The following is a 57,671-nucleotide window of genomic DNA, read 5'->3' as shown; positions in this document are numbered from 1 at the left end:
TGGCACGAGCGAACTGGAGGCCACGATCTGATGCCCCTTGGAGGCGAAGAAGTCGAGGAACTGCTGGCGGATTTCGGCGCTTTTCATAAGCTGTCGGCCCTAAATGGCATTGAATTCGAAACCGTCGATTTTAAAAGAAAAACCCGCCGGGGGGCGGGTTCTTCGTGCATGCCTGCGGCAAATCAGCGGGAACGATACGGCCGGTCCTTGCGCCCATCATGGTTATAGTCATGCTGCCGGTCGTGCTTCTCGGCGGCAATGTGACGATTCTGCACATTCTGGGTATGCTCAAGATGCCGACGCTCCTGACGCGTCACGACACCATCCGACTTGGCGCGAGCCTCCATGTTTTCGACCCGTTGCTGACCACGCTCAAGACGAGCCGTCTCGCGGGGCGTCAGGCTGCCGGAAGCGGCACCTTGTTGAATACGAGCTTCCTGACGAGCCTCGCGCTGGTCGACGCGAGGCGTAGCGGTTTGTGCCCAGGCGGCGATAGGCAGCAAGGCGCAGAGAACAGCAATACTTTTGAAATTTTTCATGACTGGCTCCTCCAGAAGATCGGGCGTTTTCCCTGAGTTGCATTAGAAAACAAACGCCGGAGAAAATCAGCCGTCTGATTGCAAGCTTTTGTAAGCAGTTGTTTCGGGCGAAAACAAATCAAGCCGATCAGTAAACAAGGCGCTGACGCCTCGCCGGAAAAGCATTTCCGCCATTTCCGGCACGTTGACCGTGTAACACAGCACTGGGACACCCTGCTGTCGACAATCGGCCAGGGTTGCATCGGTCAATTGCACCGCATCGCAGTGCAGCGAGAATGCCTGCAAATACCGGATATCTTCAAGCCACCCGGCGGGCACGGATTCGTAGAGCACACCGCGCCTGATCTGCGGCGCGACGTCACGAGCCACGGCCAGCGCGTCCAGCGAAAAGGAAGAAAGCAAAGGCGGAACATCGGCCCCATGCCAGTACTCCGCCGTCAGTGAAGCAACGATCTCCGCCGTCCGGATTTCATGGCCGGATGCCGGCTTGATTTCAACGTTGGCCAGCAAACCGTATTGTCGGCACAGGGCGGCGGCCTCCGAAAACCGGGGGATGCGCTCCCCGTGGCCGGCATTCAGTGAAAAAAGCTGCGCGTCAGTGCTTTCACACACCTGCCCGACACCGTTGGTCGTCCGTTCAAGGGTTTCATCGTGAATCAGGATGGGCGTGCCATCCCGACTCAACATGACATCAAACTCCACGGCCCGAAACCCCAGGCTGGCCGCAAGATGAATCCCGGCCAGCGTATTTTCCGGAGCCAGCGAGCCGCCACCGCGATGGGCAAACCAGCGCGGCAGCGAATCATGCATCAGAAGGGCTGGGCCTTCTTCAGGCCCGGCTTGGCGCCGAGCACTGCATTACCACGGCTCACGGCGGTATCGAGTGCCGCCTTGGCCGGCTTCTTGTCAGACCAGACTGCTTCCAACTCTTCGTTGGTGATAATACGGACCGGATCGATATTGGCCACACGAACACTCGGCTGGGCGCCCTTGCCATTCAGGGAACCATACGCCACCTGCAGCGACTGGTCGTCATCCTTGAGCAGCTTGCTGCGAGCGGCAGCCCGAGAAGCAGCCGTCAGCGGCAGTTGACCGTAGGAACGGACCAGCTCGACCTGCATTTCAGGCGAGAGCAGATAGGCGACGAACTTGGCTGCCTGCTTGTACTGCACCGGCGTATAACCGGCCCCGGCCCAGAGCGACGCACCGTCTGCCAGCGTGTGCTGGCGGCCGCCGTACACATCATCGTGGAAAGGCATCGGGGCGACCCCCAGCTCGACGCCCTTGGCATCGCGGAAATCGGTCACTTCGCGGGAGTCGGTGGTGATCATCGCGCACTCGCCATCCTGGAACTTGGCGCTGGCTTCATCACGCCGGCCGAAAGTCCGGAAATAACCGGCCTTGGCCCAGGTTGCCATCATGGCAACGTGCTTGACCTGAGGCAGGCCATTGAAAGTGAGCAGGCCCTTTTCGTTCATCGCCGGTACACCGGAAACCGAACTGACATTATCGATATGCACCCAGACCGGCCATGAGGTCGTGTAAGGACAGGCGTAACCGGCATCCTGCAGCTTGTCGAGCATGCCCTGCATTTCAAACCAGGTTTTCGGCGGCTGCTCGGGGTCGAGCTTGGCCTTGCGCAAGGCATTCTTGTTGAAGAACAGGACCGGCGTCGAATAGGCCAGCGGCAAGGCCACCAGACGCCCCTTGGCATCGACCACCCCAGCCTTCAGATCACTGGAGAGCTCCCCGACATTCAGCGGCTGCCCGGCTTTCGCCATCATGTCGTAGAGCGGCACGAAATTCTTGGGATAGGCCAGCACCTCAGCCAGATCGTAGCGACGAATGAGATTCAGGCTGGCCGGCTTTTGCCCATGCTCATGACGAATCAACTTCAGTGCAGACCCTGTCTCCTTGTTGAAACGATCGACCACGACCTGCAAGCGCTCTTCACCCGCCGGACCAAGGTTGTGGGCCAGCGCCAGTTCGGAAGGCGCAGCGGGTGTAGCGGCGGCAGGCTTGGCTGCCTGCTTTGCCTGTTTTGCCGGCTTGGCCGCCTGGGCCGAAAATGCCATTGCGACGCAGGCTGCGGCGACCAGGGGACGAAGAGGACGCGACATGAGAACTCCAGTAAGCATAAAGGGATAATTATAACGTCGGCACCACGGTCGGCGGTTGGCCAAATCCGCTGACAATGTGCGAGAATCCTCCCATGATCAAGCGCATTTTTCTCGCCACCACGCTACTTCTGGCTCTTGCCGGCTGCGATCAGGTCAATCAGAAACTGGGATTGGAAGATCCGGCTAAAAAAGAGGCCGAAGGCAAGGCCGTAGGCAGTGCCTGCCGCCATTCCGGCCGGGCCATCGAGGATTGCTACGCCATTTACAGCTGGCTACCCAAAGCCAGTGTGTACGGCGGCTGGCGCGAGATGGACGAATACATGCGCGAGAACAAGATAGAAACCATCGCGCCGCAACTGCCGCCGGCAGATCCGCCCGGCGCAGCCAAAAAGAAGAAAAAAGCCCCGGCCAGCGAAGAGGCGGATTCGCCCGAGACGGCCAAGGAACCAGAAAAGAGCGCCGAGAAAGGCGCCAGCAAACACTAGGGCGCGGCAGCGTTGCGGTAGCCCGTGGAGGAGTGATTGTGAAGCTACCCGCCTTTTTGATTGGCATTCGCGGCAAACTGATCGCGATTTTCGTCCTGATCAAGGTTGTACCCCTGATTTTGCTTGCCTGGTTCGCCTGGCATGCTGCCCAACAGTTGGGTGCTGACGTCTCGATCAAGGCGGGCAGCATGGCCGATGCGATGCTGTCGAGCATCAAGGCGGTTGGCCAGACGGTCACCGACGACTCGATTCGCGCGCTGGACCTGCGTTCGCGCGAGGCAATCGAAGCCCTGACGACGGACGCAGCCAAGGAAATTGCCGATTTCCTCTACGACCGTGACCGCGATATCCAGGTTGCCGCCGGCATGGAGCCGTCTGAAGGAGCATTCCGCCGCTTCCTGGCCGATCGCAACCGCCCCCTCTTCCAGCACGCCAAATGGATATTGGCCAAAGATGAAAAATCATGGGTACCGGAAAAACCGGTCGTCCGCGAAGCCAAGGTGACGCGGCCCATCCTGCCGGACAATGCCAAAGATTTTCACACCCGCGCGCCGGAATATTTTGGCGAGCAGGAAAACCGGCCAATTTTTGTCGAAATGACCTTCGTTGATCTCAACGGCCAGGAAAAAATCAAGGTAACGCGCGGCAACCTGACTGAAAAACAGCTGAAAAACGTTGTCGACCGCAAGAACACCTTCGTCAAGGCGGAAAATTACTTTGCCGAACTGAAAAAGCTCAAGCCGGGTGAAATCTACGTCTCGGACGTCATCGGCGCCTACGTCCCGACTCAGGCCATCGGCCCTTACCTGCCCGCCGCACTGGAAAAAGCCGGCAAGCCGTTCAAGCCGGAGGAATCCGCCTACGCCGGCACTGAAAACCCGGTTGGCAAGCGTTTCCGGGGCATTGTCCGCTGGGCCATGCCGGTCGTCAGAAACGGGCTGATCAGCGGCTACGTCACATTGGCTCTCGACCACGACCACATTCGCCAGTTCTCAGACCGATTGATGCCCACCGAAGAGCGCTACACGCCGATCGCCGATGCCATCAAGGGCAATTACGCCTTCATCTGGGATTACAAGAGTCGCTCGATTTCGCATCCGCGGGATTACATGATTGTCGGCTACGACGCCGAGACCGGTCGTCCGGCAACACCCTGGATGGATCAGCAACTCTACGAAGAATGGCAAGCCAGCGGAAAACCCTCCGATGAGTTTCTGGCCGATGTGCCGCCTTTCCGTGACCAGAACCTGAAACGCAAACCGGCCAAGGAACTGGTCAAAGCGGGAACCGTCGGGCTGGATTGTCGCTACCTCAACTTCTCGCCGCAATGCGACGGCTGGAATGCCGTCACGGAACACGGCGGTTCGGGCTCTTTCGTCATTTTCTTCTCGGGCCTGTGGAAACTGACCACAGCCGCTGCGATTCCCTACTACACCGGCCAGTATGGCAAGACACCGCAAGGTTTCGGCTTTGTCACGATTGGCGCGAATGTCGACGACTTCCACAAGGCGGCGACCGAAACAGCCGGCAAGATCAATGCCCTGGTCGCCGAAAAGGATGCCAGCTTCAAAAGCCAGCAAGGCGAGATGCTCGACGGCATCAAGAACAGCCTGACCTCGACCGCGATCGGCCTGTGGGGTTCGACCCTGCTGATGACCATCCTCGTCATTGCCATTGCCATCTGGATGGCTAACCTGTTGACGCGGCGCATCACCGGCATGATTACCGGCATCCACGCCTTCCAGAGCGGCGATCTCAAGCATCGTCTGGAGGCACGCTCTGCCGATGAAATGGGCGAACTGGCTCGTTCGTTCAACAACATGGCGGACTCGGTCGAAGAATCCTTCCTGCGTCTTGAAGAAGCCAAGGAAAAAGCCGAAGAGGCCAGCCGCCTCAAATCCGCCTTCCTGGCCACGGTATCGCACGAACTGCGCACCCCGCTCAATGGCATCCTGGGTTTTGCCGAACTGCTCAAATCGGAACTCAACGACCCTGACCAGCAGGAGTACGCCAACATCATTCACCAGAGCGGAGAACACCTCCTGACGCTGGTCGGCGACATCCTCGACCTGGCCAAGATCGAGTCCGGCGAAATGACCCTCAACTGGACCGATACCTCACTGGCAACCTTCGTCAGCGACTGCGTCGCAGTGCACCACACCCCGGCTGCCGCCAAGGGCCTGAAACTCGGAATACAACTGGCCGACAACCTGCCGGAATCGCTGCGCACCGACCCAACCCGCCTGCGCCAGTTGCTCAACAACCTGTTGAACAACGCCATCAAATTTACCGAACATGGCAGCGTCACGCTTTCCGTCAACCGCGACGAGCAGGAAATCACCTTCGCCATCACCGACACCGGCCCCGGCATTCCGCCGGAAAGTCGCGAGGCCATTTTCGAAAAATTCAAGCAACTCGAAACCTTTTTGACCCGGGAACACGGCGGCACCGGATTGGGCCTGGCCATCGTCAAGCAACTCGTCGAGCACATGGGGGGACGGGTTACACTCGACTCAACCGTCGGCACCGGTTCAACCTTTACCCTGCACTTTCCCCTGGAGCCAATCCATGGCTGATCGCAACGCACTGGTCGTCGATGACCACCCGACCAACCGGCTGCTCGCCACCACCCTGCTCAAGAAACTGGGCTGGAGTCCGCTAGAGGCAGACAACGGCGAAACCGCACTGATCCTCGCCGGACAAAACAATTTCAGCCTGGTCCTGCTCGACATCAGCATGCCGGGCATTTCCGGCGAAGAAACCTGCACACGCCTGCGTGCCATGCAAGGTGACCGCCCGCTGCACATCATCGCCTACACGGCCCATGCCTTTCCGGAAGAACGGGAGCGTTTCCTGGCCTATGGCTTCGACAACATCCTGGTCAAGCCGATCAATCGACAACGACTGGAAGAACTGATCGCCGACCTGTGATCGTCAGCCCCCACCCACCGGAGTGTCGCGGTCAACGTTGCTCCCGGCACCAAAATGCTGGCAAGCAATCGCCTGAATAGCTGAATTGGCGGGCGATTGTGCAGCAACACCGACTGCGTTCGCCAGACAACCGGGGATGGCCAGAAACACTCACCGGACACATCCGGGTACTCGGCCCCGGCTAGGCGTATAATACGGCCCCATGTCTGAAATCAATACGTTAGCTGGCGACCTTGCCAGCACCCCGGCTGCCGAAGCCGCACCCGAAATCACCTTCGCCGATCTTGGCCTCGCGCCCGAACTGCTGCGCGCCGTACTCGACGAAGGCTACACCAAACCTACGCCGATCCAGGCCCAGGCCATTCCGCTGGTCATCCGCGGCCAGGACATCATGGGCGGCGCCCAGACCGGCACCGGCAAGACGGCCGCCTTCACGCTGCCGATCCTGCAGCGCATCCTGCCCTTCGCTTCAAGCAGCCCGTCACCGGCCAAGCACCCGGTACGCGCCCTGATCCTCGCGCCGACCCGCGAACTGGCGCTGCAAGTCTTCGAATCGGTCAAGGCCTACAGCAAGCACACCCACCTGCGCTCGATGTGCGCCTTCGGCGGCGTCGATATCAAGCCGCAAATCGCCGAACTGAAAAAAGGCGTCGAAATCCTGGTTGCCACCCCCGGTCGACTGCTCGACCACGTCGAAAACAAAAGCGTCAGCTTCAATTCGGTCCAGGCCCTGGTGCTCGACGAAGCCGACCGCATGCTCGACATGGGTTTTGTGCCCGATGTAACGCGCATTCTCAACCTGCTGCCGCAGCAGCGCCAGAGCCTGCTGTTTTCGGCCACCTTCTCGGAAGAAATCAAGAAGCTGGCCGACAGCATGCTGCGCTCGCCGGTACTGATTGAAGTGGCCCGCCGCAACCAGGTTTCCGATACCATCACGCACCGCGTGCACCCGGTTTCGGAATACGGCAAGCGCGGCCTGCTGACCAAGCTGCTGAAATCCGGTGAAATCCGCCAGTGCATCGTGTTCATGCGCACCAAACAGGGCTGCTCGCGCCTGACTCGCGAACTGCAGCGCGCCGGCATCCAGGCCGATGCGATTCACGGCGACAAGAGCCAGCTCGACCGGATCAAGGCGCTCGATGCCTTCAAGGCCGGCCAGACGCACGCCCTGATCGCCACCGACGTCGCAGCGCGCGGCCTTGATGTCGATGACCTGCCTTACGTGATCAACTACGAACTGCCGCACACGCCGGAAGACTACGTACACCGCATCGGCCGGACCGGCCGCGCCGGCAAGAGCGGCAATGCCATCTCGCTGGTCAGCGCCCACGAAGTCGGTTACCTGGTCGATATCGAGAAGTTGATCAAGCGCCCGATCGAACAGGTTGAAGTCGTTGGCTTCGAACCCGAAGCAGAGTACGAATACCCGCCGGGCAACAAGAAAAAGCGCCCGCCGGCCGCACCGAGCAAGGCGCCGCTGGCCCACAAGCCGGAGCGCAGCGAACGTTACGAGCGAGCCGAACGCAGCGAACGCCGCCCGGCCCGCCGCAATCCGATGATCGCTGCCGACGGTTTCGACTTCAGCAAGCCGTACGAGGAAACCACGCCCCGTGGCGAAGTGCCGGATTCGGCCCAGGCCCCGGCCAAACCGGACCCGCACAAGCCGCGTCGTGTCGTTGCCGCGCTACTCGGCGGCCTCGGACGTAAGTAAGGCGAAAAAAATGGCACCGCAAGGTGCCATTTTCACAAGTGTCGGCCGAAAATCATGTCCTGAACGACGAAGGCGATGGGCGAGGTACTGGGACGTCAACAATCTTGATCACCGCCAGCGAAACGTTATCACCTGCACCACGCGCCCGTCGCCGGGCTTCATCGATCATGATTTCACAAGCTTTGCGGGCAGAATTCCCGGCGACCAGCAGCCCCATCTCGACCTCGCCGAAATAAGCCCACAGGCCATCCGAACAAAGCACGAAAGAATCGCCGGCGACGATCTCGACGCTGTTGGCAAAATCAATGCGCGGCTCATCGACCCCGCCGAGCGAAGTCATCAAGACATTGCGATTGGGGTGGGTCAGCGCCTCTTCCGGTGAAATCCGGCCGATATTGACCAAATGTTCGACGTAGGAGTGGTCGACCGTGCGACTGACCAGATCCTTGCCATGGAAACGGTACAGGCGACTATCGCCACAATGCCCCCAGGTCAGCCGGCCCGGCTGGAGCAGCAGCATGACGGCCGTACTGTGCGGCTCTTTTTCATTGATGAAGCGTGATGCTCGAATCATCGTGTGCGCTTCGAGCATCGCCGCTTCAAGCATTTTTTCCGGCGCCTCTTCAGCCGGGGAAAAATGTTCGAGACTGCTTTTGGCAGTGTGCAGCACCTGCTCAGCCGCCAGCGAACCACCGGCATAACCACCCATGCCATCGGCCACGAGGGCGAGCACGACCCCTCGTTTGCGCGGGTGGGAAAGAATGGCGACGCGGTCCTGTTGTTCCTTGCGGTCGGCCTGATGCTGGGCAGCGCAGGCGTCAATGGCTATCGGCACATCATCTCCGGGGCGGTCGACACAATGCAGGGGTTACCAGGGCATGCCCTGCATCGGTCAATGTGCATCGCCATGAAACCGTTCGATGATGATATCGACAAATTCGAGCAGCGCATCGCTATCCAGCCCCAACTCGGCCATCACTTCATCCTTCACCTGCTCCCATTCGGGATGCGGCACGCGCTGGTCGCGATAGTAGATATCGATCGCCAGCTGAAGAATCGCCACCATGGTGCGCGAAGCATGCATGTCAAGTTCGTTGATCGCATGGTGGTAACGAATGGCATCGCAGATGAATTCCGGCAAATGCCAGTGGCGGGCGACGAGATAGCCGACAACGCAGTGATCGGCATTGAATTTGCGGTCTTCTTCGACCATGCAGGTCCAGCACCCCGGCTGATCGAGCTTCATCTCGGCACAATAGGTCGGGAAACGCTGCATCAACAGGAGCACGCCGCAATCATGAAAAATACCGGCCATGTAGGCCTGGTCCGGGAAAATGTTGCAGACGGCAATCCGTTCATCGGCGATCAGCATCGCCAGTTGGGCGACCACTTGCGAACGCGACCAGAACGCTTCGTAGGCCAAGCGGTTTTTCTTGATGTCGCCCATCCCGGTCAGCGCAATGGCCTGGACCAGGTTGAAGGTCTGGCGCACGCCGACGGCATGGAGAATGTCTTCAACCGACTCGAAGGGCTGATGCTGATGATACGCCGCGTTGCCAACCACCTTGAAAAGCATCGCCGTTACGCCGGGATCCTGGTTGATCACTCGGGCCAGCGCGCGGACATCGAACTCCTTGCGCGTCATGTATTTGCGCAACTCCTCGACAACCCGGGGCTGAGGTGGAATCTTGACGCCGCCTTCCAGTAAACGCTTGATTCGCGCACCATCGACCTCACCCAGCGATTGGGTCACTTCGAACAGCGAAGTCCGGCTCATTCCAAAACCTCATCAATCAATTCAATCCAGTGCCTGACAGCCAGCAAGCTTCCCGCCTGCAAATGACAGAGACAACCAATATTGGCGGTCGCAACCTGCCGAGGCGAACCGGCATTGAGCGCCACCAGCTTGTTGTTGCGCAGCTTTTGCGACAATTCAGGCTGCAGCAGGGAATACGTTCCGGCCGAACCGCAGCACAAATGCGCATCGGCCACCGGCGTCAACTCAAAACCTGCAACCGTCAGCAACTCCTCGATCACGCCTTTGATCTTCAAGCCGTGCTGCAGGGTGCAGGGTGAGTGGAATGCCAGTTTACCTTGCGGCACGGCCGACTGGCGTAAAAGATGAAACAAAGTGTCACGTTCGGCTGCGAGCACTTCCGATGGATCGCGCGACAAGCCGCTGACCCGCTCGGCCTTGGCCGCATAAACCGGATCGTCGGCCAGCAAATGGGCATAGTCGCGAACCTGTACGCCACACCCCGAGGCCGTGACGACAATCGCTTCGATCCCCGCCTCGACGTGCGGCCACCAGGCGTCGATATTGCGACGCATGTCGTCCAGCGCTGCCGCTTGATCGTTCAGGTGAAAACGCACCGCACCACAGCAGCCGGCCTTTTTTTCCTCGAACAGACTGATGCCGATCCGATCCAGCACGCGTGCCGTAGCGCTATTGATGTTCGGTGCCAGGGCGGGCTGAGCGCAACCGGCCAGCGCCAGCATGCGGCGAGGGTGAACAGTCTTGGCCGGCCATTCGCCCGCCTTGCCGGAAGGTTCAGGCGGCAGTTTGTCGGCCAGCGCACTAGGTAACAATGGACGCAAGGCACGCCCGACCCTGACCAATGCGCCAAACACGGCAGGACGCGGCAGGACTTCCCGCAACAGCTTGCGAGGCACAGCTTCCCGCAACGGCCGGGGCAAGCGCTGCTCGACGATCTGCCGCCCGATGTCGAGCAAACGGCTGTATTCGACGCCCGACGGACAGGTCGTTTCGCAGGAACGGCAGGTCAGGCAACGGTCGAGGTGCGTCCGCGTCTTTTCAGTAACCGCCTTGCCCTCCAGCAATTGCTTGATCAGATAGATGCGCCCCCGCGGCCCGTCCAGTTCGTCACCGAGCAATTGATAGGTCGGACAGGTCGCAGTGCAAAACCCGCAATGCACGCATTTGCGCAAAATCGCCTCGGCTTGCTGCCCGGCGCGGGTATCACGGATGAAATCGGCGAGCTGGGTATCCATCAGAACTCCGCGTAAAGGCGACCGGGATTGAGGATGCCTTTCGGGTCGAAAGACTTTTTCAGCCGCCGATGGAGCGCCAGCAAGGCCGGCGAAAGTGGCGCGAACGCCCCGTCGAGACAGCGTTTCGACTCAGCCGCACGGTACAGCACGGCATGGCCGCCGGATACTGCCGCTTCGCTGCGCAAACCATCCGGCGCGTCGGCATACCAGCGCAAGGCGCCGCCCCACTCGATTGCCTGCAAGCTGTCATCGGACGATAACGGTGCGGTACTCGGCAAGGCACAACGCCATAGCGTTGCTGCAGCAAACGCCGGATGCGTCTGTTCGCGCACCGAAATCCAGTGTTTTGCGGCGTCGACCGCAGCAATCGGCTTACCGCCGGCCTGGGCCAACGCGCGGATCGCCGCATCGACCGCTGCCTGCGCGCCGGAAAGACGCAGATACAGGCAGTTGGCAAACCAGAAGGAAGCCGAAATCGGCAGCGGACGACCACCCCATTCATTCAGCTTGGCAATGCTTTCGGCCGCATCGAAGTCAAAACACAGCGTCTGCTCGGCAACCGGCCGGGGCAGCACCTTGAGCGTCGCTTCGGCGATCAGGCCGAGCGTACCGAGACTGCCGGCCAGCAGCCGAGAAACATCGTAGCCGGCGACGTTTTTCATCACCTGACCACCGAAATCGAGCACCTGCCCGGTGCCGTCGATCAATTTTGCGCCAAGCACGAAATCACGCACGCCACCGGCCGCCATCCGGCGCGGCCCGGACAGGCCGGCGGCGATGCAGCCACCCAGCGTCGCCGCGCCGAAATGTGGCGGCTCGAAGGCCAGCATCTGGCCCTTGCCGGCCAGCTCGGCCTCGATCTCGGCGAGCCGCGTGCCGCAGCGCGCCGTGATGTATAGCTCGGTCGGCTCGTAAGCCAGAATACCGGCGTAGGGTGCGACATCGAAGACTTCACCGGCCAGCATGCCGCCGTAGAAATCCTTGCTGCCGGCACCGCGAATACGCAGCGGCACGTGGTCGTCATGCGCCGCCTTGATGCGCTCAAGCAGATCGTCAAGCTGCATCAGAAACGCTCCAGTTCGGGAAATTTGAGATCGCCGCGATGCACGTGCATGCACCCGTATTCGGCACAGCGATGCAGGCTGGGAATGGCCTTGCCGGGATTGAGCAGGCCCTTGTCGTCGAACGCTGCCTTGATCCGGCGGAAGGCGTCGAGCGCCGGTGCGCTGTATTGCACGCACATCTGGTTGATTTTCTCGATGCCGACGCCGTGTTCGCCGGTAATCGAGCCACCGAGCGCCACCGAGAGTTCCAGGATCTCGGCCCCGAAGGCTTCAGCCCGCGCCCATTCGCCGGGCTTTGCCGCGTCGTACATGATCAGCGGATGCAGATTGCCGTCGCCGGCATGAAAGACATTGGCGCAGCGCAACTGGTATTTACTTTCCATTGCCGCAATCGCCGCCAGCATCTCGGCCAGCCGTTTGCGCGGAATGGTGCCATCCATGCAGTAATAATCCGGCGTGATTCGCCCGACCGCCGGAAAGGCAGCCTTGCGCCCGGCCCAGAAACGCAGGCGCTCGGCCTCCGATTGCGACACGCGAATGTCGCGCGCCCCTGCCGCGGTCAACACGGCGGTAACACGCGAAATCTCCTCGGCAACTTCCTCCGGCGTACCGTCCGACTCGCACAACAGAATGGCCGCCGCATCAAGGTCGTAGCCGGCCTTGACGTAAGGCTCGACGGCCGCCGTCGCCGGCTTGTCCATCATTTCAAGGCCAGCTGGAATGATCCCGGCGGCGATGATCGCCGCAACGGCATCGCCGGCCCGCGCCACCTCGTCGAACGAGGCCATGACAACCTGCGCCAGCTCCGGTTTCGGCACCAGTTTGACGGTCACTTCGGTAACCACGCCGAGCATGCCCTCGGAGCCGATGATCAGCGCCAGCAGATCGTAGCCGGGCGCATCCGGCGCAGCCGAGCCAATCTCGAACACCTCGCCCTCGATGCTGACCACCCGGACGCGCAGGACGTTATGCACGGTCAGGCCGTATTTCAGACAATGCACGCCGCCGGAGTTTTCGGCCACGTTGCCACCCAGCGTGCAGGCGATCTGCGACGAGGGATCGGGCGCGTAATACAAGCCGAACGGTGCAGCCGCTTCCGACACGGCGAGGTTGCGCACGCCGGGTTGCACGACCGCCGTCCGGGCGCTGCGGTCGACCTGCAAAATCTTGTTGAATCGGGCCATCGACAAGACAACGCCCTGGGCATGCGGCATCGCCCCGCCGGACAAACCGGTACCGGCCCCGCGCGCGACCACCGGCACGCCCATCTGGTGGCAGGTACGCAGCACGTCGATCACCTGCACCTCGCTCTCCGGCAGGCAGACCGCCATCGGCAGTTCGCGGTAAGCGGTCAGGCCGTCACATTCGTAAGGCCGCAGGTCTTCATCTTCGGTCAGCAGGCAATGCGCCGGCAGGATCATTTTCAGGCGCGTTGCCAGCGCCGCGCGGTCGGTCGTGAAGACGGAATCGGAAAGCGTCATGGTGGGCCTTATTCTAATCCGACGAGGATGGCACGGAAGTCATTGACGTTGGTTCGCGTTGGCCCGGTGACCAGCAAATCGCCCAGCCCGGAAAAATAGCCCCAGGCGTCGTTGACCGCGAGATGCCGGCGGATATCGAGCCCCGCTTCACGCGCCCGATGCAGCGTCGATGGATCGACAAAAGCACCGGCATTGTCTTCGCTCCCGTCGATACCATCGGTGTCGGCGGCCAGCGCGTGAATGCCGGGTGCGGCATCGAGCGCCAGTGCCAGGCCGAGCAGGAATTCAGTATTGCGCCCACCGCGCCCTTCGCCCTTGAGCGTTACCGTGGTTTCGCCACCTGACAGCAGAACGCAGGGCTTTTGGGCCGGCATATCGTGTTGACCGCAGCAACGCGCCATGCCGGCCAGCACCTTGCCGACTTCACGCGCCTCACCCTCCAACGCATCACCGAGGATCAGCGGCGTGATGCCCATTTGCCGCGCAGCTTCGGCTGCCGCCTGCAGCATTTGCAGCGGACTGGCGACCAACCGGAAAGTGCTGCGCGCCAGCGAGGAATCGCCCGGCTTGGGCGTTTCCAGATCGCCCGCGGCAAGCCGCTGACGCAGCGCCTCAGGCACGTCGATGGCGTAGTTATCGAGCACGCACAAGGCATCGAGCGCGGTGCTCGGGTCGCCGACCGTCGGGCCGGAAGCGATCACCGCGGGGTCGTCGCCCGGCACATCGGAAATGGCCAGCGTCAGCACTTGGGCCGGCCAGGCGGCCTGCGCCAGTCGCCCGCCCTTGCTGGCCGACAAATGCTTGCGCACGCAGTTGATCTCGCCGATGCTCGCCCCCGACTTAAGCAGCGCCGAGGTGAGTGCCCGCTTCTCGGCCAGCGCGATGCCTGCGGCCGGTGCGGCGAGCAAGGCCGAGCCGCCACCGGAGATCAGCGCCAGCACGCGGTTGTTTTCAGTCAGGCCACGCAGCTTGTCGAGAATGCGTGCCGCCGCTTGTTCGCCCGCGGCATCGGGCACCGGATGAGCCGCTTCGACAATTTCGATGCGCTCACAGGGAACGCCGTGGCCGTAGCGCGTAATGACCAGCCCTTCGAGCGGGCCGGACCAGTGTTGTTCGACGGCCCGCGCCATTGCTGCCGATGCTTTGCCGGCACCGATGACGATCAGTCGCCGGCCATCGTCCGGCGGCAAATGCGGCGGCACACAAAGCGCCGGATCGGCGGCAGCAATCGCTGCATCGAACAAGCGGCGCAAAATCTCGCGCGGCGTCATGCCGGCATCCAGCCAAGGCCGGCCTCGGTGGTGGTTTGCGGCTTGTATTCGCAGCCGACCCAGCCGTCGTAACCAAGCCGGTCGAGCAATGCAAACAGGAAGGGATAGTTGATCTCGCCGCTACCCGGTTCGTGCCGGCCGGGGTTATCGGCAATCTGGATATGGCCGATGCGGTGTAGATTGGCCTCCAGCGTCCGGGCCAGATCGCCGGCGATGATCTGGGCGTGATAGATGTCGTACTGAAGTTTGACGTTGCTGCGGTCGACCGCGTCCAGCAGGCGAAATCCCTTGGCCACGTCGTCCAGCCAGTAGCCCGGCATATCGATGCGGCTGTTGATCGGCTCAATCATCAGCGTCGCGCCGACCGTCGCGCAACGGTCGGCGGCGTAGCGCAGATTGGCGATGAAAGTTTCTTCCAGTTCGGCCTCGTCATGCCCGGCCGGGCGCAGACCGGCCATGCAGTGCAGGCGCTCGCAATCGAGCACCATCGCGTAGTTGATCGCCTGCTCGACCGATTCGGCAAATTCGCCCTGACGATGCGGCAGGCAGGCCAGGCCACGCTCGCCGGCCGCCCAGTCGCCGGGCGAGAGGTTGAACAGGACCTGTTCGAGATCGGCCGCCTTCAGCCAGTCGGCCACATCATGCGCCGGATAATCGTAGGGAAAGAGATATTCAACGCCTTTGAAGCCGGCCGCGGCAGCTCGCTGGAAGCGCTCCGGAAAAGCAACATCGGCAAACAGAAAACTCAGATTGGCAGCGAACTTTGGCATGGCGATGACAGTCAGTATCCGGGCCCGCCAGTATAATTCGGCGCACAACAACGAGGAGAAACCAGTGAGCAACACCGGGAACAGCGAACAAGAAACAAGCAGCGAACGCAAGGGCAACCGCCTCTCGAAGATCGTCACCCGCACCGGCGATGCCGGCACCACGGGGCTCGGCGACGGTAGCCGGACGACCAAGGACAGCCTGCGCATCGACACCATCGGCGAAGTCGATGAACTCAACTCCAGCCTCGGCCTGCTGCTCTGCGAAGAGTTGCCGGAAAAAGTGCGCGCCGCCCTGCTCGACATCCAGCACGATCTGTTCGACCTTGGCGGCGAACTGTGCCTGCCGGGCATGAGCGTGATGAAGGACGCCCAGGTCGCCCGGCTTGAGGAACTGGTCGAAGACTTCAACGCCGACCTGCCGATGCTCAAGGAATTCATCCTGCCCGGCGGCACCCGTCCGGCGGCCATCGCCCACCTCTGCCGCACCATCTGCCGGCGCACCGAGCGCTCAATGGTGCGCCTGAACAATGCCGAGGCGCTTTCCGAAGCCGCCCGCCGCTACGTCAATCGACTCTCCGACCTGCTCTTCGTGCTTGGCCGCGTACTCAACCGGGCCGGCGGCCGGGGCGACGTGCTGTGGCAAAAAGGCAAGAACGCCGCATGAGCGCCTGCGTCATCGGCCACATCACGGTCAAGGATGCCGACAAATGGGCGCAATACCGCGCTCAGGTGCCGGCAACCATCGCCCCGTGGGGGGCCGAACTGGTCTTTCGCGGCCTGACCGTGAAGGTACTGGCCGGCGAACATGCCCACACCGATACCGTCGTCATCCGCTTTCCCGACCAGGCTTCGGTCGATGGCTGGTATCAATCGGCGGCATACCAGGCCCTGATCCCGCTGCGCGAACAGGCCGCCGATCTGGTCCTGATCAGCTTTAGCGATTGACCTCACCGATTGCGGCGCCCCACTTCACCGGGCGCCGCCGCTTCGGTTAAGCTTCTCCGCACAAAAAAACAGGAGACAGCTCATGCAACAACCCACACTGACCACGATTACCCTCAGCCTCGACCAGGGCATCGCCGAAATCCGCCTCAACCGGCCGGACAAATCGAACGCGATGAACGATGCGATGTGGCAGGAAATCCGCCTCGCCTTCGACTGGGTAGACGCCACGCCGGCAGCGCGTGTCGCCATCCTTGCCGGCGAAGGCCGCAACTTCTGCGCCGGTATCGACCTGAGCATGCTCGGCAGCATCCAGCAACGCATCGCCCACCCCGACGGCGCACGCAGCCGCGAAGCCCTGCGCCGCCTGATTCTCGACCTGCAGGATTGCCTGAGCAGTCTCGAACGCTGCCGCAAACCGGTGCTCGCCGCCATCCAGGGCGCCTGCGTCGGCGGTGCGCTCGATCTCGTCACCTGTTGCGACATGCGCTACGCCTCGCCGGAAACCATTTTTTCAATCAAGGAAATCGACCTCGGCATGGTCGCCGACGTCGGCACACTGCAGCGCCTGCCGCGCCTGGTCGGCGACGGCATGGCCCGCGAACTGGCTTACACCGGGCGCAATGTCGACGCCGCAGAAGCCGAACGCCTCGGCCTGGTCAACCGCGTTTTTGCCTCACCGGAGGCGTTGACCGCAGGCGTCCACGCCCTGGCCGCAACGATTGCCACCAAATCCCCCCTGGCCACCCGCGGCCTCAAGGAAGTCATGAACTACAGCCGCGAACACAGCGTGGCCGACGGCCTCAACCACGTCGCCGGCTGGAATGCCGCCATGCTGCTCTCCGGCGACCTCAACGAAGCTATGCTCGCCCAACGCGAACGACGGGCGGCGAAATTTGTGGATTGAGGTTGGGTAACGCAAAGGTGGGGAGCACGGGGATGGCTGTTCAGCCAATGTGGTTGTTATGCCAATCCAGTAGACCGCCTGCTACCGGCCAACTGCCGCCGTTCGACACTCCGGGGAAGCTGCCATTTGAATGACTGCTGTATCTCGGAAGGTGCCTGAAGACTAATTCACACAACTCGGCCATTGCCTATGTTCAGCGTATCGCCAAAGAGGATCGTGAGCACATTGCCAGGACGATCGCCAGATGGGTGTTGGCCATCGCCGCTGCACTGACCATCAAAATCCATTGGCCAGGAAATTGAGGCAATGCAGACTTGTTGGCGCTTCAAAATTGACACAAGCTACACCGCAAGGGAGAAAAACACATGAAACAGACGTTGACCGCAGGATTGTTGCTGCTCGCCGTGGGGGCTGCCCCGGCGCAGGCGCTGGAGTCGCCCTATTTGCCGTTGGCGCAGGCGGGCGGTGGGCCGCTGGTGCTCAAAGAAGACCCGGCAAAAGACCCCGTGTTGCTCGAACTACTTGGCAAGTTCAACAAGAAAACAGCACTGGAAAAGTTGCCGATACTTACCATTAGCCAACGCGAACGGATCATGGGCTATTACAAGCTTGCGCGATCCCAGCCGGATATTAGTGATCGGACGGTTGCTAACGGCGTGAGCGGAATGGTGCTTGGTTATGTGGAAATCGACGATGTTCGCCGCTTTGTTGATGAGTATGCGAAAACCGGAAAGCTGCCGAAGGGGCTTCCACTTCCCTATGCGAACTTCAAGGGAGCTTCGGAGAAATTTCCTTGGGCGGAAATCTATCTTGCGAATGAGCTATCAAGTACGAAGAAACTGGATGAACAGATTGGGGTAATTTTGGATACAGTCATTGCGGATGCCGATAGGCGGAGTGAGGAAGCCGATAGGCGGAGTGAGGAAGCCCGGAGGCAGGGCGAGGATGCCCGAAAAAGCATTGAGCTGCTTAAACAACTTCTCAAGGCTGTGAAATAGGCACCCTATGGCGCGTGATCTTCCTCAAACGGAGCGGCCCCAGGTTGAGCGCTGGCTGGTGGTTGGCAATGAGTCAAGTTGATGGCTGTCACGATTAGCCAACACTCGATACGGCTATGGGTCAGCTATCCCGGGCAAAGCGGCCGATTGGAGTTCCCGAATTGGAGGTCCGCTTTGGTCGAGGAGTTCGCGTTCGGCCAACGTTTTGAACGACCGCAGTCAGTAAGCTGCCGTTGCGCTGCCCGACAGGTAAAGATCCGCTAAGGGCACGAAGCAGCCCGTATCCACTGTTACACCCAACGACCACCCAAGCCGTGTATTGACCCAGCCGAACTGAACACATAAATCACCCAGACGCCGTAAAAAGCGAGAGCAAATACTGCAGAAAAAAAGCCACATCCCCTCACAGGATGTGGCTTTTTCATTTCTTACTGACAGCGGGGAATTAAGTCACTCCCCGCTCATCCGGCGTAAAAACTGCTTACTCGGCGGCCTTGGCTGCGCGACGGGCGCGGACGGCGGCGGCCAGTTTTTCCAGCACGAGCAGGCTGTCGTCCCAGTTGATGCAGGCATCGGTGATGCTCTGGCCGTAGGTCAGTTCCTTTTCAGGCGAGAGATCCTGACGGCCTTCGACCAGGTGGGATTCGACCATCACGCCGACGATACGGTCTTCGCCGCTGTTCAGCTGTTCGCAGATGCTGTCATTGACTTCCATCTGCAGCTTGAACTGCTTGCGGCTGTTGCCGTGCGAGAAATCAACCATCAGCCGTGCGGCCAGACCGGCCTTGGCGATTTCGGTGGCGGCAGCGTCAACGCTGGCGGCGTCATAGTTCGGCTCCTTGCCGCCGCGCAGGATGACGTGGCAGTCCTCGTTGCCCATCGTCGACACGATGGCGGTGTGACCGGACTTGGTGACCGACAGGAAATGGTGCGGCGAATTGGCCGAACGGATGGCGTCGACCGCGATACGCATGTTGCCGTCGGTGCCGTTCTTGAAACCGACCGGGCAGGACAGGCCGGAGGCCAGTTCGCGATGCACTTGCGACTCGGTGGTACGCGCCCCGATGGCGCCCCAGGCGATCAGGTCGGCAGTGTATTGCGGGGTGATGGTATCGAGGAACTCGGTGGCACAGGGCAGATCGAGTTCGTTGATGTCGAGCAGGATCTTGCGTGCCAGGCGGATGCCTTCGTTGATGCGGAAGGTGTTGTCGAGGCGCGGGTCGTTGATCAGGCCTTTCCAGCCCACCGTCGTGCGCGGCTTTTCGAAATAGACACGCATCAGCACGACGAGGTCGTCGGCATATTTGCCGGCCTCCTTGGCCAGTTTCCTGGCGTAATCGAGCGCCAGGTCGTAATCGTGAATCGAGCAGGGGCCGATCACGACCAGCAAGCGGTCATCGGCACCGTGCAGGATGCGGTGGATCGCCTGGCGTGCGGCGTAGGTGGTCTGTGCGGCGCGATTCGACAGCGGGTATTCGCGGAAGACGTGAGCCGGCGGAACCAGTTCCTTGATTTCCTTGATGCGAACGTCGTCAGTATTCGGTTTGCTTTGCGGCGTCATGGCCAACCCCAGTAAAAAGCCTGAAAACCTGGCATTCTACCGGATCGGCATGGAAGATTCAGGCTTAGTGCGGCAAGCGCTCGTACAAGGTAACCACCGATTCCATTTCTTCGAGGATACGTTCGCTGGTTGTCGCCACCGCGGTCTGCGGACGATTGTCGGCGCCGCTTTTCTGGCCAAGGGCATTTTCGAAGAAGAACCACTGCTGGCCAACCAGCCCGAGCGCGTCCTTGAGCTGCGGCGTGTTGACCGGCGAAGCCAGCAATTCGGCTTGCGCATCGGCGAATTCACGCCGTGCCTTGCCCAGCCCGGCCGAGCTATTGGCATCGCCGACCCCCCAGGCCATCGCCTGGTAATACTTGGCCATGCGCTGCGACAACATGCGCTGGCGGCCGGAGAGATTGAGCAGGCGACCGGCGGTCGTGCCGGACCGTTTTTCAAGCAGCTCGGTGCCCTGATTGGCCAGTAACAGGACTTCTTCAGACAGGGCAAGCACCTTGCGGCCGTTATCGGGCGAAGACGGCGCACCGAGCAGGATGTCCTTGTAGGCCAGCCAGGATTTTTCAAGCTTGAGGTAGGTCTCGCGAATCTCCGGCGTCGGCGCAAAACCTTTCAATTCAACCAATTGGCGATCAAACAGAGCCACCGAGACATCCAGCACCTTTTTGCTGCGGTCGACATCGATTTTCTGGCCAATCTGGAAATAAGCCTTGGCAATACGCTGTGAAAGCATGCGCTGGCGCCCGGCCTTGTTGATGGCTGAATTGATATCGCTGATCTGGGCGGTCGCCTCAGGTGAGGGAAGGCAAAGCAGGCATGCCAGGAAGAGGCCAAGCAGATATTTCACAATGAATCCATCGGGAAAATGCGATGCGCGAGCTTAAGGGCTGGCGTTACATATTTGCCATGATCTGCATCAACCGTGCCGAAGCCGACACAATCAATTCAGGGAAGCTGGGTCAGATAATGGGCGATGGCAACGATATCTTCGTTCTTCAGCGGCGCCGTCGCGATCGACATCAACTGGTTGTTGCGCACCCCGGTCTGGTCACGATAGCGCGTGATCGACGTCTGCAGATAAGGTAGCTTCTGGCCGGCCAGTCGAGGATAGGCATCGTTGCCATGCGCCTGCTCACCATGACAGCGAACGCACAATTTGTCGAACAAGCCCTTGCCGCGGGCAACCTGAACCGGATCGGCCGACGAGGGACGAACGCTGACCCCGGCGTAAAACAAGGTGATCTGGAGGCGCTCATCGTCCTTGAGCACCTTGATCAGGCCCTGCATGAAGGGATCCTTGCGTTCGCCACTGCCGAACTTGCGAATCTGCTCCAGCAGGTAAGCCGGATTTTGTCCGGCCAGGTTGGGGACTTCCGGCGACTTGCTGATGCCGTCTTCACCATGGCAATTGGCACAGAAAAACGACGCTTTCTTGCCGGCTTCGACGGCCTGCTTGAGGGCAGCAGGGTCAGCCGAAACTGATTTCAGGCGCTCTTGCAGCGCCGGCTGGGCATGCGCCATACCGCTTGCGGCCAAGATTCCCAGCACATAAAACCAAGACCGCATGACACCAACCCCTTCAAAATGACTACATATTATGCCGTACCACCCACCGTCAGTCCATCGATACGCAAGGTCGGCTGACCGACACCGACCGGGACGCTCTGGCCATCCTTGCCGCAGGTGCCGACACCGGGATCAAGCTGCAGATCGTTGCCGATCATCGAAATGCGCGTCATCGCATCCGGCCCGTTGCCGATCAGCGTCGCCCCCTTGATCGGGCGCGTCACCTTGCCGTCCTCGATCAGGTAGGCCTCGCTCATCGAGAAAACGAATTTTCCGCTCGTGATATCGACCTGCCCGCCACCGAAATTGGCCGCGTAGATGCCCTTCTTGACCGATTTGATGATTTCCTGCGGATCGTGCTCGCCGGCCAGCATCATGGTGTTGGTCATGCGCGGTAGCGGCAGGTGAGCGAAGGATTCGCGCCGGCCGTTACCGGTCGGGGCAACGCCCATCAGGCGGGCATTCAGGCTGTCCTGCATGTAACCCTTGAGAATGCCGTCCTCGATCAGCACGGTGCGCTGCGTCGTGTTCCCCTCATCGTCGATATTCAAGGAACCACGGCGATCGGCAATGGTGCCATCGTCGATAACGGTGACGCCCTTGGCGGCGACGCGCTGGCCAACCCGGCCGCTGAACGCCGAACTGCCCTTGCGATTGAAATCGCCTTCCAGGCCATGACCGACCGCTTCGTGCAGCAGGATGCCGGGCCAACCGGAACCAAGCACGACCGTCATTTGCCCGGCTGGCGCCGCGTCGGCGTGCAGGTTGATGACGGCCTGATGAACCGCTTCCTTGGCGTAGCGCTGGAGCACTTCGTCGTCAAAATAGGCAAAATCGAAACGACCGCCGCCACCGGCACCACCTTGTTCGCGCTTGCCGTTTTCCTCGACAATCACCGACACCGAGCAACGGACCAGCGGGCGAATATCGGCTGCCAGGCGACCATCCGAACCGGCCACCAGGACGACATCGTATTCACCAGCCAGCGAAGCCATGACTTGAACGACACGCGGATCGAGCGCCCGGGCAAAACCTTCGAGCCGTTCGAGCAACTTGACCTTGGCTTCGGCCGGCAAGGAGGCGATCGGGTCGTTGGGCAGATACAGCGCACGTGCCGCGGTCGACGCCTTGAAAGCCGGCAAAATGCCATTCTGGCCAGCGGCGGCAATCGCCCGAACGGCCGCAGCGGCATCATTCAAGGCCAGCGCACTGATGTCATCGGAGTAGGCAAATGCGGTCTTTTCACCGGAAATGGCACGCACCCCGACCCCTTGGTCGATATTGAAACTGCCCGACTTGACGATGCCTTCATCCAGGCTCCACGCCTCGGAACGGGAATACTGGAAGTAAAGGTCGGCGTAGTCGACCTGATGCGTCAGGATCTGACCGAAAGTGCGCGACAAATCGCCTTCATTCAGCGAGAAAGGGGTCAGCAGCAGCGATTCGGCCTGGGCCAGTGCGCTTTGTGAATTCATTGAAGCTCCGTCAGAGAATACGGTGGGCGAGCGCCGGCAGGCTCTCGCGGATTTCGGCAATGCGGGCGTGATCGAGGTCGGCGATGACAACGCCCGGCCCCTTCATCTTGCGGTCGAGGATTTCACCCCAGGGATCGACAATCATGCTGTTGCCGTGGGTCATTCGGCCATTTTCATGCTGGCCGCCCTGTCCGACCGCGAGCAGGTAGCATTGGTTCTCGATGGCGCGGGCGCGCAGCAGGATTTCCCAGTGCGCCCGGCCGGTCGTATCGGTGAAGGCGGCCGGCATCAGGATCAGGTCGACCGGCCCGAGCGAGCGGTACAGCTCGGGAAAACGCAGGTCGTAGCAGATCGACAGCGCGATGCGGCCAAACGGCGTATCGACCGCGACCGGTGTATCGCCCGGCTCGATGAAGGCCGATTCGTTGTACGCCTCGGCTCCCTTCTTGAAGCCAAACAGGTGAATCTTGTCGTAGCGCGCGACGCAATCGCCGCCATCGTTGAAAACCAGCGTGCTGTTGCGCATCTGGTGCGGCTGCGTCGCGGTCAACGGGATGGAACCGGCAATAATCCAGACATCGTGCCGCGCCGCCGTGGCCGCCAGCCAGTCCTGCACCGGACCGTTGCCAAACTGCTCGCGCGCCCGGACCCGGTCCGCATCGGCCGCGCCGATGATCGGAAAATACTCCGGCAGCGCAACCAGTTGCGCCCCCTGATCGACCGCCTCGGCAACCAGGCGCCCGGCCACTTCCAGGTTATCGGCCACGCGCGGCCCGGAAACCATCTGTAAAGCGGCTATCCGGCAGTTTTTCTTGATCACGGCTTGTTTCCTTCTTCAGCGGATGATTTGACCTCGGGGGCAGGTTCTCCAGCCTTGTCGACCAGCGGATCGCTCCAGCTGCCGGTGACATGATAACGGTAGCTGAACAGGCGATTGAGCGGCTTTTGCAGCACGGTATTGGCGACCAGCGCCGCCGCACCAACCACCGGATTGACCAGCGCCGCCGCACCAACTGCCGCCAGACCGCCCAGTTCGGGGCGAACAATGACCTGCAAATCCTGCGTTTCGGCCCGTAGATCGGTTTCACCGCGCATTTCGATCTGCGCTGCCGGACCGGAAATGCGCAAAGGTTCAGTCGTCCGCATGATGCCCTTGCGCACCGACAGACTGCCCTCAATGCTGTCGAAAGCCAGCCCGTCGCTGAAAATATCGCGGAAATCGAGGGTCAGGCGACGCGGCAACGATTGCAGCGAAATCAGCCCGAGCAACTTGCCGACGCCCGGCTCCAGCTTGTTGAACTGCCCTTTTTCAGCCAGCACATTCATCTGCCCAGTCAGCGACGGGTAATGGATAGCCGTCAGCGGCCCGCTCCACTGCAGGTCGCCGCTCAGCTTCGCGGTTCCCCGGCGGACAGCATCGACATAGCCAAGACGGGCAAGCAGCTTGCCGGCATCGGCCGAATTCAGTTCAAAATTCATCCGCGTCTGGTGGCGCCCGGCATTCAGCCAGGTCGCCCGCCCCTTGAGGCTGCCGTCCGGATTGTGCAGGCTGAAGTTGTCGAGATTCCAGGCCCCCTTGTCGTTACGCGCCCGCAGCTCCAGCTTGCCCAGCGCCTTTTCGCCGATATAAAAGTCGTCGACCGCGAGATTCATGCCGGGCAGCGAGTTAACCAGTTCGCTGTGTCCATCGCCGCCCTCGCTGGCAGGGCGGATGACCAGACGCTTAAAACTGCCCTCGACCCAACCCTCACCAGCGCTGCGCCAGAAAATATCGCCAACCGCATCGCGCGTATTCAGACCGATCTGCCAGCCGCCATCGCGCGGCCTCAGGGTACTTTCGACCTGGCTGTAATCACGCCCGAACAAATGCAGGCGCGGCGTTTTCAGAGTCAGCAGACTGAGCGCCAGCCCGCCTCCCGAAGTGCTTTCCTGAGCCGAGCCGGCCGGAATGAAATTCTTCCAGGCATCGGCATCGATCTGTGGTGCAGCGACACGCACCGCCAACCCCTTTTCCGGCAGGCGCAAATCGGCCTCGCCCACGGCAAAGACCCCGCGCTCCCAATTTCCCTGGCGGCGCACCATCAGCCCCTGAGCCACCTTGCCCAGGACGATCCGGTATTGCTCGCGCGTGGCATCCGGCGCACTGCGTTCGATGCGCAAGGGCAAGGCCGTCGTCGCATTCTTGTTGAGCGGATCGGGCAAGGGAGAGCTGACGCCCAGCAAGTCGGACTCGATGACGAAATCGGCATTCCGCTTGCGGATCGCGATATCGGCCTTCCAGCCGGCGCTGCCGGTCAGATGCTCCATCAGCGGAAAGCCGAAATGCCGATGCACCTCGGCCACATTGGCCGTGCCGCTCGCCACGACCCCCACCTTGTCGCCGGCACTTTTGACATTGACCTTGATCGGCCCGCCAAAAACCTTGCCGACAATATCCTGCGCCGCTACCGTATTTTCGGTCAGCACCAGGCGACCATTGACCTGGGTGATCGGCGGTAATGCCGCAAGCGGCTCAAGCACGTTGTTCTGAAAACGATAATCGCCGCGCATCCGGGTATCGAGCGCGTGACGCAAGGGAATATCGAGTTCCAGATTGAGCCGGCCACTGCCCGTTGCTTTCATGCCATCGGTGAAATGATCGATGGTCGCCGCCACCGGGCTACGCTCGATGAATTTGAAAAACTCGCTGGTCGGCCCCTGCGCCACGCCGCGCACCAGGAGCATTTCTTCGTGCGATTCGAAATCGGGCAATTCAACCGTCACTGCCGACAGCTTGGCCCCCAGGATGGCGCCCTTGTCGGCTTCGATCTTCATGCCGACACCGAAAGTCATGTTGGCGTCGATATTCTCGATGGTCGGCCAGCCAGCCACGTAATCGACCTTGGCATCGGCCGCCTTGGCGGTGACGATGAACTGGCCCTTGCTTGCATCGCGGAAGGGGAAATCCCGGAGGTTGCCCTTGAGCACCAGACGGCCATCGTAGCCGCGTCCGGCGACGATACCGCGCCGGATCCAGTTGCGTGCTTCGGCATTGACGGCATGCGGCATGTAGCGCCAGACCGCCCGGCCATCGGCGCGGTCGACCGTCGCCAACAGGTCGATTTCACCCGGACCATCACCGCTGTAACGGTAAGTCCCGCGCGCCGAACCGGCCGCCTCGGGGCCGGCGAAATCGAGTTTTTCCAGCTTGATATCGACCGCATCGGCGGTTGTTTTCCAGTTCAGACGGGCTTTCAGGCTATCCAGCGCGATATCCGGCACGGGAAACACTGCCGGCAGCGACAGGCCGGAGGTTCCTGCATCGAAACTCAGTTCGCCGCCCTTCTCGGTCAGATCGAGTTTGCCGGTGATCCCCAAAGCACCAGGCACATAACCATCGGCCCGGATGCCCATCTCACTGAACGCAGCCTTGAGGGCATAGCGCTTGAGTTCTTCACCCTCTAGGCCCCAACTGGCGCGCAATTCGGCAATCCGCCCTTGCGGCTGGTGCTTTTGCAACAACTCGCGACTGCGCGCATCGAGCGGCATGTAGGCCGCCAGGCGGGCAAGAATCGAGAGATCGAGAAAACTGGCACTGGCATTGCCGTTGACCGCGGCAGTCTGGGCATTCTGGCGCAGATCGACCTGGAAATCGGTCGGTGCGATACGCAAACCATCCAGCGTCAGCAGCTCGACCTTGCGCCCGGCCAGCATCCACTGATCCGCCTTGTAACGCCCTTCGAAGCGACCGCGCAGGCTGGCCAGATCGAGTTCGGGCAATTTCTTGCCGAGCCTGACGCGCAACTCTTCGAGCGCCACGTCGGCCGTCACCTTGCCATCGCCTTCGGCCAGATCGCCCCAGACGCGAATCGCACCGCGGCCTTGCGGCAGGTGCACCGGGTAATCGACCCATTTTTGCCAGCCGGCCAGATCGGCGTAATCCAGCTCGACAAAAATCTTGCCCTTGAGCAACTCCAGCGCCTCACCGAGATCGCCACGCACCTCGCCACGAATGTCGATGCGCGCCGCCAGTTCGGCCGGTGGAGCGGCAGAGAGCCCGAAACGATGGCGCCGGCCGCTGTTGTCCAGCCCGAACTGCAATTCCTCCAGCGCCAGCGGCGGCGCCTTGCGCAGGCGATCCTCCCAGACGATGCTGGCATTACGGATGCGAATGTGTTTTTGCTGCAGCACCCACTCGGCAAAGGCCGGATCGCTCTCGCCCTCAGTATCCAGCCCGGCCACGGTGATCTTGCCGCTGCTTTCCCGCCGGACATGCAGTACCGGCCGCTCGAAGGCCAGCAAATCAAGGCGGATCTGCAAGCGCCACAAACTTTCCCAGGACAAGACGCTCTCGACGCTGGCCAGCGAAAAAGCCGGCACGCCATTGCGGTCAAGCAGCAGCACGTCATTCAACACAAGATCGGGATTCAGCCCTTCCCAGCGCGCCTCGATACGGCCGATGCGCACCGGCTGGCCGATGGCGCGACTGGCCGCTGCCTCGATTTGCGGCTGGTAGGCCGCCACATTCGGCAGAACGGCATAGCGCAGGGCGAGAATCAGTGCTGCGAAAACCAGCCAGGCAGCGAACAGCAGCCAACCGAGCAGACGCACTGTCGGATGGGCCAGCACGGGCCATAGCCAGTGCAGCCGATGGTAGACCGTGGCACGCACTTGCTGACGGGATTCAGCGCAGGACTGAGCGCTTTCGCTATTCACGCGTCAAACCGTTTTGCCAGAATGGGTAATAGATCACTACAATCAAAAATTCGGTAAAACCCGCATTCTATCCTTTTCGGCCGACCTGCCGATTGAGCAATCATGGACAACACACTCGACCCACGCTGGCAAGCCGCCCTGGCTCACAGCCGTTACCTGGCCAATCAGCTTCAGGCGAACCCCGGCCTGATTCCGGAACTGGCTGCCACCTGGCTTGCCCCACTCTCCGAAGACCTGCTGCTGGCGCCGCTCAAGCAGGATTTCGCCGATGACGATGCAGTCAAGGCGGCACTGCGCCGACTGCGCCATCGCGCCATGTGTCACATTGCGCTGCGCGACCTGTGCGGCCTGGCACCGCTCGGTGAAATTGTCGAAAGCATGACCATGCTGGCCGACGTGACGACCAACTTCGCGCTCGACCATTACCACCGCCAGCTCGTCGCCACCTACGGCGAACCACTCGACAAGGCCGGCCAGCCGCAGCGCCTGCTGATCATCGGCATGGGCAAGCTGGGCGGGCGCGAGCTGAATGTCTCGTCCGACGTCGATTACATCTTCATCTACCCGGAAGAAGGCGACACCGCCGGCCCGAAGAGCATCGAGAACTACGATTTCTTCACCCGTCTCGGCAAGCGGGTGATTGCCGCACTCGGCGAATTGACAGCGAACGGCCAGGTGTTCCGCGTCGACATGCGCCTGCGCCCGAATGGCGACTCCGGTCCGCTGGTCTGCTCGCTCGATGCGCTGGAGAACTATTTCATCACCCAGGGCCGCGAGTGGGAACGCTACGCCTGGATCAAGTCGCGCGTCATGAACGCCGGCCCGAATGCCGACGGTGCGGCGCTCGGCGAATGGATGGCGGCGCTACGCCGCATTTCCCGCCCCTTCGTCTTCCGCAAATACCTCGATTTCGGCGCGATCAACGCCATGCGCGACCTGCACGCCCAGATTCGCCGCGAAGTGGCGCGCAAGGACATGGCCGACCACGTCAAGCTCGGCCCGGGCGGCATTCGCGAAATCGAATTCATGGCCCAGGTCTTCCAGCTGATTCGCGGCGGACGCGATCCCGGCCTGCAAATCCGCCCGACGCTTTCCGTGCTCAAATTGCTCGTCGACCGCAAGCTTCTCCCGGCTGAAACTGAAATCGAGCTGCGCGAAGCCTATGTTTTCCTGCGTCGCCTCGAACATCGCCTGCAATACGTCGAAGACAAGCAGACGCACATGCTGCCGACCGATCCGGCCGGCCAGGCCAGCGTCGCGCAGAGCATGAATTTCGCGGACTGGGCGAGCATGCTGGCCGAGCTGAACGCCCACCGCAACAAGGTCAGCAAGCATTTCGAAGCCGTTTTTTCCGACCCGGAAGCCGGTGAACACCCGCTGACCGGCTTGTGGATGAGCCAACTCGACGAAGACACGGCGATCGAAGCTTTCGGCAATCTCGGCTTCCGCCGGCCGAAAGATGCCATCGCCCGGCTTGCCGAACTGCGCGACTCGAGCCGCTACCAACAATTGCCGAGCACCAATCGCTCACGGATCGACGCCGTCGGCCCGCGCCTGATCGAAGCGGCCGGCGCAACCAGCGACCCCGATACGACACTGGTTCGCGGCCTCAATTTCCTCGAAGGCATCGCCCGGCGCGGTGCCTACCTGGCGCTGCTGCAGCAGTACCCGATGGCCCTGCGCCGCGTCGCCGACATGATCTGCGCCTCCAGCTGGGCGACCGAATATCTCAACCGCTACCCGCTGCTGCTCGACGAACTGCTCGACCCCCGGCTTTACGAAATTGCCACCGACTGGGCCGGCTTCCGCGAATCGTTGCGCCGCACGCTGGCTGACCATGCCGGCGACACCGAACGCGAGATGGATATCCTGCGCGAAGTGCATCACGCCCAGGTTTTCCGGCTACTCGCCCAGGATCTGGCCGGGCTGCAAAGCATCGAACATCTCTCCGACCACCTGACCGAACTGGCCGACACACTGGTCCAGGAAACCCTGCCACTGTGCTGGAGCACAATCAAGAAACGCCATTGCGACGTGCCGAAATTCGCCGTCATCGGCTACGGCAAGATGGGCGGCAAGGAACTCGGCTACGCCTCCGACCTCGACATGGTTTACCTGTTCGATGACGATGCGCAGGACGCCGACGAAAACTACGCCCGCCTCGGCCAGCGCCTGAATTCGTGGCTATCGAGCCAGACCTCGGCCGGCATCCTGTTTGAAACCGACCTGCGCCTGCGCCCGAACGGCGATTCCGGCCTGCTCGCTGTCTCGGTCGACGCCTTCCGCGACTATCAATTGAAAAACGCCTGGGTCTGGGAACACCAGGCGCTGACCCGCGCCCGCTTCTGCGCCGGCGATCCGGCCGTCGGCGCACGCTTCGAGGCGATCCGCACCGAAATCCTGCGCCAGCCGCGCGACATGGCCGTACTCAAAGCCGAAGTCATCGCCATGCGCCAGAAAATGGCCGATGCCCACGCTTCGCACAGCGAAACCGAGTTCGATCTGAAGCACGACAGCGGCGGCATCATCGATGTCGAATTCATCGTCCAGTACCTGATTCTCGGCCACGCCCACCAGCACGCCAGCCTGACCGGCAATCTCGGCAATATCGCCCTGCTCAGGATGGCCGCCGAACTCGGCCTGATCGATGCCGGACAAGCCGACGCGGCGGGCAATGCCTATCGCGAGTATCGCCGCCTGCAACACGCCAAGCGACTGAGCGCCACGCCAGCCGCCCGAATCGAGCGCGAGCCGATCGAAAAGCACATCGCTGCGGTCAACCTGCTGTGGAAGGCTGTTTTCGGGGAATAAACCGACGGCAGCAGAAATTGCAGAAATAAAAAAGCCGCTCGAAAGCGGCTTTTTAATCGGGCTGAAAAACTTACTTTTTCAGCGCATCGCGGATTTCACGCAGCAGCGTGATGTCTTCCGGCGTCGGGGCCGGCGCCGGTTCGGCAGCCGGAGCAGCCGGCGTACGCAGGCGGTTCATCTGCTTGATCATGATGAAGATGATGAAAGCCAGGATGATGAAGTTGACCAGGATGGTCAGGAAAGAACCGTAGGCAAAAACCGGGATGCCGGCTTTCCTGATTTCGGCCAGCACCGTCAGGTTGTTCGGATTGTCGCCGAGCACGACGAAAAGATTGGAAAAGTCCAGCTTGCCGACCACCCGGCTGACCAGCGGCATGATCAGGTCACCGACGATGGAGTCGACGATCTTACCGAAAGCACCGCCGATGATCACGCCGACGGCGAGGTCCATGGCGTTGCCCTTGACTGCAAATTCCTTGAATTCCTGAAGCATGCTCATACCGGTTCCTCTGTTGAATGTTGTGTAATGGCGGGATTATTCTCGGCCGCCCCGGCCAGCGTCAAGCCGCCATTCATAATTTAACGCGGCTTCACAAATGCTTTACACAGGCGCTCGGCCGCGGCCAGCAGCGTTTCCTCTTTCTTGGCGAAGCAAAAGCGAACCACGCGGTCGTCATGGCCGTCGGCATGAAAAACCGAGACGGGGATCACGGCAACGCCGACTTCCCGCGTCATCCATTCGGCAAAGGCGCGGTCGGGCAAATCGGAAATCGCGCTGTAGCGCGCCAACTGGAAATACGTGCCGCGACAGGGCAGCAATTCGAAAGGCGTTGCCGCCAGCAGATTGCGGAAGAAATCGCGCTTTTCCTGATAGAAGCCGGCCAGCCCGAGATGCCGCGAAGCATCCTGCATGTACTCGGCCAACCCCAGTTGCGACGGCGTGTGCACCGTGAAGACGTTGAACTGATGCACCTTGCGGAATTCGGCCATCAGTTCGGCCGGGCTGACGACGTAACCGATTTTCCAGCCGGTGATGTGGTAGGTCTTGCCGAAGCTGGAAACGATGATGCTGCGCTCGGCCAGTTCGGGATGGGCGCAAAGGCTGGCGTGTTTTTCGCCATCGAACAGGATGTGTTCGTAAACTTCGTCGGAGAGCACGACGATATTCGTGCCACGCAGCAATTCGACCAGTTTGTCGAGGTCGACCGCAGTCAGCAGGCTGCCGGTCGGGTTGTGCGGCGAATTGAGTACGATCATCCGCGTCTTCGGCGTGATCAGTTGTGCCACCTGCGCCCAGTCCGGCGTGTAGTCGGGAAACTGCAGGCGGGCATAAACCGCCTTGCCGCCGACCGTTTCAATCGTCGGGACGTAGCTGTCGTAGACCGGATCGAAGACGATGACCTCATCACCCGGCCGGACAAAGGCGGCAATCGCCGTAAAAAGGGCCTGCGTCGCCCCGGCCGTCACCGTAACTTCCGACTCGACGTCGTAACGCGGACCGTACAACGCAGCGACCTTGTCCGAAATGGCCTGGCGCAGTTCCGGCATGCCGGCCATCGGCGCGTACTGGTTGCGGCCCTGGCACATATGCTTGTGCACCGCGTCGAACAGCGCCGGATCGGCCTGGAAGTCGGGAAAGCCCTGCGACAGGTTGACCGCGCCGCACTCGGCTGCCATGCGGCTCATCACGGTAAAGATGGTCGTGCCCATCTGCGGGAAACGGGAGTCGATCTGGAGAGAGGTTTGCATGCTGCGGTCCACGGTCGGAAAGGGGCAAATCTTGCGGCATCCGGCGTCATTCAACAAGTCTCGGCCCGCCCCAGCGGCGAAGCGATGGCGTGAAATTGCAAGCAACACTTCCTAGGCCGGGCCGGGACCGGCAAAATGTCGGCTGTGGCGAAATTTCGCCTGAATCAATCCCACGGCAAACATGAACATCAACGGTATTCCGACCCGCACCCTGCGCGCCCATCCCGAACAGCGCGTCATCGACATCATCGACCAGACGCGGCTGCCGCATGCGCTGCACTGGATTCGCGTCACGACGCTGGCCGAGGCGGCACACGCCATTCGCGCCATGCAGGTACGCGGTGCGCCGCTGATCGGCGCAACCGCGGCTTACGGGCTGGCCATTGCGCTCGGCACCGCAGCCGACGATGCCCATCTGGCCGAAGCAGCAGCCCTGCTGCGGTCGACCCGGCCTACGGCGGTCAATCTGCACTGGGCGCTGGCGCGCATGGAAAAAGTGCTGCAAACCATCCCGCCCGAGTTGCGTTGCGCTGCAGCCTGGGCCGAAGCCGAGGCGATCGCCGAGGAAGATGTCGCCCAGAATGCGGCCATCGGCCAGCACGGCCTGAAGCTGTGGAACGACTTGATCGTCGCCGACGGCCAAACGCTGAACATCATGACGCATTGCAACGCCGGCTGGCTGGCGACCGTCGATTGGGGCACAGCCCTGTCACCGGTCTACGCCGCGCACGATGCCGGGGTGCCGGTGCATGTCTGGGTCTCGGAAACCCGGCCGCGCAACCAGGGGCTGCTCACCGCCTGGGAACTGGAACAACACGGCGTACCGCACACGCTGATTGCCGATAACGCCGCCGGCTTGCTGATGCGCAGCGGCAAGGTCGACGCGGTGATCGTCGGCGCCGACCGTATCGCCGCCAACGGCGACGTGGCCAACAAGGTCGGCACTTATCTGAAAGCCCTCGCCTGCGCCGACAACGGCATTCCCTTCTACGTTGCTGCGCCGCGCTCGACGCTCGATTTTGCCTGTGCCGACGGGGCCGATATCCCGATCGAAGAGCGCGACGGCGACGAATTCCGCCTGGTCCACGGCCTGGACCAACACGGCCAGCCCGCCGCCCTGCGGCAATTGCCGGCCGGCGAAGATGTCGCCAACCCGGCCTTCGACGTGACGCCCAACTGGCTGGTCAAGGCGATCATCACCGAACGCGGCGTCTGCCCGGCCAGCCAGGCCGGACTGCTTGCGCTCTACCCGGAAGAAGCCGGTGTCTGACCCGCGCCAGCAACTGATCGCTACCGCCTGCGCGATGGGTCCGGCCGGGCTGAATCGCGGCACATCCGGCAATGTCAGCGTGCGCAGCGGCGACGGTTTTTACATCACGCCAACCGGCATGCGCTACGAGCAACTGCTCGCCGACGACATTCCACTGATGGCGCTCGACGGTTCGCATCAAGGCCGGCGCAAGCCCTCTTCCGAATGGCGCTTTCACCGCGACCTCTACGCCACGCGCCCGGAAATCGGCGCCGTGCTGCACGCCCATTCGCCGTTTGCCGTCAGCCTGGCCTGTCTGCGCGCCGACATTCCGCCCTTCCATTACATGATCGCCCGCTTCGGCGGCGACACCATCCGCTGCGCCGATTACGCCATTTTCGGTTCGGAAGCCCTGTCGACCGCAGCACTGGCCGCGATGCAGCAACGCAAAGCCTGCCTGCTGGCCAATCACGGCCTGCTCGTCGCCGGTCGCGATCTCGACGAAGCCCTGGCGCTGGCCGGTGAACTCGAAGAGCTTTGCGAACAATACTGGCGCGCCTGCCAGCTCGGCCAGCCTATCCTTTTGTCCGGCGACGAAATGAACGCCGTGCTGCAACAATTCGCCACTTACGGACAACAATGAAACACGATCTTTCCCGCTGGCTGCACGACCATCAATTCAGCCAGGGCAACGCTGCGGCTGAACGCAGCACGCGCCTCGTGATGTGGATCACCATCGCCACGATGCTGCTCGAAATCGTCGCCGGCTGGTGGTTCAACTCGATGGCCCTGCTGGCCGACGGCTGGCACATGAGCTCGCACGCGCTGGCCATCGGCCTGGCCGCCTTCGCCTACGGCGCGGCGCGCAAGTACGCCAACGACCCGAGCTTCGCCTTCGGCACCTGGAAAATCGAAATTCTGGCCAGCTACACCAGCGCCATCGCCCTGCTCGGCGTGGCCGGCCTGATGGTGGCCGGCTCGCTCGAACGCCTGTGGTCGCCGCAAACCATTCACTACCCCGAGGCGATTGCCGTCGCCGTGCTCGGTCTCGCGGTCAACCTCGCCTGCGCGCTGATTCTCGGCCATTCGCACGAGCATCACGATCATGGACATGGCCACGATCATCACCACGGCCATGATCACGCACACGACCACCACCATCACGAAGACCTTAACCTCAAGGCCGCCTACATCCACGTCATCACTGACGCAGCCACCTCGGTGCTGGCCATCGTCGCCCTGCTCGGCGGCTGGTTCTACGGCTGGGACTGGCTCGATCCGGCGATGGGCCTGGTCGGTGCCGTGCTGGTGGCGCTGTGGGCCAAAAACCTGCTGCTCCAGTCCGGCCGCGTGCTGCTCGACCGCGAGATGGACCACCCGGTCGTCGAGGAAATCCGCGAAGTGATCGCCAGCCTGCCGGCTGCCGGCCAGACCGAACTGACCGACCTGCACGTCTGGCGCGTCGGCAACGGCGCTTATGCCTGCGCGCTCAGCGTGTTGACCCACGACACCACCTTGCAGGCGCTGGATATCCGCCAGCAACTCGCCATCCACGAAGAAATTGTGCATGCGACCATCGAAATCCATCGCTGCGACACCTGCGGCGACATCCCGGCCCAAGCCTGATGCGCATCGAAGAAATCCGCCAGCAGCTGCGCGCTGCCGGCGCCAAACCCTGCCATGAAGAACGCGTGTTGCGTGCCTGGACCCAGTTGGTCGGCCTCGACACCCGACACCGCAAGGCCGAGGATTTCCTGCCGCTGGCCGTACGCAACCTGCTGCCGGAACTGACCGCACAACTCGACGGCCTGGTCCGTCTACGCTCCGAACACCCCGGCGAGGATGGCTCGGCCCGCCTGCTCGTCGAACTGGCCGATGGCCAGACCGTCGAAAGCGTGCTGTTGCCGCGCGACGGGCTGTGCGTTTCGACCCAGGTCGGTTGCGCCGTCGGCTGCCTGTTCTGCATGACCGGCCAGGAAGGCTTGCTGCGTCAGGTCGGCAGCGCCGAAATCGTCGCCCAGGTGATTCTCGCCCGGCGTATGCGCAAGGTCAGCCGGGTCGTTTTCATGGGCATGGGCGAGCCGTCGCACAATCTCGACAACGTGATGGAAGCGATTGAAACGCTCGGCACCTCGGCCGGCATCGGTCACAAGAATCTGGTTTTCTCGACGGTCGGCGACCGCCGTGCCTTCGAACGCCTGCCGCAGGGACCGGTCAAGCCGGCACTGGCCTTGTCATTGCATACGACCCAGGCCGATCTGCGCGCCAGGCTGCTACCCAAGGCGCCGCGCATAGCCCCGGACGAACTGGTCGAACTGGGCGAGCAATATGCCCGCGCCACCGGCTACCCGATCCAGTATCAGTGGACGCTGCTGGCCGGCGTCAATGACAGCGACGAGGAACTGGAGGGCATCATCCGTCTGCTCAAGGGCAAGTACGCGATGATGAATTTCATTCCCTACAACAGCAACGAAGGACTGGGTTTCGAGCGCCCGTCGGCGGCACGCGCCGGCGAAATGGCCGGACGCCTGCACCAGAGCGGCATCCTGGCCCGCCTGCGCGATTCGGCCGGACAGGATGTCGATGGCGGTTGCGGGCAACTGCGGGCGCGCAGCGAAGCGCCGCTCAAACGGCACATGCCGCTCAAGCCGGCCTGAATCAGCTCAGTTCGTGGCGCTCGTGCTCGACCCGCACGATATAGCGTTGAATGCGGTTCTGGTCGGCAAAGGGCAGGTCGCTGAAATGCAGGCCGATACGCCAGTGCAACTGCCCCGAACGCGCCGTCTGCTCGGTCAGGTGATGCACCGACACGGCGGCAAACAGCGGGCCGCTGTCTTCCGGTAGGGTGATCCGGCAATTTTCCATCTTCTGGCCGACGATCAAGTCATCGGGCAAGCTTGCTGCGGTCAACCCGATGCCGGAGACCGAAATGTCGTTCGCCGGCAAATTGAGTAGCGCACCGCCCGGCAAGCGTCCGAAAAACTGCAAAGGCTGAACGCGCGGCGTTTCGACACGGAAATCCTCGCGCCGCTGCAAACGCACCAGCACCTTGGGCAGCGTCACGACAAAGGCCCGGGCGCCCTCAAAATTGACGTCCATCGCCGGGCCAGCCGAAAACTGGACCTGAATGCCGCCGGGCCGCCCGACGAACAGGTTTTGCTCGCTCTCACGGAAGCGACGATTCAGCTCCGGGCTTCCACTGCAATCGAAAACCAGCTGCCCCTTGTCCGGCAAGACACCGAGCAGGCGGGTCGGGAATGGTTCGCGTTCCGGGCCGAAAAGAACCGTGAATGGCGTACGTTCGCGACCGAAGCCAAGCAACATGAACTGGATTTCGGTCCGCCCGGTGATATGGAAACGCGCCTCGATTTCCGCTTCGGACAATTGGGCAATCTGGCTCATGCCGGCCCCGGCATTTCGAGCACGCGCAACAGCGACGAGGTGTCGTCGCGCCCCCAGCCTTGCGCCATCAAGGCGTTCAATTGCTGGCCGACGGCTGCGGTCAACGCCACCGGAACGCCACTTTTGCGTGCCGCCTCAAGCACCAGACCGAAATCCTTGTGATGCAGGCGCGCCTCGATGCCGGCCGAAAAATCGCGGCTAACCATACGCTCGCCCATCACATCGAGCACGCGCGAAGCCGCCGAGCCGCCAGCCAATGCCTGTTTGACTGCTGCGCAATCGACCCCGGAGGCGGCCGCCAGATGCATCGCCTCGGCCGCAGCCTGAATGGCCGCGACCATGATCATCTGGTTGCACGCCTTGGCCACCTGACCGGCGCCATTCGGGCCGACATGAACAATCCGCTGGCCGAGACAGTCAAGCAGTGGACGAACCCGTTCCAGCACCTCGGCCTGGCCGCCAGCCATGATCGCCAGCGAGGCATCGATCGCGCCCTGAACGCCGCCGGACACCGGGGCATCCAGCATCTCGACGCCCTTTTCCCGCAGTCCGTCGGCAATCCGGCGCGCCGCATCCGGCGCAATGGTCGAACAATCGACCAGCACCGAACCCGGCGCCATGCCTTCGATCAGCCCGGACTGGCCGAGCGCGACGGATTTGACATCGGCGCTCGACGTGATCACGGTAAACACGACCTCGCAGGCCCGGCCCAATTCGGCTGGCGTCGCACAGACCGTCGCCGGCAAATCGCCGACCGACTCAGGGCGCCGTGCCCAGACGTGCAAGTCATGCCCGGCACGCTGCAGATGCAGCGCCATCGGACGCCCCATCACGCCCAGGCCGATGAAACCGACTTTCATGCTTGTCCCGACAGGCTTTCAAGCAACTTGAGCACGGCAACGGAATCTTCCTCGCCGTGGCCGGAGCCAACCATGGCGTTGAACATCTGCGCCGTGGCTGCCGACCCCGGCAGGCAGAGGCCCAGCTCATGCGCCGTCTGCATCACGATGTTCAAATCCTTTTCATGCATCCAGCTCTTGAAGCCGGGCTTGAAATTGCGGTCCAGCATACGTTGACCGTGGTTTTCGAGGATTTTCGAGTAGGCGAAACCACCGAGCAGCGCCTCGCGTACCTTGCTGCGGTCGACCCCGTTCTTGGAGGCAAAAGCAAAAGCTTCGGCGACGGCCAGCACGCCCATGCCGGTAACGATCTGGTTGGCCGCCTTGGTCACCTGCCCGGCACCGCTGTCGCCGACGTGCACGATGTTCTTGCCCATGCACTCAAAGGCCGGGTACGCCGTGGCGAAGGCCGCCGCAGAGCCGCCCGCCATGATCGACAGCGTGCCGGCAATGGCCCCGACCTCACCGCCGGAAACCGGCGCATCCATGAAATCGATCCCGGCCGCCGCCAGTTCGGCGTGAATGGCGCGCGCCGCAGCCGGTGCGATGGTGCTCATGTCGACCGCGACCAGTCCGGGGCTGGCGCCCTGCGCCACGCTACGCATGACTTCGGCGACATCCGGTGCATCGGCCACCATTGAAACCAGCAATTCATTACCCCGCGCCGCCTCGGCCGGGCTGGCTGCGGCAATCGCGCCAGCCTCGATCAGGGGCTGCATGGATTCGGCGCGACGCGCCCAGACGGTCACTGTATGACCACCCTTGATGAGATTGAGCGCCATCGGGCGCCCCATGATGCCAAGGCCGACGAAACCGATTTTCATGCTGGACTCCGAGTCAGTGAGGCTCGAATTTTAGGGGAGCCGGCCGGCCGGTCAAGCGCTTAATGCTTTTTGGCCGTCGCACCGAGAAAAGCATCCAGTTCGACAATTTTATCGGCCGCAACCGGGCGGAAGAAATGGAAGCCCTGCACCCGTTCACAAGCCATGTCGCGCAGGAAGGCCGCCTGCCCCGGACTCTCGACGCCTTCGGCAACGAGGTTCAGGCCGAGCGAACGGCCGAGCGCAATGATCGACGAGACCAGCGATGCGGCATCGCCATCCGATTCGACATCGGCCACGAAGCTGTGGTCGATCTTCAGACGATCAACCGGGAAACGGCGCAGGTAGGACAACGAGGAGTAGCCGGTCCCGAAATCGTCAATCGCCAGCTTGACGCCCATCGCCTTCAATTCGTTCAACACGCTGATCGAGGAATCGGCACTGTGCATCACGACGCTCTCGGTGATTTCAAGCTCCAGCCGGCTGGCAGGCAAGCCTGTTTCGTCGAGAATGGCTTTGACCGACTGGGCAAACTCCGGCTGACGGAACTGGAGGGCCGAGATATTGACGGCAATTTCCCCCAGATCGATGCCCTGATCGAGCCAGGCACGCGCCTGCTCGCAAGCTGTCCGCAGCACCCAGTGGCCAAGCGGCAAAATCAAGCCGCTCTCCTCCGCCACCGGGATGAAATCAGCCGGGGGAATCATGCCGCGCTCGGGATGCTGCCAGCGGACCAGCGCCTCCAGACCAACCACCCGACCGCTCGGCAAATCAACCTGCGGCTGGTAATGCAGCACCAACTGGCGTTCAGCCAGCGCCTTCCACAACTCGTTTTCAAGATGCAGGCGCTTGTTGGCGGCCGCGTTCATCGGCGCGGCAAAAAACTGGTAATTGTTGCGGCCGGTCGATTTCGCGTAATACATCGCCGTATCGGCATTACGTATCAATGTTTCAGGAGAGTCACCATCGTTCGGAAACAGGGCAATGCCGATCGATGGGCTGGTATGCAATTCACAGCCATCGACCAGGCAAGGTTCGCTGACTTCGCGCACCAACTGGTGCACGACTTCGACCACCCGGCTTTCGCAGGCAAATGCTTCGAGCACGACAACGAATTCGTCGCCCCCAAGCCGCATGACGTGCTCCCCCGCGCCGAGCACCCGGCGCAGACGCGACGCCACTTCGCAGAGCAGCTTGTCACCGGCGTGGTGGCCGAGCGAATCATTGACCGTCTTGAAATTATCGAGATCGATGACCAGCACCGCCAGCCGCCCGGCATTGCGACGAATGGCGGGAATGGCCGACTCCAGCAACTGGTTGAGCGCCAGGCGATTGGGCAAGCCGGTCAGCGGGTCGTGATGGGCCATGTATTCGATGCGCGCCTCTTGCGCCTTGCGGGCGCTGAGGTCGGCAAAGACGGCGACGTAGTGGGTCAGCGTCTCGCGACGGCCTTGGCGGATCGCACTGATGGTCAATTGCTGGGGGTAAATTTCGCCGCCCTTGCGCCGATTCCAGATTTCGCCCTCCCAGCGGCAAGACTCGCGGATCGCCGTCCACATCGACTGGTAGAAATCGGGGCCATGCCGGCCCGAGCTCAAAATGCTCGGTTTGCTGCCGATCACGTCGGCGGCGGAAAAGTCGGTAATCCGTTCAAACGCCGGGTTGACCGCGACAATACGCAAGTTGGCATCGGTCAGCATGATCGCTTCGGACGAATGGCTGACCAGGGTTCGATGCAGTTCGAGTTGCTGCCCGGCATGGCGCAACAGGTAAGCGGCAAAGCCGGCACAAGCAAGCAGGAGGAACGAAACCAGGGAAGTAGCGGAGAACGGGGAAGCGTGCCAGTCTGCCAGTCCGAAGACGGCAGATAGCCAGAGCAGTGCGATGACACTCAGCGAAACAGCGATAAGCCGACGGCCGGCAACGACCGGATTGTGAATCAAGATTGTGCTACCAAACCCTTTTTGAGGCCGGCAGTTTAACCGAGACACAACAATGTTTCAGCACATAATTCTCAGGCGCCGCAAAGCACGCCAAAGGCATATAGGACAGATACTTAGCGGTAGATATTAAGCCTTGATATCAATAAGATTTGTCGCTTTTTCAGCCGCAACAGCCACCCTTTCCTGCGCTTTTCTTGACGCCCAGGCGAGCCAACAGCTTTTCCGGCGGACAAAACCCGGTAAACCCGCTTTGCAGCAGGTTGAAGCCAACAAACGCCGTAAAGGCGAGAAACCATTCTGAAACAAAAACCGGGCTGGCGTGATAGCCCAGCGCCAGCGACAGCAGGACAAAAAAGCCGGCCATGATGCGGATGATGCGTTCAATGGTCATGATTGATACTCCTTGCGGAAAGCGGCGTAGTAGAGCACCGGAATGACCACCAGCGTGAGCAGCGTGGACACCAGGATGCCGAAAATCAGGCTGAGGGCCAGCCCGTTGAAGATCGGATCGTCGAGGATGAACAAGGCGCCAAGCATCGCCGCCAGTGCGGTCAGCGCAATCGGCTTGGCCCGGACGGCGGCCGACTGGATCACGGCATCGTGAAAATTCATCCCGGCATCGACCTGCTGGCGAATGAAATCGACCAGCAAAATCGAGTTGCGGACGATGATGCCGGCCAGCGCGATCATGCCGATCATCGAGGTCGCGGTGAATTGCGAGCCGAATAGTGCGTGGCCGGGCATCACGCCGATGATGGTCAGCGGAATCGGCGCCATGATGATCAGCGGCACAAGATAACTACCGAAATGGGCGACGACCAGCAGGTAGATCAGGATCAGGCCGACCGCGTAGGCGATCCCCATGTCGCGGAAGGTTTCGTAGGTCACCTGCCACTCGCCATCCCATTTGACGCTGTAACCGGCATACGGGTCCTGCGGCTGGCGGATGAAGGTTTCGGACAGCGTGCCGCCTTCCTTGAGCGTCATGCCGTTGATTTTCGAACGGATGTCGAACATGCCGTAGAGCGGCGAATCGAGCTTGCCGCCCATATCGCCGACGACATAGACGACCGGCAGCAGGTCCTTGTGATAAATCGTTTTTTCACGCGCCTGATCGCGCACCTCGACCAGCTCCGAAACCGGCACCAACTGGCCGTCACGCGCCCGCACGCGCAGCTTGAGCAGGGCATCGAGCGAGGACTGTTTTTCGGCCGGCAAGGCAATGCGTACCGGGATCTCGAATTTCGAATCGGCGTTGCGGGCCGGCGTCACATCCTGCCCGGCCAGCCCCATGCCGACCACCTCGACGATATCGCTCTGGGCCACGCCGAGCAGTGCCGCTTTGCTTTGCAGGACGTGGAGGACGATTTTTCGCGAATCGGCCTCGATATAGTCGTCGACCGCGACAATGTCCGCCGTCTGCGTGAAAGCGGCGCGTACCTGCTTGCCCACCGTCCGCTGCCCGTTCATGTCCGGCCCGTAGATTTCTGCCACGATCGGCGAGACGACCGGCGGCCCGGGCGGCACTTCGACCACCCTGGCGACACCGCCGTTACGCTGACCGATCGCCTCGATGCGTTCGCGCAGGGCAACGGCAATCTGGTGACTTTGCCGCGAACGGTGATGCTTGTCGGCCAGATTGACCTGGATATCGCCTTTTTCAGGCGCCGAACGCAGGTAATACTGGCGCACCAGGCCATTGAAATTGATCGGGCTGGCCGTCCCGGCGTAGGCTTGGTAATTGACCACGTCGGCCTCCTGCGCCAGTTCGGCACCAATCTCGTGCAGCACGCGCGCGGTTTCTTCCAGCGGCGTACCGACCGGCAGATCGACAACCACCTGGAACTCGCTCTTGTTGTCGAAGGGCAGCATTTTCAGCACGACGAGTTGGAAGTACGCCAGCGACACCGAACCGAGAATGAGCAGCGCTACGGCAATGGCCAGCTTGATGCGGGCAGCCCCGCCGGTCAGCGGATCGAGGAAGGGCGTCAGCAACTTGCGGAAAGTGGCATCGAGCCGGGTGTCGAGCTTCGAGATTTTTTGCGCGCCGGCGGCATGGCCGTGCGACTTCATCAACTTCGCCGCCAGCCACGGCGTGACGACGAAAGCGACGGCCAGCGAAATGGCCATGCCCATCGACGAATTGATCGGGATCGGGCTCATGTACGGCCCCATCAAGCCGGTCACGAAGGCCATCGGCAAGAGTGCGGCAATCACCGTCAGCGTCGCGAGGATGGTCGGCCCGCCGACTTCGTCGACCGCGCCGGGAATGATTTCCAGCAAGGTCTTTTCGGGATACAGGCCCTGCCAGCGATGAATATTCTCGACCACGACAATCGCGTCATCGACCAGGATGCCGATCGAAAAAATCAGCGCAAACAATGAAACGCGGTTCAGCGTAAAACCCCAGGCCCAGGAGGCGAACAGCGTCGCGGCCAGGGTCAGCGTCACGGCGACACCGACAATCACCGCCTCGCGCTTGCCGAGCGCAAAAAAGACGAGCAAGACGACGAAGGCGGTGGCAAAGATCAGCTTGCCAATCAGTTTCTGCGCCTTCTCGGTCGCCGTTTCGCCGTAATTGCGCGTCACGCTGACCTCGACGCCTTCCGGAATCACGGTGTTTTTGAGGCTTTCTATCCGGTTGACCGCGGCACTCGCCACATCGGCGGCATTAACGCCCGGCTGCTTGGAAAGCTGCAGGGTGACGGCCGGAAACTCCCCTTCCCGACTGCCAAACCAGGCATAAGCCCGAGGCTGGTCCGGCCCATCCTGGACAGTGGCCACGTCGCTCATGAAAACCGGGGTCCGCTTACCGGCCTCGCCGCGCACGGCAATGACCAGTTGTTTCACATCGGCCGCCGATTCGAGGTAAGTCCCGGTTTGCAGCAGCATTTCACGGTTGCCGGCAATCAGGCTGCCGGACGACTGCAGGGCATTCGACATTTTCAGCGCCCCGGCGATGTCCTGCGGCGTCACGCCATAGGCGTTCATCCGCTCGCCATCCATCAGCACACGGATCGCATGCTCCGGCCCGCCGAGGGTGGACACATCGCGCGTCCCCTTGATCCGCTTCAATTCGATCTCGACGGCACGAGCCACCTGCTGCAGGTCGAAAGCCGAACGCTCGGCATCCTTGCTCCAGAAAGTCAGGGAAACGATGGGCACGTCATCGATACCGCGCGGCTTGATCACCGGCTCCTGGACGCCCAGATTGGGCGCCAGCCAGTCGCGATGTGAATGCACGGTGTCGTACAGACGCAGCACCGCGTCGTTGTATTTGACCCCGACATCGAACTGGACGGTGATCACCGCCATGCCCGGCCGCGACATCGAATAAACATGTTCAACGCCGTGCATGCGCGACAAGACCTGCTCGGCCGGGCGGGCCACCAGATTCTCGACATCCTTGGCCGATGCTCCGGGAAAGGCGACCAGCACGTCGGCCATGGTCACGTCGATCTGCGGCTCTTCTTCACGCGGCGTCACCAAGGTGGCAAAAACGCCCATCAGGAAGGCGACCAGCGCTAACAAGGGCGTCATCCGCGATGCCTGGAAGGCGGCGGCGATACGCCCGGAAATACCCGGCGAAGAATGATTGGCGCGGCCCATCGCCTACTTTCCCGACTTCAGCTGAATGGCTGCCTTGACCGGCTCGGTCACCACTTTGTCGCCACTGGCCAAGCCGGCCAGCACCTCGACCTCGCCGGCCCCGACCACTTCGCCCAGACGCAACTGGCGCAGGCTGAGACGCTGATCCGGCATTTGCACATAAACGGCAGCCACTTCACCGCGCCGCACTACTGCGGCCATTGGCACGGTCAGCTTGTCGGCCCGGCCGATCACGAAATGGACCCGCGCCGACATCCCCGGCGTCGCTTCCGGCATGGCCGGCAGACTGACCCGGACCTGGGCGACATGAGTTGTCAAATCAGCCGTCGGCAACAGGTTGACCGCAACAGCATCGACCCATTTGCCCAATTCCGGAAACTCGACCCGCGCCGTCCTGACCGTACGCATGTCCTTCAATCGGGATTGCGGCACGCTGGCGGTGACCCGCAAACCCTCCGGCTCGTAGATCGTAAACAGGGCCTTGCCGGGCGTCGCCATGTCGCCCATTTCAGCATGGCGACGAGCAACGACACCATTGATCGGCGAGACAATGCTGGCGTGACTCTGGCTGGCACCGGCTGCGGCACGATTGGCATTGGCCGAATCCAGTTCGGCCCGCGCCTTGTCGAGCGCCGCCGAGCTCATGAATTTCTGCGTTACCAGGCTTTTCGTGCGCTCGTAATTAACCTTGGCATTGGCCTGCAGCGCCTCGGCTGCACGCATCGACTCTTCCGCCTCACGCGCATCGATCCGCATCAGCAGCTGGCCTTTTTTGACCCGCTGGCCGGCATCCGCCCTGACCTCAAGCACGCGGCCAGCCACCTGGGCGCCGACCGTCGCCTGCTGCACGGCTTCGACCAGCGAATCGGCCGGAAAACTCAAATCAACCGGATGCGGCTGGACGGTCACGACAGGCAGGGTCTGAGCCTGGACCGTTGCGGTCAACGCCAGAAAAAGCCCCAAAATCAGATTTGCTTTCATTTATATAAGAATACACTAATTTAGTGTATCGACCAAAACCGGCCGACGAGCCCGGAACGACTCGTTCAGTCGGGTTTGGCGGGAATCGGGGCGATGCGGGGAATCGTCAGGACGAAGCGCGTCCCATGCCCGGCCGTGCTACTCATGACGATATCGCCGCCGAGCAAATCACGCGCCAGATTGAGCACGATGGACAAGCCCAGACCACTGCCGCCCTGCCCCAGGCGTGTGGTGAAGAAGGGGTCGAAAACCCGCCCCTGCATGTCTTCGGGAATCCCCCGACCATCATCCTCAAAAACCAGCTCGACCGCAGCCTCGCCGCTGCGCCGGGCCGTGACGCGCAAACACCCTTCGTCCCGCCCGGCAAAGGCATGCAGCAGGGCATTTTCGACCAGATTGGTCATGATCTGCCCGAGGGCGCCGGGATAGCTGTCCATCGGTATCCCGGACTCCGCATCAAGCACCAATTCCTGCGGCAACTGCTGAAAGCGCGGTGCCAGCGTCATGCGGATTTCATCCAGCGTGGTTGCCAGATCGAAATGGCGCCGCCGATCACTGGTCTGATCAACCGCCACCTGCTTGAAATTACGGATCAATTCGGCGGCCCGGTGCAGATTTCGTTCAATCAGGCTGCCCGAGTCACGCAGGTCGGTGACGAAACCATCCAGCACCGAGCGTCGCAACTGTCCCTCATCGACCAGGCGAGCCAGGGTGCGGATACGATCCTGGACGGTGGTCGCCACCATCAGGGCATTGCCAATCGGCGTATTGATTTCATGTGCCACACCGGCCACCAGGCCACCCAGCGAAGCCATGCGCTCATTGCGGGCCAGCGCCTTTTCTGCTGCCCGACGCTCTTCCGTTTCATTGTGCAGTTGCTCGGTACGCTCATCGACCCGCAACTCCAGCTCCTGGTTGAGCGCCTCATAGCGCGCATTCACCGCACGCAGCTCGGCTTCGGCCTGCTTGCGTTCAGTCACATCAACGTAAGAACTGACAAACCCACCGTCCGGCAGCGGTGTGCCGCGTACCTCCAGCACGCAACCATCCGGCCGGGTGCGCTCGAAGCGGTGAGGCACATTCAGCTTCAGCTGGGTCACCGCCTGGGTCATGTAGGTTTCGATATCAACTTGGCCGTATTCGCCTCGTTCGGCATTGAAGCGAATCAGGTCGATCAGCGTCACCCCCGGACGGGTCAGCAACTCATCCGGAAAGGCCAGCAACGCCTGGAACTGGTGGTTGTACTCAACCAGTCCAAACTCGGCATCCACCACCGAGACACCGCCGGGAAAGTGTTCGAGCACCGAGCGCAACCACTGGTGGCGCATGGCCAGTTGCTCGCTGGCCAGTTTCTTTTCCCGCTCGATGCGCAGGCGGTCGGTCATGTCGATGCCGACGCTGAAGACACCGATCGGCTGCCCCGTTTCATCGCGCACGATGCGGTTGCGCCAGGCAACCCAGACCCGCTGGCCATTTTTGCGGATATTTTCGTTCAAACCACTTTCATAGGCGGCCGGGTTCTCGAAAATATCGGTCATCAATTGGACCAGATCCCGCCCGGAAGACTCCTGCACCGGAACGATCGTTCCGATCACCGAGTGACCGATAATTTCGTGTTCGGCAAAACCAAAAAATTCGAGGCCGTATTCATTCAGAAAAAGAATGTTGCCATCCTTGTCCCATTTCAACAGGATGCTTGCCGCCGACTCGACCAATTCCCGGTATTTCTCTTCCGACAAGCGAAGCGCAAGGGTTTGTTCGGCCACTTTCCGCCGCAACAGTTGCGGCTGATGCAGCAGCAGATAAATGACGAACCCGGCAAACGATGCCAGCAGGCTGACCGCCAGACTATCCAGCAACAAGCTGCGCCATGAATACCAGCCGCCATCCGGCGCAACACTCAAGATCCACTCACCGTTCGGCACGGCAATCTGGATGTCCACCGGGCTATCGAGCGGACGATCCGAGGTGCGGGCAAAAACATGGCGCTCCAGCGTGCCGGGACGCACGCGCCACAATTCAAAACCATAACCGGCGGTTTCGATGGCATCGAGTTTGGTCGCCGAGAGCAAATCGGGAACCCGGATCAGGACCTGGATCAACCCCCAGAACTGCTCATGGCCCGCCTTGTCCTTGATAAACACCGGATTGCGACCAACCACGCCGACGCCACCCTGACGCAGTTCGAACGGCCCGGTCAGCCCAAGCGCCCGGCGCTCGATGACCTGACGCGCCTCTGGCCCCTGAAGAGGATCGGCCAAAGGGCTGAAACCGATAACCCGCTCATTGCCGACCAGCGGCTCGACATCGCTGATCACCCCGCCGGGTGCCAGTTGCAGGGCTGTAATGCCACCAAACTGCTCGATCAGCTCACGCGCCAACAGCGGAAAATGATCGATCCGCCCACTCCCCTGCCGCAACACGGCGGCCAGCGCACCGGCCGCCGACAACGAGCGATCAAGACGCCCCCCCAGGTCGTGAGCAACGGCAGAAGCCAGCTGGCGGGCCTGAATTTCATTTTGCTGGCGAGCCGAGCGCTCGACAACGTAAGCCACATAGGCGCCGAGCAGCGCAACCAGCACAAAACCCACTGCAGCACCAACGAGCGCCCAATTGCGCCCGGTCGGCCTGCTTCGGTCTTCACTGGTATTGCCTAAAGTCATAGTCAGCTCCCAGCGCTATGAAACTACAACTTTAGTCAGATTTCCAGATATTCCTGCAACCGGTTTCCACCAGCCACCAGGTTGCCGCAGCGCCCATGGCTGCGCACAAGGTCACAACCAGCACGCCAGCTTGCCAGGCGGCCACATCATAAAACCGGGCACCACTCACCATGGCGCCTTGCCAACCTCTATCCATGACCCAGCCCACCAGCGGCTGGAGCAAGGCTCCGGCCATGAATCCCCCCATGTTTGCCACGCTGGTCGACATGCCGGACAGCAAAGGAGGATTCACCTCCTTGGCGCAAGCCCAGGTCAAACTGAATCCTGCGGTCGACAGTCCCATCAGGGCGAAAAGCGCGTAGGAAAGCGGTAGCGGCATCGTGATGCAGGACAGCAGAACCAGCCAGATCGCCACAAAAACGTGGGAAGTAACGATCAGCACCGGCTTCCGGCGCCCGAGGCGGTCGGAAATCGTGCCGATGAAAAAACACCCGATGGCAAATCCGCCAAACCAGAGCGACAAATGGGTGGTCGCTACGGCCCGCGACAAGCCATGCACCTGAACCAGATAAGGCGTCGCCCACAATCCGGCAAACGTGAAGAAAGCCCCCGACATCCCGGTATTAACCAGGGCAGCAGGCCAGGTGGCGCGATTTCGAATCACCGACAGCAAACCTGAAATGACGACGGTCCGGTCAAAAACGGGCCGGCTCCCTCCTTCATGCTGTTGCGGACTATCCCGCACCATGATCCAGCACAACACGCCCAGAACCAGCGACACCGCGCCGACACCAACGAACACACCGCGCCAGCCGGTGATTTGGGCCAGGGTCGACAAGGGGGCGCCAGCCAGCACGGAACCCAGATTACCAATCAACATGCAGACGCCGACGAGGGTCGCGAAGCGATTCTCCTCAAACCACACAGCCACCAGTTTCAGCATCGCAATAAACGTCACCGATACGCCCAGACCGACCAGGGTTCTACCCAGCAAGGCCTGATCGAGCGTCGGCGCAAAACCGAAGAGAAAGCTGCCGATACCGCCGATCAAGCACCCCAGCACCAAGATCCGGCGCGGCCCGAGCGTGTCGGCCAGAATGCCGGTCGGGATCTGCATCACCGTATAGACGTAGAAATACGTCGCCGCCAGTACGCCCAGAGAAGCCGCGGAGGTCTGGAACGAGGCAGCCAGATCCTGGGCAATGCCGGCGGGCGCAAAGCGCTGAAAAAACGACAGGACGTAGGTCACCGCGACAACGCCAAGAATCCACCAGCGACTACGCCGCTGCGCCGGGCTAAGGCTTTTCATGCTGTCTCTCCGAATCGGGATTTTTAGTTATATGGCGCCCTTGACGGGCGCTCTGGATGGAACGGGAATTACTTGAGCGTCAGAACCCATTTGGCCAGCGTGGCGGCTTCCGCATCGCTGACATTGTTCGGCGGCATCGGGACCATCCCCCACTCATTCTTGCTGCCGCCCTTGATTTTGGCGGCCAGCGCCGCTTCGGCACCTTTCTCGGCACCTCGTTTGGCAACGATATCCTTGTAGCTCGGGCCGACAATTTTCTTGTCGACCGAATGGCAGGTCATGCAGTTCTTGGCTTTGGCCAGATCTTCCGAGGCCAGCGCGCCCCCTACCATGGCAACGGACAGGCCGAGCAATGCGATGCAATGTTTCATGTATACCTCCAGGTCGTTGATAGCCAGTCGAATGCCGGCTTGCCTGCGCAGTCTAACCCGGAGATGAAACGCAACCTACCCCTTGCGGCGCAACAACACCGTAAGAACGGGCGGCGTCAGCAAAGTGGTCAGAATGACCATGATGACAATGACCGAAAACATCGTTTCACTCATCACCCCCAGCGACTTGCCGACCATCGCAAAAATCAGGCCGACTTCACCGCGGGGAACCATGCCCCAACCGACCACCCAAGGGTTCTTGCCTTTACCGGCAGCGAATCCGGCCAGCAATTTACCGACGACAGCCGCCGCGGTAACTCCCAGGGCCACCACGACTGTCTGTGGATCGCCGAGCGTCGCCAGATCGACTTGCATGCCGGTCAACACGAAAAACACCGGCACGAAGAAGAAGCCGATCGGTTCGATCAAATGTTCGTGCTGGTGATGCGTATGGCGCGTCAGGACGGCGCGAATCTCGGCAAGACGACCGGCCGGCAGTTCCGGGCCAAGCAAGGGTTCGATCTCCTGAACCATCTTTGGCGTCTCGAATTCCTTGAGGAAAACCGGCTCGAACAGCAAACCGGCGGCAAAAGCACCGATGATCGGCGCCAGGCCGACGGCATGAGCCAGCCAGGCCATCAACAGGCCAACGGCCAGGACCATCGAAAAAAGCATCGAATGACTGTCATCGAGGCGCGAAACCCAGCGCAGCAGGTGTGGCGCAATCGCCCGGCCCAAGGCAATCGAACCGCCCAGGAAAAGCACGGCCTCGCCGATGATCATGCCCACTTGGCCGAAACTGACGCTGCCGGCCTGAACGAGGCTGGAAACGACGGCCAAAATGACCAGCCCCAGCACATCGTCGATGACCGCAGCACCGAGAACGATCTGTGCCTCCGGCATTTTCAGCCGGCCCAGATCGCGGAACACCCGCCCGGTAATGCCCACCGACGTGGCCGACAAAGTCGCCCCCAGAAACAGGTAGGCATTGAAATCCTTGCCCGGCAAAAGCAGCGGGCCAACGACAAATGCGCCGAGGGCGAATGGCACGATGATTCCCACGGTACCGACAGCCAAAGCACGCGCACCGACACTGACCAAATCACCCAGCCGGGTTTCCAGACCGATCTGGAGCAGCAGAATGATGACCCCGAGCTCCGCCATGAACATGATGATCGGATCGCGGGCAATGCTGTCGAAATACTCAAACCCCAACAAACCGAGATTGCCCAGCGCCACGCCGAGCAGCAACTCGCCAAGCACGGCTGGAAAACCGATGCGCTGGGCCAGTGGTGCAAAAAAGCGGGCAGACAGGATGATGATGGCCAGCCACAACAGATTTTCCCCGATCACGTCGGAGCCTGCCGCCAAGGCTGGCCAGGCAGCCGCCAGCAAGACAACGGGGATCAACCGACGCAAAGGCAGGGACATGGCTTATTTCGCCTCGACAGGAACGACGTGAGCCGACTCGACAACGGCGCCGGCATCGCCCTTGGCGACGATCGTCTCGGGATGCCAGCCGAGCACGGCGAGCATGACGAAGAAGCCGACCACATAGGCCACGGCAACGTGCCAGCCGTGGCGCATCCACTGACCGACCGACTTGGCCTCAGGGTACATATTGGACAGCGCCACCCCGGCCGACGAGCCGAACCACAGCATCGAGCCGCCAAAACCGACGGCATAGGCCAGGAAACCGAAATCATAGCCACCCTGCTTCAGCGCCAGTGCCGTCAACGGAATGTTGTCGAATACCGCGGAGACAAAACCGATCCCCAATGCAGTCGGCCATGAAGCGGCCGGCAATTCCTCGACCGGCATCATCGAGGCAATCGCCACCAGGGAGAGCAGGAAAATCGTCCCCTTGAGGTTTTCCGGAAGGATTTCCCAATCCGGCCGGCGAATACCGACCGTCAGCAGGATCGCCGCCCAGACAGCCACGCCAATCGCCGGAAAACTCTCGGCCAGCGAAGAGAAGCGGGTATTCATCAGGACGTTGGTGATAATTGCAAAAACCAGGATCAGCAACACGATACCGACGCGCGCCCAATCAACCTTGGTATGGTCATGCGCATTTTTCAGGATAGGGGAATAAGCATGCTGCTGTTTGGCGGCAACCACGCCGGAAATACACAATGCCACGGTCGACGCGACAATTGCCTCAAAAACCTGATCCGGACGAACACCGGCAATCCACATCATGGTCGTCGTCGTATCGCCGACCACCGACCAGGCGCCGCCGGCATTCGATGCCGCCACGATGCCCGCCAGGTAACCGATATGCACGCGCGCCCGGAACAACTGGTGCGCCATCGCGCCGCCAATCAGGGCTGCAGCAATGTTGTCGAGGAAACTGGAAATAAACCAGACCATGACCAGCAACAGGAAGGCACCCTTCCAGTCATCCGGCAGGAATTTCGGCAGGATGACCGGCACATGGCTCTTCTCGAAATGACGGGCCAGCAAAGCAAAGCCCATCAACAAGCAGAACAGGTTGGCCAGCGTCACCCACTCATGTCCCAGGTGGCTGAAAAATCCCGCCACGCCGACGCCCGTCTTGAACCCCGTGAACAGGATTTTGTAGACTGACACGGTGAACAACCCGGTCAGCGCAACATAGAAGGTGTGGTTGTGAAACAGCGCCACCCCGAGCAGGGTCAGCGCGAAGAGAATGAAATCAACCGGAATGCCGGCGACAGCCGGGCCACCGGCAGCAAATGCAGGCGCGGCGATCAGGCCAAGGACGAAAACTGAAAGATGGCGGAGTGTCATGCGAATCCCGGAATTTTGATATTCGCCCGATTTTAACACCCACCCCCAAAGCTCTGCCGAGTGTGGAAAACCCTTAACTCAGGCGGCCATTTCAATCAGCAGGGTTTCGATTTCAAGCCGTCCGACCGGACCGGCCATCGCAATCAAGGTGAATCCTGGTTTGAGCAGGAAATCGCCATCCGGATTGAATTGCCAGTTGCCGTTACGCTCCCGTACCGCCAGCAGAACATAGTTGGCGCTGCGCAATTTGAGCGACCCGAGCGGTTTCGGGATAAATCCGGCGGGCACCAGCACCTCTTCGACCCGGAGATTCTTTTCCGACTTGAGCATTTCATCGAGAAATGAAACAACGTGCGGCCGGATCATGGCCGAGGCAATGCGCATGCCGCCGGTAAAGTCCGGCGAAACAATGGCATCGGCCCCCGCCTTGCGCATTTTCTCGATATTCCGGGTTTCCTGGCAGCGCGCCACGATGCGTACATCGGGTTTCAATTGTTTGGCGGTAATGACGATCATCAGATTACGCGAATCGTCGCCAGTCACGGCAAAGACGCCCTTGGCGTGCTCGAGATCGGCCGCCAACAGGATGTCGTCATCACTGGCATCGCCATGCAGATAAAGAAAGCCGGGGCTTTTTTCCTTGTATTCAAGCAGGCGCAAGGTGTCTTCATCAACGGCGACGTAATGGCGGTTGGTCGCTTCAAGTTCGTGCGCAATATTCCGCCCAACGCGGCCAAAGCCGCACAGGATGTAATGCCCTTTCAGTTTCTTGATCGCTTTTTCCATACGTTTTCTCTGCAATGTTCCATTGAGATCTGTTTCCAGCAGCGCCACCGTCACGACCGAGAAGAGCATCGACAGGTTGCCGGCGCCCAGAATGCCGATGACTACGGTCAGGATGCGGGCCGGCTGATTGCTCGACATGTCGATGATTTCACCGAAACCGATGGTGGCTACGGTGATAAAGGTCATGTAAAAGCAGTCGAACCAGGAATACTTGCCTTCGGTCAGGACCATGTAACCAACGGTCCCGAAAACATGCACGGCAAACAGCATGCCGACGGCGATATAAACCAGACGAACGATGTAGCCGGTCTGGCTGGCGTTGATGACAGACAATTGCTATCCGCCTAATCGCTGACCGGTACGGCCTGGGTCATGAAAATAACCGCCTTGCCACCGTCCATATTGGCATGGAGCGATTCAACCAGCGGCGGATTGATCGCTTGTTCGGCATCCCAGCGGATCACGAAATTGGCACCGGAACCGCCCGAGGCATCATTCAGCTCGACAAAAAGCTCCAGCGTTCCCAGCGGGGGAATCAGCATCGGAACCGGCACCCGCTCGCCGAGCAGCTTGCCGTTGGTATCGAAATACTTGGCCGAACTGACCCGCAGCGGGCGCTTGCTGTCGGTATTGCGAACACTGACCAGCGTGGAGAGGAGAACCTGGGAGGCCTTGCCGCTTTTTCCCAGGTTGCCGTAAAGCATGTGCGAATAGACCGGCAGGTAAAGCGTCTGAGCCTTGACCAAAGACCGGGCCTCCTGGGCGAATGCTGCGGTCGACCAGGTGAAAATGGCCCAAATGAGTGCCAGCCAGCAGGCTCGGCCGAACTTGAATTGTTTCATCACTCCCCCGCTCTGTTTTTTCCCCGCACGACTGGTTCGGCAAGCGAATATCAGAATTCGCCACAATTCTGCCATAGCTCTCCGGAGATCGCCGCGACATCGCTGCTTTTGCCTTACGCGACAGGCAAGAACAGCAGTAAGATCATTAAAAGCGCATCGAAAAACAGGGGAGCGTGATGCAGGGGTTCTTCAAGAAGTTGTACATGACCGGCGATTTCTGGGGCGGGCTGGCCGCCATGCTGGTTGCCCTGCCGGCCGCCATCGCTTTCGGCGTCACCATCTACTCGGCTATCGCCCCCAGCCACGCCGCCCTCGGTGCGCTAGCCGGCATCATCGGGGCAACCGTGATCGGGCTGATCGCATCGACACTGGGCGGCACCGACCGCCTGATCAGCGCACCATGCGCGCCTGCGGCAGCCGTGCTTTCCGCCTTCGCCATCGAGCTGACCCGGCAAGGCGTACCGGAAGGCAACATCATCCTGATGCTGCTGATGCTCGGCATCCTGGCCGGACTGTTCCAGGTGCTGTTCGGCATGGTCGGCATCGGCCGACTGATCAAATACATCCCCTACCCGGTGGTCAGCGGCTACCTGACCGGCGTCGGTCTGATCATCATCGGCAGCCAGATCAACAAGCTTCTCGGCGTCGATGGGACAACTCATTGGTTTCATGCCATCGTCTCTCCCTGGCTGTGGGATTGGCGGGCCGTTGCCGTCGGCGGGGCAACTATCCTGGCCATGAGTCTGGGGCCCAGCCTGACCCGAAAACTCCCCGGGACGATCATCGGCATCATCGTCGGGATTACCACCTACTTCGTGTTGGCCGCCCAGGATGCAAGACTTTTTGAAGTTACCGGCAACCCGCTGATCATTGGTGCGCTCGGCGCCAGCGGCGATGGCTACCTCAGCTCGATCACCAGCCGCTGGGGCGAAATCGGCGATCTCCGCCTGTCGCAAATAGCCGCACTGCTCGGCAGCGCGCTGACCCTGGCTGTTCTACTCTCAATCGACACCCTGAAAACCTGCGTCGTCCTCGACCAGATGACGCGCAGCCAGCATGACCCCAACCGCGAACTGGTTGCCCAGGGGATTGCCAATGTCGCCTCATCCTCGGTCGGTGGCATTCCCGGGGCCGGAACGATGGGCGCGACGCTGGTCAATCTGTCGAGCGGCGCGACAACCCGTGCCTCGGGTCTGGTCGAAGGCATCTCGGCACTGGTCTTTGCCCTGCTGCTGAGCAGCTTCATCGCCTGGATTCCGGTCGCCACCCTGGCGGGCATCCTAATCGTCGTCGGGCTGCGCATGATCGACCGCGAACCGCTACGCTTCATCCAGTCACCGGCCACCGTTTTCGATTTTGGCGTGGTCGTCACCGTCGTACTGGTCGCCTTGAGCATCGGCCTGATTGCCGCATCGGCCGTTGGCGTGGCGATGGCGATCCTGCTTTTCCTGCGCGAGCAGATTGGCGGCTCGGTCGTACGCCACAAGTTCTATGTCAACCAGATGTCGTCGAACTGGCATCGCCCGGAATCCGAAACGCGCATCCTCGAACAAAAGGGCGACCAGGCGGTAATTTTCGAATTGCAAGGCAGCCTCTTCTTCGGCACAACGCAACAACTGTATGCCCAGCTGGACCCGGAAATCAAAACACGTAGCTTCATCATTCTCGATATGAAGCGGGTTCAGTCGGTCGACGTCACGGCGGCCCACTTACTGCGGCAAGTGCGTAATTCACTCGCCGAACGCAAGGCGCTACTGCTCTTGTCGAATGTCCGCGAAAATCTGCCGAACGGCCGAAATCTGCGCGAGTTCCTTGAGCAGACAGGCGTTACCGAAGATGAAAACAGCGTTCGCCTGTTCAACGAACTCGACAGCGCCATCGAATGGGTCGAAGACCGATTGCTGGGCGAAGAGGAAAAAGCCCAGATCGAGACCGAAGTGGCTCTGCAACTTTCCGAAATGGAACTGTTCCGGAATCGCAAGGACGAAACGCTGGCCGACCTGGAGTCCCGCCTCGACAAACGCATTTATGCGGCCGGCGAAACCATTTATGCGCGCGGCGAACCGGGTGATGCGCTGTACCTGATCCGGCGCGGGTCGGTCCGCATTTTTGCCCCGCTGGGTGCCGGCCGGACACGACACATCGCGACCTTCGGGCGTGGCGACTTTTTCGGCGGGCTGGCGTTCCTGGATGGACGGCCGCGCGGCAACGATGCAATTGCCGGCACGGAAACCGAGTTCTACGTCCTGTCGCTGGAACAATTCAACATTCTGGCCGACGAACACAAAAAGCTCGCTTTTACGCTGTTGACCGCGATATCGCGCTCACTGGCCCTTCGCCTGCGCCATGCCGACACTGAAATTGCGATGTTGCAGGAATACTAGGGACTTAAACGGCATTCAACCTGCGGTACTCAGCCGGTTCAGCAGGAGCCCCGCCAAAGCTTGCCATTGGACAGGCTTGGCAATATGTCCGAGAGCCATGCTCTCGGCGCGCGCCAGGAAATCGGGATCGCAATGGCTGGTAATCAGCATGATCGGGATGCTGCGGCCATGTGTTGCACGAATGGCCGCAGAGACTTCGAACCCGTCCATTCCGGGCATTTCGACATCAAGCAAAACCAGGTCGAACGTTCCGGCACGAAAAGCCGTCAGTGCGGCCAGCCCCTCTTCGACAACGGTTACGACAAAATCAGGCTCTGTCAGAGCAGCCTGCATCAACAGGCCGACGGTTGGATCATCGTCGGCCACCAACACGCGAAACGGCAAGCGACTCATGTTGCAACCTCCGCCAGCACCACATTCAATGCCACCTCAACCCGTCCCCACTCGGCACGCATGGCCTCGACGCGGGCAATAATCTCCGCCATCGATGCGTTATTGCCCAGCATTTCAATTTCACGACAGCGCTCGGCCAAACCGTTGGCGCCCACATTGAAACTGCTTGATTTGAGCGCATGGGCAGCCGAGATCAAAGTCGATGCGCTCTGCGCCTCAATCCCCTGCTCGAAACGCGCCAACTCTCGGGCCGCCCCCTTCAGATAAGCCTGGATCAGTTGCCGAATCAATACATCGGATTTGTCGGGCGACAGGGCTCGAATCTTGTCCAACGCAGAAGGATCAAGCGGCGGTTCGCGCTGCAACGGCACCGCCACAACCGGTGCCGGCGGCGCTGACTGGCGTCGCTCAACCGGCAGCCAGCGCTTCAGGACGGCGAGAATCTGCTCCCCGCTATAGGGCTTGGCCAGGTAATCATCCATACCCGCGGCAACGCAGCGTTCGCGATCTCCCTGCATGGCGTTGGCCGTCAGGGCGACGATGGGAATCCGACGTCCGGAGCCGATTTCCCGCTCACGCAGGGCCTGCGTTGCAGCAAAACCATCCAGCTCGGGCATCTGGCAATCCATCAGGACCAGATCGAAATTTTCGACCGCCATGAGATCGAGGGCCAGGCGCCCGTTGGCTGCCGTTCGCACCTCAAGCCCGGCGCGCTCCAGATGCGTGCAGGCAACAATCAGATTACTTTCGTTATCCTCGGCGACCAGCACCCGGCCACGCAAACGCTGGCGCTCGTTCCCTGAACCAGACACAGGCAGGGGACGGCGGCTGAGTGCCGCCTCAATCACGGCCAGCAATTCGCTTTCCCGCACCGGTTTGGCCAGACAAGCCGTGACATCGAGGCTGAGGCGCTCCTCCTCCGAAATACCGTCCGACGAAGCCGACAACAAGACAATCCGCATCAACGCAAAACGTGAATCCAGACGCACGGCACGAACCACATCGAGCCCCGAAAAATCAGGCATTTCCAGATCGATCAGCAGCAGACTGTAGGGCTCACCCGCATCGATGGCCGAGCGCATGCCGGAAAGAGCCTCCAGCCCGGAGGACGCATTGTCGACCTGGTAACCTTCGCGGCCGACCTGGGAGATAAGAATAT

49 protein-coding genes (2 of these 49 running past the window's edge) are annotated in these 57,671 nt (G+C 61.2%); 14 read left to right on the top strand and 35 right to left on the bottom strand.

From position 1 onward, the window contains the following. From alaS to GBK02_RS05795, 4 genes are all read right to left on the bottom strand, one after another. Window positions 1–87, bottom strand: partial view of an alanine--tRNA ligase gene (gene alaS, locus GBK02_RS05810; RefSeq protein ID WP_203468794.1) — the 5' end (the start) only. 2,535 nt of this gene lie to the left of the window's left edge; only the first 87 of its 2,622 coding nucleotides appear in the window; the start codon lies at window positions 85–87; its stop codon lies off the left edge, out of view. Window positions 88–182: 95 nt separating this feature from the next. Next, the gene (locus GBK02_RS05805; protein WP_203468793.1) at window positions 183–539 is read right to left on the bottom strand and encodes a hypothetical protein; all 357 of its coding nucleotides are present in this window, start codon (window positions 537–539) and stop codon (window positions 183–185) included. A gap of 66 nt (window positions 540–605) precedes the next feature. Then, a complete protein-coding gene (gene ugpQ / locus GBK02_RS05800) occupies window positions 606–1,349 on the bottom strand; it encodes a glycerophosphodiester phosphodiesterase (RefSeq protein ID WP_203468792.1) in 744 nt (247 codons plus the stop codon). After that, complete coding sequence (locus GBK02_RS05795) at window positions 1,349–2,659, bottom strand: extracellular solute-binding protein (RefSeq protein WP_203468791.1); 1,311 nt, start codon at window positions 2,657–2,659, stop codon at window positions 1,349–1,351. Before GBK02_RS05795 ends, ugpQ begins: the two co-directional genes overlap by 1 nt. Before the next feature lie 92 nt (window positions 2,660–2,751). Between GBK02_RS05795 and GBK02_RS05790 the strand changes: the two genes are divergently transcribed. The 4 genes from GBK02_RS05790 to GBK02_RS05775 all read left to right on the top strand — a co-directional run bounded on the left by GBK02_RS05790 (window position 2,752) and on the right by GBK02_RS05775 (window position 7,786). After that, on the top strand, window positions 2,752–3,144 hold the full coding sequence (locus GBK02_RS05790; protein ID WP_203468790.1) for a hypothetical protein: 393 nt from the start codon (window positions 2,752–2,754) through the stop codon (window positions 3,142–3,144). A 38-nt stretch (window positions 3,145–3,182) separates the two neighbouring features. Beyond that, on the top strand, window positions 3,183–5,720 hold the full coding sequence (locus GBK02_RS05785) for a HAMP domain-containing sensor histidine kinase (RefSeq protein WP_203468789.1): 2,538 nt from the start codon (window positions 3,183–3,185) through the stop codon (window positions 5,718–5,720). Then, on the top strand, window positions 5,713–6,075 hold the full coding sequence (locus GBK02_RS05780; RefSeq protein ID WP_203468788.1) for a response regulator: 363 nt from the start codon (window positions 5,713–5,715) through the stop codon (window positions 6,073–6,075). The genes GBK02_RS05785 and GBK02_RS05780 overlap by 8 nt, the downstream gene beginning before the upstream one ends. Window positions 6,076–6,343: 268 nt before the next feature. After that, window positions 6,344–7,786 (top strand): DEAD/DEAH box helicase, encoded by a 1,443-nt coding sequence (locus GBK02_RS05775; protein WP_203469311.1) that lies wholly within the window; start codon window positions 6,344–6,346, stop codon window positions 7,784–7,786. Window positions 7,787–7,838: 52 nt separating this feature from the next. Here the strand turns inward: GBK02_RS05775 and GBK02_RS05770 are convergent, their stop codons facing one another. From GBK02_RS05770 to hyi, 7 genes are read right to left on the bottom strand one after another with little or no spacing between them, the layout of a single operon-like run. Beyond that, window positions 7,839–8,621, bottom strand: a complete 783-nt coding sequence (locus tag GBK02_RS05770; RefSeq protein ID WP_203468787.1) for a PP2C family serine/threonine-protein phosphatase — start codon at window positions 8,619–8,621, stop codon at window positions 7,839–7,841. Window positions 8,622–8,678: 57 nt separating this feature from the next. Continuing rightward, window positions 8,679–9,563, bottom strand: a complete 885-nt coding sequence (locus GBK02_RS05765) for an HDOD domain-containing protein (protein WP_203468786.1) — start codon at window positions 9,561–9,563, stop codon at window positions 8,679–8,681. After that, entirely contained in the window at window positions 9,560–10,798 is a 1,239-nt protein-coding gene (gene glcF / locus GBK02_RS05760; RefSeq protein WP_203468785.1) for a glycolate oxidase subunit GlcF, read from the bottom strand. The genes GBK02_RS05765 and glcF overlap by 4 nt, the downstream gene beginning before the upstream one ends. Next, complete coding sequence (glcE, locus tag GBK02_RS05755) at window positions 10,798–11,862, bottom strand: glycolate oxidase subunit GlcE (RefSeq protein WP_203468784.1); 1,065 nt, start codon at window positions 11,860–11,862, stop codon at window positions 10,798–10,800. Before glcE ends, glcF begins: the two co-directional genes overlap by 1 nt. After that, window positions 11,862–13,343, bottom strand: a complete 1,482-nt coding sequence (locus GBK02_RS05750) for an FAD-linked oxidase C-terminal domain-containing protein (RefSeq protein ID WP_203468783.1) — start codon at window positions 13,341–13,343, stop codon at window positions 11,862–11,864. The genes glcE and GBK02_RS05750 overlap by 1 nt, the downstream gene beginning before the upstream one ends. Window positions 13,344–13,351: 8 nt before the next feature. Next, complete coding sequence (locus GBK02_RS05745; RefSeq protein WP_203468782.1) at window positions 13,352–14,614, bottom strand: glycerate kinase; 1,263 nt, start codon at window positions 14,612–14,614, stop codon at window positions 13,352–13,354. Continuing rightward, entirely contained in the window at window positions 14,611–15,384 is a 774-nt protein-coding gene (gene hyi, locus GBK02_RS05740) for a hydroxypyruvate isomerase (RefSeq protein ID WP_203468781.1), read from the bottom strand. Before hyi ends, GBK02_RS05745 begins: the two co-directional genes overlap by 4 nt. 64 nt (window positions 15,385–15,448) lie before the next feature. Between hyi and GBK02_RS05735 the strand changes: the two genes are divergently transcribed. From GBK02_RS05735 to GBK02_RS05720, 4 genes are all read left to right on the top strand, one after another. Beyond that, window positions 15,449–16,048, top strand: coding sequence for a cob(I)yrinic acid a,c-diamide adenosyltransferase (locus GBK02_RS05735; RefSeq protein ID WP_239003186.1), 600 nt, complete (start codon window positions 15,449–15,451; stop codon window positions 16,046–16,048). Next, a complete protein-coding gene (locus tag GBK02_RS05730) occupies window positions 16,045–16,329 on the top strand; it encodes a DUF1330 domain-containing protein (protein WP_203468780.1) in 285 nt (94 codons plus the stop codon). The genes GBK02_RS05735 and GBK02_RS05730 overlap by 4 nt, the downstream gene beginning before the upstream one ends. An 82-nt stretch (window positions 16,330–16,411) precedes the next feature. Continuing rightward, the gene (locus GBK02_RS05725) at window positions 16,412–17,233 is read left to right on the top strand and encodes a crotonase/enoyl-CoA hydratase family protein (RefSeq protein ID WP_203468779.1); all 822 of its coding nucleotides are present in this window, start codon (window positions 16,412–16,414) and stop codon (window positions 17,231–17,233) included. A 365-nt stretch (window positions 17,234–17,598) separates the two neighbouring features. Continuing rightward, entirely contained in the window at window positions 17,599–18,231 is a 633-nt protein-coding gene (locus tag GBK02_RS05720; protein WP_203468778.1) for a hypothetical protein, read from the top strand. 481 nt (window positions 18,232–18,712) lie between these two features. Here GBK02_RS05720 and aroG read toward each other — a convergent pair whose 3' ends face one another. The 6 genes from aroG to GBK02_RS05690 form a co-directional block, all read right to left on the bottom strand. After that, window positions 18,713–19,792, bottom strand: coding sequence for a 3-deoxy-7-phosphoheptulonate synthase AroG (gene aroG, locus GBK02_RS05715; RefSeq protein WP_203468777.1), 1,080 nt, complete (start codon window positions 19,790–19,792; stop codon window positions 18,713–18,715). 64 nt (window positions 19,793–19,856) lie between these two features. Then, window positions 19,857–20,639, bottom strand: a complete 783-nt coding sequence (locus GBK02_RS05710; RefSeq protein ID WP_239003184.1) for a type IV pili methyl-accepting chemotaxis transducer N-terminal domain-containing protein — start codon at window positions 20,637–20,639, stop codon at window positions 19,857–19,859. A gap of 98 nt (window positions 20,640–20,737) precedes the next feature. Then, window positions 20,738–21,358 carry a c-type cytochrome gene (locus tag GBK02_RS05705; protein WP_203468776.1) on the bottom strand — a complete coding sequence of 207 codons (621 nt, stop codon included), beginning with the start codon at window positions 21,356–21,358 and terminating at the stop codon, window positions 20,738–20,740. A gap of 29 nt (window positions 21,359–21,387) precedes the next feature. After that, complete coding sequence (gene tldD, locus GBK02_RS05700) at window positions 21,388–22,833, bottom strand: metalloprotease TldD (protein ID WP_203468775.1); 1,446 nt, start codon at window positions 22,831–22,833, stop codon at window positions 21,388–21,390. Window positions 22,834–22,843: 10 nt separating this feature from the next. Further along, a complete protein-coding gene (locus GBK02_RS05695) occupies window positions 22,844–23,653 on the bottom strand; it encodes a carbon-nitrogen hydrolase family protein (RefSeq protein ID WP_203468774.1) in 810 nt (269 codons plus the stop codon). Then, complete coding sequence (locus GBK02_RS05690) at window positions 23,650–27,528, bottom strand: YhdP family protein (RefSeq protein WP_203468773.1); 3,879 nt, start codon at window positions 27,526–27,528, stop codon at window positions 23,650–23,652. The genes GBK02_RS05695 and GBK02_RS05690 overlap by 4 nt, the downstream gene beginning before the upstream one ends. A gap of 102 nt (window positions 27,529–27,630) precedes the next feature. On the opposite strand from GBK02_RS05690, the gene glnE reads away from it, so the two are divergent. Beyond that, the gene (glnE, locus tag GBK02_RS05685) at window positions 27,631–30,339 is read left to right on the top strand and encodes a bifunctional [glutamate--ammonia ligase]-adenylyl-L-tyrosine phosphorylase/[glutamate--ammonia-ligase] adenylyltransferase (RefSeq protein ID WP_203468772.1); all 2,709 of its coding nucleotides are present in this window, start codon (window positions 27,631–27,633) and stop codon (window positions 30,337–30,339) included. Window positions 30,340–30,409: 70 nt separating this feature from the next. Here the strand turns inward: glnE and mscL are convergent, their stop codons facing one another. Both mscL and GBK02_RS05675 read right to left on the bottom strand, forming a co-directional pair. After that, window positions 30,410–30,838 carry a large conductance mechanosensitive channel protein MscL gene (gene mscL, locus GBK02_RS05680; RefSeq protein WP_203468771.1) on the bottom strand — a complete coding sequence of 143 codons (429 nt, stop codon included), beginning with the start codon at window positions 30,836–30,838 and terminating at the stop codon, window positions 30,410–30,412. 80 nt (window positions 30,839–30,918) lie between these two features. Beyond that, the gene (locus GBK02_RS05675) at window positions 30,919–32,088 is read right to left on the bottom strand and encodes a pyridoxal phosphate-dependent aminotransferase (RefSeq protein ID WP_203468770.1); all 1,170 of its coding nucleotides are present in this window, start codon (window positions 32,086–32,088) and stop codon (window positions 30,919–30,921) included. A 181-nt stretch (window positions 32,089–32,269) separates the two neighbouring features. Between GBK02_RS05675 and mtnA the strand changes: the two genes are divergently transcribed. The 4 genes from mtnA to GBK02_RS05655 are packed head-to-tail and all read left to right on the top strand — an operon-like array spanning window position 32,270 to window position 35,994. Continuing rightward, window positions 32,270–33,358 carry an S-methyl-5-thioribose-1-phosphate isomerase gene (gene mtnA / locus GBK02_RS05670; RefSeq protein WP_203468769.1) on the top strand — a complete coding sequence of 363 codons (1,089 nt, stop codon included), beginning with the start codon at window positions 32,270–32,272 and terminating at the stop codon, window positions 33,356–33,358. 34 nt (window positions 33,359–33,392) lie between these two features. Next, window positions 33,393–33,980, top strand: coding sequence for a class II aldolase/adducin family protein (locus GBK02_RS05665; protein ID WP_239003251.1), 588 nt, complete (start codon window positions 33,393–33,395; stop codon window positions 33,978–33,980). Beyond that, window positions 33,977–34,963, top strand: a complete 987-nt coding sequence (gene dmeF / locus GBK02_RS05660; protein ID WP_203468767.1) for a CDF family Co(II)/Ni(II) efflux transporter DmeF — start codon at window positions 33,977–33,979, stop codon at window positions 34,961–34,963. The genes GBK02_RS05665 and dmeF overlap by 4 nt, the downstream gene beginning before the upstream one ends. Next, window positions 34,963–35,994: an RNA methyltransferase gene (locus GBK02_RS05655; RefSeq protein ID WP_203468766.1), complete on the top strand. Its 1,032-nt coding sequence runs from the start codon at window positions 34,963–34,965 to the stop codon at window positions 35,992–35,994. Before dmeF ends, GBK02_RS05655 begins: the two co-directional genes overlap by 1 nt. Before the next feature lies 1 nt (window position 35,995). On the opposite strand, the gene GBK02_RS05650 is transcribed toward GBK02_RS05655, so the two are convergent. From GBK02_RS05650 to GBK02_RS05585, 14 genes are all read right to left on the bottom strand, one after another. Then, complete coding sequence (locus tag GBK02_RS05650) at window positions 35,996–36,739, bottom strand: flagellar brake protein (RefSeq protein WP_203468765.1); 744 nt, start codon at window positions 36,737–36,739, stop codon at window positions 35,996–35,998. Next, window positions 36,736–37,599, bottom strand: coding sequence for an NAD(P)-dependent oxidoreductase (locus GBK02_RS05645; RefSeq protein ID WP_203468764.1), 864 nt, complete (start codon window positions 37,597–37,599; stop codon window positions 36,736–36,738). Before GBK02_RS05645 ends, GBK02_RS05650 begins: the two co-directional genes overlap by 4 nt. Continuing rightward, window positions 37,596–38,462 (bottom strand): NAD(P)-dependent oxidoreductase, encoded by an 867-nt coding sequence (locus GBK02_RS05640; protein WP_203468763.1) that lies wholly within the window; start codon window positions 38,460–38,462, stop codon window positions 37,596–37,598. Before GBK02_RS05640 ends, GBK02_RS05645 begins: the two co-directional genes overlap by 4 nt. 59 nt (window positions 38,463–38,521) lie before the next feature. Then, window positions 38,522–40,402 carry a bifunctional diguanylate cyclase/phosphodiesterase gene (locus GBK02_RS05635; protein WP_203468762.1) on the bottom strand — a complete coding sequence of 627 codons (1,881 nt, stop codon included), beginning with the start codon at window positions 40,400–40,402 and terminating at the stop codon, window positions 38,522–38,524. A gap of 160 nt (window positions 40,403–40,562) precedes the next feature. After that, window positions 40,563–40,793 (bottom strand): DUF2892 domain-containing protein, encoded by a 231-nt coding sequence (locus GBK02_RS05630; protein WP_203468761.1) that lies wholly within the window; start codon window positions 40,791–40,793, stop codon window positions 40,563–40,565. Continuing rightward, entirely contained in the window at window positions 40,790–44,011 is a 3,222-nt protein-coding gene (locus GBK02_RS05625; RefSeq protein ID WP_203468760.1) for an efflux RND transporter permease subunit, read from the bottom strand. The genes GBK02_RS05630 and GBK02_RS05625 overlap by 4 nt, the downstream gene beginning before the upstream one ends. A 3-nt stretch (window positions 44,012–44,014) precedes the next feature. Then, window positions 44,015–44,992 carry an efflux RND transporter periplasmic adaptor subunit gene (locus GBK02_RS05620; protein ID WP_203468759.1) on the bottom strand — a complete coding sequence of 326 codons (978 nt, stop codon included), beginning with the start codon at window positions 44,990–44,992 and terminating at the stop codon, window positions 44,015–44,017. A gap of 65 nt (window positions 44,993–45,057) precedes the next feature. Continuing rightward, the gene (locus GBK02_RS05615; RefSeq protein WP_203468758.1) at window positions 45,058–47,655 is read right to left on the bottom strand and encodes a PAS-domain containing protein; all 2,598 of its coding nucleotides are present in this window, start codon (window positions 47,653–47,655) and stop codon (window positions 45,058–45,060) included. A 31-nt stretch (window positions 47,656–47,686) separates the two neighbouring features. Continuing rightward, window positions 47,687–48,964, bottom strand: coding sequence for an MFS transporter (locus GBK02_RS05610; protein ID WP_203468757.1), 1,278 nt, complete (start codon window positions 48,962–48,964; stop codon window positions 47,687–47,689). Between the two features lie 68 nt (window positions 48,965–49,032). After that, on the bottom strand, window positions 49,033–49,335 hold the full coding sequence (locus GBK02_RS05605; RefSeq protein ID WP_203468756.1) for a c-type cytochrome: 303 nt from the start codon (window positions 49,333–49,335) through the stop codon (window positions 49,033–49,035). 75 nt (window positions 49,336–49,410) lie between these two features. Continuing rightward, a complete protein-coding gene (locus tag GBK02_RS05600) occupies window positions 49,411–50,766 on the bottom strand; it encodes a cation:proton antiporter (RefSeq protein ID WP_203468755.1) in 1,356 nt (451 codons plus the stop codon). 3 nt (window positions 50,767–50,769) lie between these two features. Further along, window positions 50,770–52,107 carry a citrate transporter gene (locus GBK02_RS05595; RefSeq protein ID WP_239003183.1) on the bottom strand — a complete coding sequence of 446 codons (1,338 nt, stop codon included), beginning with the start codon at window positions 52,105–52,107 and terminating at the stop codon, window positions 50,770–50,772. Between the two features lie 78 nt (window positions 52,108–52,185). Continuing rightward, window positions 52,186–53,226 carry a TrkA family potassium uptake protein gene (locus GBK02_RS05590; RefSeq protein ID WP_203468754.1) on the bottom strand — a complete coding sequence of 347 codons (1,041 nt, stop codon included), beginning with the start codon at window positions 53,224–53,226 and terminating at the stop codon, window positions 52,186–52,188. Between the two features lie 11 nt (window positions 53,227–53,237). After that, entirely contained in the window at window positions 53,238–53,735 is a 498-nt protein-coding gene (locus GBK02_RS05585; protein ID WP_203468753.1) for a DUF3124 domain-containing protein, read from the bottom strand. Between the two features lie 176 nt (window positions 53,736–53,911). Here GBK02_RS05585 and GBK02_RS05580 point away from each other — a divergent pair, with 176 nt between their 5' ends. Further along, window positions 53,912–56,119 (top strand): SulP family inorganic anion transporter, encoded by a 2,208-nt coding sequence (locus GBK02_RS05580; protein ID WP_203468752.1) that lies wholly within the window; start codon window positions 53,912–53,914, stop codon window positions 56,117–56,119. 15 nt (window positions 56,120–56,134) lie between these two features. Here GBK02_RS05580 and GBK02_RS05575 read toward each other — a convergent pair whose 3' ends face one another. Both GBK02_RS05575 and GBK02_RS05570 read right to left on the bottom strand, forming a co-directional pair. Continuing rightward, window positions 56,135–56,512, bottom strand: a complete 378-nt coding sequence (locus GBK02_RS05575; RefSeq protein ID WP_203468751.1) for a response regulator — start codon at window positions 56,510–56,512, stop codon at window positions 56,135–56,137. After that, window positions 56,509–57,671, bottom strand: the final stretch of a protein-coding gene (locus tag GBK02_RS05570) for a response regulator (RefSeq protein ID WP_203468750.1). 1,582 nt of this gene lie beyond the right edge of the window; the window shows 1,163 of its 2,745 coding nt (coding positions 1,583–2,745); the start codon falls outside the window, past its right edge — the gene reads right to left on this strand; its stop codon occupies window positions 56,509–56,511. The genes GBK02_RS05575 and GBK02_RS05570 overlap by 4 nt, the downstream gene beginning before the upstream one ends.

This window comes from Dechloromonas sp. TW-R-39-2, assembly GCF_016864195.1.
Lineage (GTDB): Bacteria > Pseudomonadota > Gammaproteobacteria > Burkholderiales > Rhodocyclaceae > Azonexus.
This window is presented reverse-complemented; position numbering and strand designations above follow the sequence as displayed.

What these genes read in the sequence shown, in the direction of transcription:
- GBK02_RS05805 (WP_203468793.1), bottom strand. Translation starts at nt 539, where the DNA reads ATGAAAAATTTCAAAAGTATTGCTGTTCTCTGCGCCTTGCTGCCTATC.
- ugpQ (WP_203468792.1), bottom strand. Translation starts at nt 1,349, where the DNA reads ATGCATGATTCGCTGCCGCGCTGGTTTGCCCATCGCGGTGGCGGCTCG.
- GBK02_RS05795 (WP_203468791.1), bottom strand. Translation starts at nt 2,659, where the DNA reads ATGTCGCGTCCTCTTCGTCCCCTGGTCGCCGCAGCCTGCGTCGCAATG.
- GBK02_RS05790 (WP_203468790.1), top strand. Translation starts at nt 2,752, where the DNA reads ATGATCAAGCGCATTTTTCTCGCCACCACGCTACTTCTGGCTCTTGCC.
- GBK02_RS05780 (WP_203468788.1), top strand. Translation starts at nt 5,713, where the DNA reads ATGGCTGATCGCAACGCACTGGTCGTCGATGACCACCCGACCAACCGG.
- GBK02_RS05765 (WP_203468786.1), bottom strand. Translation starts at nt 9,563, where the DNA reads ATGAGCCGGACTTCGCTGTTCGAAGTGACCCAATCGCTGGGTGAGGTC.
- glcF (WP_203468785.1), bottom strand. Translation starts at nt 10,798, where the DNA reads ATGGATACCCAGCTCGCCGATTTCATCCGTGATACCCGCGCCGGGCAG.
- glcE (WP_203468784.1), bottom strand. Translation starts at nt 11,862, where the DNA reads ATGCAGCTTGACGATCTGCTTGAGCGCATCAAGGCGGCGCATGACGAC.
- GBK02_RS05750 (WP_203468783.1), bottom strand. Translation starts at nt 13,343, where the DNA reads ATGACGCTTTCCGATTCCGTCTTCACGACCGACCGCGCGGCGCTGGCA.
- GBK02_RS05745 (WP_203468782.1), bottom strand. Translation starts at nt 14,614, where the DNA reads ATGACGCCGCGCGAGATTTTGCGCCGCTTGTTCGATGCAGCGATTGCT.
- hyi (WP_203468781.1), bottom strand. Translation starts at nt 15,384, where the DNA reads ATGCCAAAGTTCGCTGCCAATCTGAGTTTTCTGTTTGCCGATGTTGCT.
- GBK02_RS05730 (WP_203468780.1), top strand. Translation starts at nt 16,045, where the DNA reads ATGAGCGCCTGCGTCATCGGCCACATCACGGTCAAGGATGCCGACAAA.
- GBK02_RS05725 (WP_203468779.1), top strand. Translation starts at nt 16,412, where the DNA reads ATGCAACAACCCACACTGACCACGATTACCCTCAGCCTCGACCAGGGC.
- GBK02_RS05720 (WP_203468778.1), top strand. Translation starts at nt 17,599, where the DNA reads ATGAAACAGACGTTGACCGCAGGATTGTTGCTGCTCGCCGTGGGGGCT.
- aroG (WP_203468777.1), bottom strand. Translation starts at nt 19,792, where the DNA reads ATGACGCCGCAAAGCAAACCGAATACTGACGACGTTCGCATCAAGGAA.
- GBK02_RS05705 (WP_203468776.1), bottom strand. Translation starts at nt 21,358, where the DNA reads ATGCGGTCTTGGTTTTATGTGCTGGGAATCTTGGCCGCAAGCGGTATG.
- tldD (WP_203468775.1), bottom strand. Translation starts at nt 22,833, where the DNA reads ATGAATTCACAAAGCGCACTGGCCCAGGCCGAATCGCTGCTGCTGACC.
- glnE (WP_203468772.1), top strand. Translation starts at nt 27,631, where the DNA reads ATGGACAACACACTCGACCCACGCTGGCAAGCCGCCCTGGCTCACAGC.
- mscL (WP_203468771.1), bottom strand. Translation starts at nt 30,838, where the DNA reads ATGAGCATGCTTCAGGAATTCAAGGAATTTGCAGTCAAGGGCAACGCC.
- GBK02_RS05675 (WP_203468770.1), bottom strand. Translation starts at nt 32,088, where the DNA reads ATGCAAACCTCTCTCCAGATCGACTCCCGTTTCCCGCAGATGGGCACG.
- mtnA (WP_203468769.1), top strand. Translation starts at nt 32,270, where the DNA reads ATGAACATCAACGGTATTCCGACCCGCACCCTGCGCGCCCATCCCGAA.
- GBK02_RS05665 (WP_239003251.1), top strand. Translation starts at nt 33,393, where the DNA reads ATGGGTCCGGCCGGGCTGAATCGCGGCACATCCGGCAATGTCAGCGTG.
- dmeF (WP_203468767.1), top strand. Translation starts at nt 33,977, where the DNA reads ATGAAACACGATCTTTCCCGCTGGCTGCACGACCATCAATTCAGCCAG.
- GBK02_RS05655 (WP_203468766.1), top strand. Translation starts at nt 34,963, where the DNA reads ATGCGCATCGAAGAAATCCGCCAGCAGCTGCGCGCTGCCGGCGCCAAA.
- GBK02_RS05650 (WP_203468765.1), bottom strand. Translation starts at nt 36,739, where the DNA reads ATGAGCCAGATTGCCCAATTGTCCGAAGCGGAAATCGAGGCGCGTTTC.
- GBK02_RS05645 (WP_203468764.1), bottom strand. Translation starts at nt 37,599, where the DNA reads ATGAAAGTCGGTTTCATCGGCCTGGGCGTGATGGGGCGTCCGATGGCG.
- GBK02_RS05640 (WP_203468763.1), bottom strand. Translation starts at nt 38,462, where the DNA reads ATGAAAATCGGTTTCGTCGGCCTTGGCATCATGGGGCGCCCGATGGCG.
- GBK02_RS05630 (WP_203468761.1), bottom strand. Translation starts at nt 40,793, where the DNA reads ATGACCATTGAACGCATCATCCGCATCATGGCCGGCTTTTTTGTCCTG.
- GBK02_RS05625 (WP_203468760.1), bottom strand. Translation starts at nt 44,011, where the DNA reads ATGGGCCGCGCCAATCATTCTTCGCCGGGTATTTCCGGGCGTATCGCC.
- GBK02_RS05620 (WP_203468759.1), bottom strand. Translation starts at nt 44,992, where the DNA reads ATGAAAGCAAATCTGATTTTGGGGCTTTTTCTGGCGTTGACCGCAACG.
- GBK02_RS05615 (WP_203468758.1), bottom strand. Translation starts at nt 47,655, where the DNA reads ATGACTTTAGGCAATACCAGTGAAGACCGAAGCAGGCCGACCGGGCGC.
- GBK02_RS05610 (WP_203468757.1), bottom strand. Translation starts at nt 48,964, where the DNA reads ATGAAAAGCCTTAGCCCGGCGCAGCGGCGTAGTCGCTGGTGGATTCTT.
- GBK02_RS05605 (WP_203468756.1), bottom strand. Translation starts at nt 49,335, where the DNA reads ATGAAACATTGCATCGCATTGCTCGGCCTGTCCGTTGCCATGGTAGGG.
- GBK02_RS05600 (WP_203468755.1), bottom strand. Translation starts at nt 50,766, where the DNA reads ATGTCCCTGCCTTTGCGTCGGTTGATCCCCGTTGTCTTGCTGGCGGCT.
- GBK02_RS05595 (WP_239003183.1), bottom strand. Translation starts at nt 52,107, where the DNA reads ATGACACTCCGCCATCTTTCAGTTTTCGTCCTTGGCCTGATCGCCGCG.
- GBK02_RS05585 (WP_203468753.1), bottom strand. Translation starts at nt 53,735, where the DNA reads ATGAAACAATTCAAGTTCGGCCGAGCCTGCTGGCTGGCACTCATTTGG.
- GBK02_RS05580 (WP_203468752.1), top strand. Translation starts at nt 53,912, where the DNA reads ATGCAGGGGTTCTTCAAGAAGTTGTACATGACCGGCGATTTCTGGGGC.
- GBK02_RS05575 (WP_203468751.1), bottom strand. Translation starts at nt 56,512, where the DNA reads ATGAGTCGCTTGCCGTTTCGCGTGTTGGTGGCCGACGATGATCCAACC.